The organism is Streptomyces sp. NPDC005799 (genome assembly GCF_040630525.1).
GTDB classification, from domain to species: domain Bacteria; phylum Actinomycetota; class Actinomycetes; order Streptomycetales; family Streptomycetaceae; genus Streptomyces; species Streptomyces griseorubiginosus_B.
The window spans coordinates 57,672-115,342 of record NZ_JBEXXQ010000006.1 but is presented as its reverse complement, the minus strand read 5'-3'; the positions used below and the strand labels follow the sequence as shown (position 1 = coordinate 115,342).

Below are 57,671 nucleotides of genomic sequence, written 5' to 3'. Positions count from 1 at the left end.
GACTTCAGCGAGGTGTCGCCGGGAAGGGCGAGCACCTCAGCCGCTGCTTCGAGGATGCGCAGCCGGTTGGAGCGTGCGTCCGATCTCATCGATGTTCCGGTCTCTCCGGTCTCTACGGTGGTCATGCCGTGGGCCTGCCCTGCTGCTCCGGGCCGGGTCGATGTAACAGACACGTGTCTCACCGGGGCCGGTGTGCTGGCCCCAATGAGACACGTATTCTGGTGGAAACCTACACCGGCCCGCGAACAGAACCGGAGCCGCGCCGCACCCTACTTCAGGACGTGCGCCGCACGCGGTCCGTCGCCGTAGCCGGTCGGACGGTTCCGGCGAGGGCGGGCCGTCCGAAGGCCATCGATTCCCATGTCACATGTGATAGCCGCTCTCCCAGTCGTCCAAGATCGGCCCGCCCGGTCCGTGGAGCGGACCCTCGCGGCCCGCCTGCTGGTGGCCTGTGCCGGCGATGGACTGTTCACCCCGGTCCGGGTTCGCGAGACCCCCCTGGACGGGAGCGTCGCCCTGACCTACGTCGGAGACGGCCGTCTCGCTCGGCTCCTCGCCCAGCTGATCGAGGTGACCACGCGTCCCGCGCCGGACGCCGACGCGGCGCTCACTCGGGCGTGGAGCCTGGAGGAGCGGTTGGCACGGGAACGGGTGGGCGAGGACGAGGAGTTGTGACAGGAGGCGGTTGAACGGCTCCTCGGGCGCGGCGCTGTCCCTCAGGCGGATCGGAGCCGCGCCGAGGCGGTGGTGCAGCCCGCCTCCACGGCGGTCCGGCTATACGCCTTTTGGCGAGCTTCCGAGGCCGTATCGGTGCGTGTCGGGCTGTCCACGCCTACTGGGGCGCCCGTGGGACGGGGGCCGCCGAGGTCATCGCAGATGGTCCCCGGAGAAGGGCAGCGAGGTCAGGAACGTGTTGCGGCGGGCGTGCAGCGACGCCCACATCTCCAGGTTGAGCCACAGCGCGGTGCGGGGCTGGGCGAGGCCGGAGAGGGCGAACAGGCTGCGGACCAGGTCGGCGTGGCGGGCGGCGACCTTGACGGCGAGGATGGCATCGAGCGGGGTCCCGGCGATCACGAAGTCCCGCAGCCCGGCGTCGTGCGCCGTGGCCATCACCCGGTCGGCCAGGGCGTCCGCGGCCAGTCGACCGGCGGGCCGCGCCCCGATCCGGGGAGGTGGGCGAGCACGACGGTGTGTGTGCCGCAAGGCCGGAGACCAGTGCCTCCCAGGTGTCGGCGGCGGAGCCCCCGATGCCGGGCAGGAGGATCAGACCGGGCCCGCTGTCCAGGATGTCGTATGCCAGCATGTGGCACGTCTTCTCATACTTCTCTGGGATCACGAGAGGGGACGGCGCGCGGGTTCACCGGCTCGGCGGTCCAGGCGGTGAGGACGCGCAGGGCGTCGTGGGAAGGGGTGCCGGTCTCGGTGGTGAGGACCATGAGCCGTTGTCCGGAGCCGTCGGAGCCCGACCAGGTGTCGCAGTCGAGGGTGAGGTCACCGACCAGCGGGTGACGGTAGTGCTTGGTCCCGTACGTCGCGCTGTTGACTCGGTGTTCGGCCCACCATGTGCGGAAGTCCGCATCCTTCGCGGACAGTTCGGTGACGAGGCGGTCCAGGTCCGGGTCGGCAGGGTCGGCGGCGGCCTCCATGCGCAGCGCGGCGACGGCGTCCCGGGCGTCGTGCTCCCACTCCTGGTGCATCCCCCGGATCGCGGGGTCGGTGAACATCAGCAGCAGGTAGTTGCGCCGGTCGGCCGGGATCGCGGCGAAGTCGGTGTAGAGGGCCGCGGCGGCCGGGTTCCAGGCCAGGATGTCCAGGCGAGCGCCGAGTACGAGCGCGGGTGTCCGGGCTAGCTGGTCCAGCAGCCGACGCATGGCAGGCCGTACCTGCTGGGCCGGCCGGCGCCGGTGCGGGCGGTCGTCGGTGCGCCCGGCGAGTTCGTAGAGGTAGCTCTGTTGGTCGTCGTCCAGGCGCAGGGCGCGGACGAGGGTGGCGAGGACGGGGGCGGAGGCGCGGACGCGGCCCTGTTCGAGCCGGGTGTAGTAGTCGACGCTGATCGCGGCGAGGTGGGCGACCTCCTCGCGGCGCAGTCCGGCGACCTTGCGTGTGGTGTGGGTGCCGTGCAGACCACACTCCTCCGGATCCAGCTGGGCTCGGCGGGCCTTGAGGAACTTCCCGAGCGCACTAGGGTCGACGTGTGAGGTCATGGCGTCCATTCTCCGGCGAACCGCACACCGTGAGGTGTGCCGGGCGATGTCCGTGGCGTGCCCCGAGGGCGGCGGGAGCGGGTGTCCAGCCGCCCTCCGGGAGCGTCAGCGGACGGTGGCGTGGGCGGCCCGCTCAATCACGTCGGCCACCAAGTGGGGATGGGAGACGGCGACCGAGTGGGAGGCGGCGACCTCCGTGGTGTGGGCGTGGGCGCGCTTGGCCATGAAGCGCTGGACGGCGGCCGGGATGTTGAGGTCCTGGGTGGTGACGATGTCCCAGCTCGGGATGGTCTTCCAGGCCGCGGTGGTGGCCTTCTCGGTCAGGGCGGCCTGGGCGATGGGGCGCTGTTCCGCGGCCATCAGGGCGGCCTGGTCTGCGGGGACGTCGGCGGCGAACTGGTGGTGGAACTTGGCCTGTTGGATGTACAGGTCGGTGGCGGTGGTGCCGTCGGCCTGCTGGTAGGTGACCGGGTCGAGAGCGTCGGGGAGGGTGGAACCGGGGTACTTGTTGGTCAGCTCCAGGGCGCTCTCGCCCGGGGCGGGTAGGAAGGCCGCGACGTAGACCAGCGCCTTGACCTGGGAGTCGTTGGTGGCGGCCTCGCTGATGACGTTGCCGCCGTAGGAGTGGCCGACGAGGATCTTCGGGCCCTTGACGTGGTCGAGGACCGTGCGCAGGGCGGCTGCGTCGGAAGCGGGGCCGCGCAGCGGGTTGGCGGCGGCGACGACCGGGTAGCCGTCGGCGCGCAGGTCGGCGATGACGCCGTTCCAGCTGGAGCCGTCGGCGAAGGCGCCATGCTCCAGGACGACGGTCGGCTTGGTGTGTCTGGCCGCCTCGGCGGTGTTCGTCGCGCCGCTGGCGGTGCCGCTCAGAGCGAACGCGCCGAGGGCGAGTCCCGCCGTGAGCGTCGAGACCACACCTGTCACCAGCCGCTTGCGGCCATCCTTGATGCTCACCACGACAGACCTCTCTCACATGTGTTTACAGAAGTTCCAAAACAGGGTGGGCGACCCGACCGGACTCGCGTCACCGCCTTGACTGGTGATTAACCTGTCACGCCGTTCGTCACCTGTCAAGATGGTGACGAATGAGCGTGCGGGTGTTGGCGGGCTCCTCCCGCACATGTGCCAGGTGGGGGCCGATCGGGGTCGCTCGCCCTTCTCCGGACTCGCCATCCGGGCGTCGCCCGCGGCCCGTGCGCGTGGCTCAGATGCTCGGTGCGAATCAGCTCGGGATAGGCGGCCATCATCATGGACGGCTCACGCCCGACGCCGAAGTAGCTGGTGAACGCGATCGGTGTCGCCAGTTCCACGGTAGTTCGGTCGTGAGGGTGTTGAGGGCGGTCATGTTCCCGCCGTGCCCGTTGACGATCAGGATGCGGGAGAAACCCACCCGGATCATGGAACGGCACACGTCACGCAGCAGCGCGTGCAGGGTGGGCAGGCTGATCGTGAGGGTGCCGCCGAGCGCCATGTGGTGCTCGGAGAGCCCGACTGAGATCGATGGGGTCACCACCACCCCCGTGTTCCGCGCCGCGAGGGCGCGCAGTTCTGTGACCGTCAGACGGTTCCACAGGACTTCGCTCATCTGGGACCTCTCCTGTGAGTGGTCTGGCCGGCAGGCGGGACGCCGGCCCGGCGGCTGGGGAATCTCAGAGGCGATCGGCGTCGACCACGGCCTGCGCGAAGGTGGTGGGCGCCTCCTGCGGCAGGTTGTGGCCGATGTTCGCGATGGTCCGGTGCTGGTACGGGCCGGTGAAGTGGTCGCGGTAGGCCGCGCCGTCGCCGGCCGGGGTGAAGGGGTCGAGAGCCGCGTCGAGGGTGATGGTGGGCACGTGGATGGGGGGCTGCGCGGCGAGCTGCTTCTCGTAGCGGTCGTAGCGGCGTTCGCCTGCGATGAGTCCGATGCGCCAGCGGTAGTTGTAGAGGACGATGGCCGCGTAGTCGGGGTTCTTGAAGGCCTGGGAGGTGCGCTCGAAGGTGGCGTCGTCGAAGTTCCAGTTGGGTGAGACGAGCGTCCACACGTAGCGGCACAGCGCGATGCGCTGGTCCTCGTTCTCCATGGCCTTCTTGCCGCGGTCGCTGGCAAAATACCATTGGTACCACCAGTTGTGCTCCACGGCCGGGGCGGCGGGTTCTAGCTGCGCCTTGACGTTGGTGATCAGGTAGCCGCTGGTGGAGACGAGCGCCTTGACACGCTCCGGCCACAGGGCGGCGATGATGTCGGCGGTGCGCGAGCCCCAGTCGAATCCGGCGAGGATCGCCTTCTGGATCTTGAGGGCGTCCATGAAGGCGATGATGTCCAGCGCGATGGCGGACTGCTCGGCGTTGCGCGAGGTGTGGCCGGACAGGAAGCGGGTGCTGCCGTGGCCGCGCAGGTACGGGACGAGGACGCGGTAACCCTGGTCGGCGAGGAGCGGGGCGACGTCGACGAAGCTGTGGATGTCGTAGGGCCAGCCGTGCAGCAGGAGGACGACCGGGCCGTGCGCGGGCCCCGCCTCGGCGTAACCGATGTCCAGGACGCCGGCCTTCACGTGCTTGACCGTGCTGAACTCCGTGTGGGTGCCGGGGGTGACGGCGGGCACCACGGGAGCGGCGATGCCGCCCGGCGTGTGCGTCGCGGTCGAGGCGAAGGCACCGGCCTGGAAGCCGGACAGCGAGACCGCCGCCGCGCCGGTGCCCAGGCCGACGGCCTTGCTGAAGGTGCGCCTGTTGATCATGTGAAACCCTCTCGTGCGTTTCGGTGACCGGCCCGCGTCCGTGACATCCCCCGCGCACTTCGGCACTGTGGGGCACCGCGCGGCTCATGGGCGTGATGGCTCTCGCGCGGTACCGGTCACCTGTCAATCAGGTGGCGATGGGCGTTTCGTCGGGTGCGGACAGCGGACCCGAGGCCGCCCCGTCTCCGGGAACGGCATCGGCGATACACACTCTGGCCCGTGGGGAAACCGGACACATCAGTCATCTGACGGTCGGGAGTGAACGGCGACGGCAGGGGCGTGGGACACACGGCTTCCCGGGCCTCCGCCACAGCCCGGCTCCCGCCCCGCCTGTGCGGGTACTGGACCTGGCATGCGATGCCCTGGCGACGCCCGACGGCGAGGCTGCTGACGGCTCAGGAGAGGCAGACCGCGAACCTGGCGGCGACCGGGCTGACCAACGAGCAGATCGCCGAGCGGCTGTTCCTCTCGCACCCCACGATCGGAACGCACCTGTACCCGATCTATCCGGAACTCGGCGTCGACTCCCGTGCCGCCCTCCGTGACGCCCTGGCGCCCTCGAACTCCATCCCGGACCGGCCAGTCAGATGACGTATGCGCCCGGACCGGTCCGCCCGCACACTGGTCGGGGAACGCCCTGAGACTGTCGTACCGTCGGCACCGACGTCGGCCCACCCGAAAGTCGAACAAGCAGCACGAAAGAGAACGCGGATGTACGACACCTCGGACCACCATCCGGACATCCACTGGCCCTCCGGTTTCTCGCCCGCCGACGCCCACAGCTTCCACCGGGCGCAGGCTGTCGTGCCCGGCCCGCCGGAGCGGTCCTTCACCCTGCTCACGGACGTGGCGAACTGGCCGAACTGGGTGCCCGGCTGCGAGGAGGTCAGCACGGGCACCCTGACGCAGACCTTCGAGGTGGTCTGGGCGGGGCACCGCTTCGAGGTCTTCGTCGGGGAGCACGTGCCTCCCCGCCGGATCGGCTGGCTGGGCATCGGCGGAGGCGTGATGCTCTACCAGGCCTGGCTGCTCACGGAGACCGAGAGCGGCAGCACGGAGATCGTGGTGGAGAACGCCGTCCGCGCCGATGTCCCCCGGCCTCTCGACACCCTCTCCCGTTCCTGGGCCGAGCGCCTGAACGAACTCTGGCTGGCCCAATTGGGCAAGCTCTCGGAGCACACCACGAACCAGGATCCTGGGCTGTCGTAGGTCTCTTCACCGCCCGTCGGGTGCGCCGGAGGGGTCCGCCCGGTGCGGCAGGCCGTTCGGCCTGGCCCGGATGAGGTCGGCGCGTGCCACCCGCAGGCCGTCGAACAGGTCGGCCGACCGGGTCCAGCTCGCACGGGCCCCTTCCACCGACCCCTGCTGCAGTTGCGCGGACGCGATCTGGTCCCACACCTCGGCCTGGCCGTAGGTGTCCAGGACCGCTTCGAACAGCCGCAGCGCGCTCTCGTAGTTGCCGACGGCCGCGGCGAGATCGCCGAGGTTCTGCCGCGCCTGGCCGAGATTTGCCAGAGCCACCCCTTCGGTGCGACGGTCACCGGCCGCACGGAGCAAGGGGAGCGCCTCCTCCGCCACAGATATCGCCCCCAGATGGTCGCCCACCTCGTCGAGAACGGCTCCGAGTCCCACCAGAGCGACCGGGATCTTGTCCCGCAGGCCGTGCTCCCGGCAGAGCGCGAGCGCGTTGCGCGCGTGCCGAAGGCCTTCGTGGGGGCGCTTCTGCGAGAAACGCAGCCAGTTGAGGTTCTGCTCGGCGCGGACCCGGCGCGCCGGGGGAAGCCGGTGCATGTGCCGGATCATCATGGCCGCCGGCTCGTCCGCTTCCCCGTGGCTGCCGGTCTCCACCAGCGCGCGCACGAGGTTCGCGCTGCTCTGCACAATGGCGACGGGATCGTCGAGGGTGAGAGCGGCGTCGAGGGCGATGCGTCCCGCGGCTATCTCCTCCGTCCAGCGGCCCGTCACGACGTTGTAGCCGACCCATTCGAGCGCGAGATCGACGCGCCGGCGCAGCAGCCGGGGGTCTTCGATACGGCGCAGCGCGGCAGTGGTGGCTGCCGATTCCCGCCGGTACCAGTCCAGGGCCTCCTCACGGCCTGCCATCCGGACGTACGCCACCCCCTCGGCCGCGGGACCGGGCGGGTCGGCCTTGACCCTGGAGACGAACAGCCCCGCTGCGTAGGCGTTGTGGCGCAGGTAGTCCAGGAGACGGGTCTCGGCGGCCAGTCGGTCGTCACCGCACTGCTCGACGAGTTCCACGCCGTAGGCACGGACCAGGTCGTGCAGGACATGGTGTCCGAGGGCGTCGTGGGAGAGCAGACTCGCGGCGGTCAGCTCCCGCAGCCGCAGCCGGGCCGACGCCATGTCCACCCCGGCCAGGGAGGCGGCGGCCTCTGCGGACGCCGACGGCCCCGGATGAAGGGCCAGGAACCGGAAGAAGCGGGCCGTCTCCTCGGTCAGCGCGCGACACGACCACGAGAAGACAGCCCGGACGTCGGCGCGCGTGTCACCGGTCGACAGGACGTCGAGCCGTGCCTCCCGGAGCTCATCCAGGGCGACTCGAAGACGCATCCCGGGTGCGGCGCTCAGCTGGGCGCCGACCACAGCGACGGCCAGCGGCAGGTACCCGCACAGCCGGACCAGTTCGGCCGCCGCCCCGGGCTCGGACCGGCACCGCTCCTCACCGATGCGCGCGCCCAGCGCGGCCAGCGCGTCGCCCTCATCCCACACGTCCAGACCGACCAGGTTGGAGCCCTCGGCCGCCGCCAGTCCCGACAGCCGGTTGCGGGAGGTCACGAGGGTGAAGCAGCCCGAGGCGGTGGGCAGCAGCGGCCGGACCTGCTCCTCGTCACGGGCGTTGTCCAGCAAGACGACCAGCCGCCGGGACGCCGTCCGCCGCCGGAACAGCGCCGCACGCTCCTGCGTGTCCGCCGGCAGCTCGGCGCTGGGCACCCCCAGCGCGGTCAGGAATCCGCCGAGAGCCTCCCCCGGGTCCAGGGGCCGCCCGGTCTCCTCGAACCCGCGCAGGTTCACATACAGCTGTCCGTCCGGGTAACGGTCCGCGACCTGGTGCGCCCAGTGCACGGCGAGGGTCGTCTTGCCCACGCCGGCCATGCCCCCGATGGCCGCGATGACGGCCCGACCACCGTGCCCGGCGCCCTGCTCGGTGAGAGCGCGAACGGTCCGCACGGCCTCCTCGCGGCCACGGAAGACGGCCAGATCGGGCGGCAACTGCCGGGGCACCTTGTGCACATCGCCCGTCGCGGCCCGCACCAGCAGGTGCCGGTCCTCCTTGGTGGGCTCCAGGGCGTCCAGCAACTCGCTCAGCGTGGTCTGGCGGGGCAGGCTCCTGCCGCGCTCCATGTCGCTGATGGCCCGCACACTCACACCGGACGCTCCGGCGAGCGCCTCCAGCGTCAGCAGGGCCCGCTGCCGCGCCTCACGCAGCAGCCGGCCGAACGTTTCCTTGTCACTCATGCCGTCCCCGATGCGCATCGAGACATCTGCCGCGCTTAGTGTGTTTCTCGAACGTCGCGAAACGTAGCAGTTATGAATCGGTCGCGACAACGAGGTTGTGCGACAGATACCTGCCTCAGCCGTGAACCGGGCAGGCCGCCGCGTCGGTCTATGTATGGGGGGATGTGACCTACGAGCATGGAGGATCGGATGGGTATCTCGGGTGAAGAGGGCGAAGGGACACCGCGCGGGCACGCGCTGTCGGAAGGCTGTCCGGAGGAGATTCGGATGGGCCTGAACGTGGTGTGGAGCGTGCTCCACTCCGCCGTCCTGGCCCAGAGCTGTCTGCCGTACGCAACCGTGACTCCGCAGTTGCGGGCAACACTCCTGTCGAGGCTGGACGCCGAGGTCGGCGAAGCCGCAACGCCCTGGGCGATCTGGGCGGACAAACCCATGGCCGCCCTGTTCCTGGAAGCCGCCGCGTGGCTCGAAGGCGGGACCGCGGGGGCCGGCGATTCCCTCCGGGGGTGCTACGTGCTGGGGCCCGCCTCGTTGCCCACGACCGTCGCGGGCCGGGACGAGGACCGGATGTGCGTCAACGGCGCGATGCTCGCCTCCACGTATGACGCTGTCGACGAGCTGCTGCACCAGATGATGCAGGTCCTCTTCCCGGTGCTCACGCCGTTCGAGGAGGGCTGGGGACCCGGGAAGCACGCCCGGGTGTGGCGGCATGAGGGTGAGGTTCTCGCAGTGACCCAGTGCCTGCGACTGTCCGGCAGCCCTGCGTCCGTGTCGCGGGACGCGGCCTTCGCCGTCGACGCCCCGCCCCTCGAGACGTCGTATCTCGGCTTCTACTACCTCTCCGAGCCGGCCTTGCGGCTCCTGGGCGGCTGACGAGCACAGAGCCCGTCGTCGGGCGGTCCCCTGACCGACGCCTGCGGCGTCCGGTTCGGGCAGGGCGGCCGGTTGGGGGAACGGTCGCCGGATCCGGCCCTAGCCCGAGACGGGTTTGGAGCCGATGCCCCGGCCGATGACGGGCACCGGCAGGCCGGACGCCGTGGGGGCTGACTGCGACAGCCCGTGCCGGATGGTCAGTTCGTGCAGTTGCTGCCGGTCCCGTGCGCCGAGGGCGCCGTGGGCGTGGAGCACGGCACGCACGCACACCTCGGGCTCCAACTGGCCGAACAGCGTGTCCAGTTCGGGCCAGAGGGAATCCCACTCCCACGGAGCGGCGTCGGCCGCCCGGTGCGGCACGCCGAGGTCGAGTGCGACCGTGTCCGCTTGGGCGGGGCGGGCGGTGGCGAGGAACGGGGGCTCGGTGTCACGGGGGCCGATCCACAGCCCGGCGGGGGTCACGGCCGCCTTCCAGTACCGCCCGAGCGGCAGCGCGTCGGGCTCGGCGCCCCCGCTCAGGACCGGCGGGACCCGCCACTGGGTCACACGCGCCGGCCGGCCGCCCGGCGCGTGGACCATGGTCCGGGCGAAGGGCCGCCAGGCCGGACGGCCGGCGGAGTCGAGCAGGTACTGGTCCACGGCGGCATCGCCGGCCGCGACACCGTCAGCGAGATCCGCGTGGCTCACCACCGGCGCTCCCACCGCCTCCTGGACATCGCAGCCCAGCAGGTCCGCCACCTCCTGGGCGGCCCGGCCTATCGGGCACCCGGCCAGGGACACCAGCCGCAGCGCGTCGCGCACCTGCTCCGGGAGTGCCGCCATCACCACCGCGAGTGCGGCGGCGGGGATGTCCGGCGAGGTGAGGAGCAGGTGCGGCCGGTCGGGCTCCGGCGGTACGGCGTCCAGCCGGGCCCGGGTCGCGGGTGACATCGGGCCCACGGGCCGTATGGCGAGCCCGGCCGCCACGGGCTCGACGACGTGTCCGGCCAAGGACTGCCGGCCCATCCGCCGCATGGCTGCCTCCCAGCCCGGAACCGGCAGATGACAGCTCACCCGGCGGGCGGGAGCGCCCGGTGAGAAGTGCCACCAACCCCCGGACGCGCCCGGGGCAGAGGGGGAGAAGAGGGCTCCGTCCGCGGTCACCAGCGCGGCCCCGGCGGTGGCCAGGACGTCATACCGCCACCGTTCGCAGATCAGCCGGGCCGCCGACGGGTGTCCCTCGGACTCGTCGGCCCCCTCGGACATCACCAGCGTCAACAGGCGTACATGAGCGTCCCGGTCGGCCTCCAGGACCGGGGCCAGCAACCCGCACAGCCCTTCCGCACCGCCCGCGCCCACAGGTGCGCCGACCAGGACCACGGCCTCGTTCGGCCGGGTGGGACCGAGCCGGTCGGCGAGCCGCGTGAGCCACAGCGGTGGCCTGCTCCCCGTGTGCACCAGATGCAGGCGTTCACCGCCGGGGAAGACGGTGAGCGGGGCGGTGGCACCGGGACCGGCCTCGCCACGGTCCCGGCCGGCGCCACGTTCGATTACCGCGTCTCCCGCGGGGATGTCGGTCATACAGTCCTCACAGTTCATGATGCGACGGCCGGAGGCACGCGGGCAGCGTGAAGCGGATGCGGAGCGGCCACTGCCGCCGAGGCGAACACACATGCTCATCGGATCCCGGATGTCACACATGTGTCTGCGTTCGGCAGTCTACCCATGGCACATCGCGCCGCTCGCCGTCTCATTTCAGGTAGCAGTCGACTTTGTGTTAACCATGGGTGTCTCCACACTGGACACGCACTGCCGAGGGAGCACGAAGTGATTTCCGAGCCGGAGATGACAGAGGAATTCGGCCCCCTGGACTCCCGTGAGGTCGTGGGTGACCGCATACGGGAGGCCGGAGAGCGACGCCCTCGGCGGAGGCCGCCGTGGGTGTGGGCCCTGGGCGGGGCGGTCGCGGCATCGGCGCTCTGGACAGCGGCGGTGGGCCTGCTGGACCTGGGCGGCCACAAGCCCGACGCATTGGGCTACCGGCTCACCCGTGACCCGTGCCGCACCATGCGGCTGCCCTCGCTGGAAACCGCGATCACACCGAGAGACGCCGACTACGTGACCAGTTCGGGCCTCCTGCGGAGCCGCGCTCTCGACCAGGTCCAGTGCTCCATACCTCTCGACACGAGCGAACAGACCATGAGCGAGGACCACTGGCACAGGAACTACACCGTGGGCGTCACGGTCGCGCTGCACAAGAAGACCGACCCCGGTACCGAGTTCGAGGCGCAGAAGCGAGTGACCGACCTGGGCATCGTGCCGTCCGTCGACGTGCGGTCCCTGCCCGGTCTCGGGCACCAGGCCTTCTTTATCGTCAAGGACGCCGGCCACTGCGAACTCAGGGTCCTGGCGGGCGGGGCGGTGTTCTCGATAAGCCTTTCCATCGGTCAGTACTACGAAAGCGCAGGTGACGACTCCACGTTCGACAACCCGCCCGACCTGCCCAACCCGACCACTTTCCAGCGAGCCATGGTCAGCGACATGCGGTACCTCATGACCAGCCTCGGACGGTGACTTCTTGCAGCTGGACGTGTCAGCGGCTCATGGGGGGTGTGGGGAAGTCGTCGCAGGACGGGTGTTCTGGTGCCCGCCGCGATGCTGACGACCGGCAAGCGGGGAGTGGCCGCCGTCCGGGCGTCAGCGGGGCCAGGGACTGGGTCGAAGTGCACCTGCAGGATGCCCCGGGCGCCTGCTGTCGCGAGCCGCACCGGGGCCCCGGTGCGGTGCGGGGGGCCAGGTCGAAGGTGACGGGCCGGTCCGCGGAGTTGGGTGCAGTGATGGTCAACCTGCGCTCGGTGTTGGACGGTTGAGGGGTCTCGGGGAAGGCGGCGGACCGGTCGGGACGCCGTTGGATCACCAGGACCGCGGGGCGCATGTCACGGGAAACACGTGGCACACGTGGCGTTCGTGGCGCGCGTCGGACATGTCGTAGGGGCGATACGGCGGTGCCCGGCCCAGGTGGCGGCGAGCGCCGGCGGAGGGGCCGGCGGAAGACTTGAAATCACCACCTTGACGGGTGATGCATGCGGCTGCCATGATTTCGTCACCGCCTCAACCGGTGATAGGAAGAGTGTCCGGTGGGAGGTGGCCGAAGAGCATTCGATCCAGATGGGGAGCATCAGTCATGGCAGTCAGCTACACGGCCGTTGTGGACGTCGACGGAGAGGGCAGGAACGGCGGTCACGTGCGCTCCTCCGACGGTCTGCTGGAGACGAGCCTCGCTCTCCCGAAGGAGTTGGGCGGCTCAGGCGCCGCGACCAACCCCGAGCAGCTCCTCGCCGCCGGCTGGGCCGCGTGCTTCCTGGGCGCGCTCCGCCGTGCCGCAACCCTCCGCAAGGTCCGGCTGACCAGCACCACCATCACGGCCGAGATCACCCTCACCCACGGCGACGACGGCGAATTCTCGCTCTCCGCGGTCCTCAGCCCCGTCCTCGGCGGCGTCGACCAGGCCACCGCGCAGGAACTGGCGCAGGCCGCCCACCAGATCTGCCCGTACTCCAAGGCCACCCGCGACAACGTGCCGGTGACCATCAACGCCACTGCCGCGGCCTGACCAGAAACACCCTGACTGCGGGTCCCGTGCTCGCCCCCCTCGGCACGGGACCCGCCACCTCCTTCACACCCGCACCGCAATCCGGAGAGCGAGGGCAGGACATGGCCTTGACGACGCACACCCGAGCACGTCACACCGAGCGGCCTCGCCCCCTCCCGGACCGGACCTCAGACGTCCCCGTCACCGCAGCCGTCGCCGTTTGAGCCACCGTCTCCGCAGGTGGGGGACACCGCGGAGCCGGACTGGCCCACCGACACACATGTGTGGAACTGGGCGCAGAGCGCGGTGTTCTCGGGCTACGGTCCCGGCCCGTACAGCTTCGTCTGAGCGAATGAGCAGATGAGCGGAGAAGGGGAGGAAATTGCCGTGGGCCCGCAAAAAGGCCGGTCCGGCATGGGGATCATGCCGGACCGGCCCGGAGCATCGGCGCTCCGACCTACGAGTAGGTCAACGGTGCCAGGTGTGACGAGCGAGCGTGCTCTCGACGGCGATGGCCATCGCGCTCTCACCCGTGGCGTTGGGGTGCACCGGCGCGGCCGGCGTCTCTGGCGCGAAGCTCTCGATCCAGCGCTCGCCGGTCGGCTTGCAGAGGTCGTGACCGATGGTCGGCGTGTACGTGTTCACATACCGCGCGCCGTGCTTGCGGGCCTGGCGGGCCAGCATCGCGTTCAGTTCCTTCTCCTTGTCGCGGACCCAGGCGAAGTCGCCCATGGCCAGCGGCACAGTCTTGCTGGTGCAGCCCACCCCGTCGTCGGGGAAGAGGTCGGGGTAGCCGACGACGACGACTTGGGCGTGCGGCGCGCGGCGGTGGATGTCGCGCAGCACCTGTGCGACCTTCGGCGCGGACCGGTCGATCGCGTCCGAGACCAGGTCCGATCCGGTGCCCGTGTAGTGGGTCTGGCAGGGGGTGCCCACCGGGGCGGTGGCCGTGAGCTGGGCGCAGGTGCCCAGCACGGTCGAGAAGCCGATGTCGTTGCCGCCGATGGTGACGGTGACCAGGTCGGTACCCCGGTCGAGAGCGTCGAGCTGGGCCGGCACACCGTCGGTCTGAGTAGACGTCATGTCGGCGGTGGTGGCACCCGAGCAGCTGACGTCCGTGAGCTTCGCGCCCCGCGACCCCGCGACCAGCGAGGGGTAGTTCTGGCTTGAGCGCAGGCAGGCCGCGTCGACCTGGGTCGGCACGAGCGGAGCGGAGGCGTATGAGTCGCCGAGAGCGACGTAGTCCGTCCCGCCCCTGCTCTCCGTGGCCGTGCTCGCCGCAGCCGTTCCGGTCGGCGCGAGAACCGCGCCGGCGGAAAGGAGCACGGCACCCACCGTCAGTGCGCGTCCGGCGCGGGAGGTGGGAAACAGTTTCCTCAAGATCTGTCCTTCCGTGATCGGTCGAAGGCCCCGCCGAAGGGCGGGCACCCACTCTTCACACGTATCTGACGGTGACCGGGTGTCGAGGGCACCGGTAACGAATCAATGAAGACTCCTCAAGGCTCCCGGAACCGCAGTTCCGCCGGAACACACCGTCAGGTGACTGATGCGAAACGTGTGACCCATGACCGAGGCTGAGCCACATGCCCCAGCCGAACAAGCCGTAGCCGAACTCACCAACCGACTAACGAACCATTGAAAGCGAGAAAACCGCCATGGACATGAAACTCGAAGTCGTCATTCTGCCGGTGTCCGACGTGGACCGGGCCAAGGGCTTCTACGTGGAGCGACTCGGCTGGCGTCTCGACGCCGACTTCCCGATCGACGACGGCTACCGCATCGTGCAGGTGACCCCGCCCGGCTCCGAGTGCTCCATCATCTTCGGCCAGGGCCTCACCCGGCAGGAGGCGGGCACACTGCACGGCCTCCAGCTGACCGTCACCGACATCCTCAAGGCCCAGGAGGAGCTGACCTCGCGCGGGGTGGAGGTCGAAGGACCGTTCCGCGACGAGACCGGTGCCTTCCACCACGCCGGCGGGACCCACCGCGTCCCGGGGGCGCACCCTGAGCGCGCCAGCTACGGCACATTCGCCTCCTTCAAGGACCTCGACGGCAACGAGTGGTTCCTACAGGAGGTCACCGAGCGCGCGCCCGGCCGCTGAGACCGGTTCCCGGCGCAGCTGCCTCCCCGCAGCGCCGGGAATCGCATACCCGCCCCACCCTCACACTCGCCCTGCCCCGACACGCGCCCCACCGGCGGCCGTCCGCCGCCGCGCCGCCCTACGGCCGCAATCAATCCACCGGAGGACCCATGACGACCGAGAACACCCGCACCTACGACGTCATCGTGATCGGCGCGGGCCCGGTCGGCGAGAACGTGGCGGACCGCACCGCCGCCGCGGGCCTGAGCACCGTGATCGTGGAGAGCGAATTGGTCGGCGGCGAGTGCTCGTACTGGGCCTGCGAACCCAGCAAGGCACTCCTGCGCCCCGCCCTGCTTCGCGCCGACGCCATGCACGTGCCGGGCCTCGACCCCGCCGTCGGGAACCCGCTGGACACCAAGGCCGTCCTGGCCCACCGCGACCGCATGTCCGCCGACTGGAAGGACGACGGCCAGGTCGAGTGGCTCAGGTCGGCCGGCATCGAGCTGCTGCGCGGCCACGGACGCCTGGCGGCGGAGCGCGAGGTGACCGTGTCGACCCCCGAGGGGGACACTGTGCGCCTGCGGGCGCGGCACGCGGTGGCCGTGTGCACCGGCAGTCGGGCGGCCTTGCCCCCGCTGCCCGGCATCGAGGATCTGCGACCCTGGACCAGCCGGGAGGCGACCGCCGCCCAGCAGGCGCCGCCACGGCTCGCCGTGGTCGGCGCCGGTGTGGTGGGCGTCGAGATGGCCACCGCCTGGCAGGCGCTGGGTAGCCGGGTCACGCTGCTCGCCAGTGAGGACGGGCTGCTGCCGCGGATGGAGCCCTTCGCGGGCGAACTTGTCACCGAGCGGCTGCGGGAGGTCGGCGCGGACGTGCGTTTCGACGTCTCCGTCGTGGCGGCCGAGCGGCTGGACGACGGAGCGGTCCGGGCCACCCTGTCGGACGGCGCTGAACTCACCGTCGACGAGATCCTGTTCGCCACCGGCCGGGCCCCGCGCTCGGACGACATCGGGCTGGACACCCTGGGACTGGCCACCGGCGGCTGGATCGCCGTGGACGACAGCCTCACCGTCACCGACGTCCCCGGGAACTGGCTGTACGCCGTCGGTGACGTCAACCGCCGGGCGCTCTTCACCCACCAGGGCAAGTACCAGGCCCGCGTCGCCGGGGCCGTGATCGCCGCCCGAGCGCGCGGCGAGGAACTCGACACCGGCCGCTGGGCCCCGCACAGCGGTACGGCCGACGTCGAGGCCGTCCCAGGGGTCGTCTTCACCGACCCCGAAATCGCCACCGTCGGGCTGACCGCCGCCGAGGCCGCACGCACCGGCCGCGCCGTCGAGATCGTCGACTACGAGTTGGGCCACCTCGCGGGCGCCCATCAGTACCGCCCCGGCTACCGCGGCACGGCCCGGATCCTCGTCGACCAGGAGCGTCAGGTCGTCGTCGGCGCCACCTTCGCCGGGCCGGGCGTCGGCGAACTGCTGTACTCGGCGACCGTCGCCATCACGGGTGAGGTGCCGATCGAGCGGCTGTGGCACGCGGTACCGGCCTTCCCCACCATCAGCGAGGTGTGGCTGCGCCTGCTGGAGACGAGGCGCGACTCATGACCACCGCACGCGATCTCACACTCGTCGTCCTGAGTCTGCCGCCCGACTCGCCCGTGGAACAGGGGGACCTGTCGCTCGCGCTGGCTGGGGCCGAGGCCGTCGACCTGCTGGAGAGCGGGGCGCTGACCCTGGACGGCGACAGCATGGTCCCGGGCCCGCGGACGGCGACGGGCGACCGACTGCTGGACCAGGCCGTCGACGCGCTCGTCCGGCGCCCCCCGTACGAGACGGTGGCCGCCTGGCTGTGGCGGCGCGGCAGCGAACTCGCCGCCGTCTACGTCGGCGACCTGAAACGGGACGGGGCGATCAGCCACCCGGCGGGCCACGGCGGGGGGCACCGGTCCGGGCGCTCCGGGCCGGCCGACTCACCGGCACGCCGCGCCGCCGAACGCAGAAGGGCTTCCGGCGAGCCCGTCCTCACAAGCCTCCTGGCTTCGGTGACCGGAGTCGGGGAGGAGGACCCGGCACCGGACCCCGAACACCCGCTCGGGGACGCGGTCGCGACGGTGCTGTCCGTCGTCGCAGACACCGTGACCGAGTTGGAGGCCGCACGACTGCGGCGGGATATCGAGAATGCCGCGTTCGACAACATATGGCGGGGCTAAGTCCTGGGGCCCGGCAGCGGGGGTCCAGCGCGCACACGTCGACATGTCCGGCCAGGTGTGCGCCAAGCATGGGGACCGATGGGATCCTGCGACGGCGGCGTTCGCGACCTTCGCGCTGCGCGGTCCCCGTGCTGGTGCACCGCGTGCGTGCAGCTGTCGGCGAGGGAGCCCAGTACCGACACCGTCCTCTCGTCGGACGGTGAGATCGGCCTGATCAGCACGCTGCTGCTGGCCCTGTGGGGCCGCCGGTCCTGCTGGCGAAGGAGGGCGCGGGAATCGACCCAGTCTCCGGTGCGTGAGAGTCGCGGGTGTGCGAAGGCGCGTCCCCTGGGCCGGCTGGACCTCCGCCCGCGGAACCAGCGGAGGAATCAGCCGACGGCACCTCACTTGACCAGGGTGTACATGACGGTGCGTTGCTGCTTGTGCCGCTGGATACGTCCCTTGGCGACCAGAGACTCAAGGGTGTTGCGCACGACCTGCGGTGTGGGGTTGCGGTCCGGGTACTTCTCCAGGAGCTCGTCCCTCAACTCCTTGGCCAGACGCGGCTCGTCGTAGTTGCCGAGCAGGTCCGCCAGAACGTCACCGAGCAGGGCCGGACGCGACTTCCCCTTCGCGTCGGCCTTCGCCGAGGTGTCCTGGGTCTTCCCGGCCGACGCCGAGCTTCGCGAGGCGGCCCGGGCGGGGGCCTGCTTCGCCTTCGCGACGACGGGTTCCTCCTGCAGCTGCTCGGGCAGGCGGGACGTGTCCGCGAAGCCCTCGTACCGCTCGGCGAGGGTCAGGATCTCCGCCAGGAGGGCTTCCTCCTGCTTCAACACCGCGCTCTGCTCCGCCAGCTCCTGCTGTTTCCGACGGTTCTCCTCCAAGTCCGACGCGGCCTGCTCTACGTACCGCGATCGGAGCGTGGCGGCTGACTGGCTGGTCACAACCGTTCACTCCCTCGATATGGATGACGCTGCGCATGGTACCCACGCCGAGGGTCCCGTGCGGATAAGTGTCGACGCCAGACGACTCGTCGGGCATGTTCACTCTTCACGATAAGCGCTGATGTGCCTGTACATGCAGGGAGTGTCGGCTTTCCCTCGGCCTGCCGAGGCCGGGGGGCGTCTGCACTAGTGTCTCTGGGAACATACTGCCCGGTAAGTGTGTCGGCGAATCACCCGGCACGCCCTCCGGGGACCGTTATGTGTGACCAGGGCTGACGCTCCGGCCGCACCGGCCCCGGGTCACCGTCGGCGTGCTCGCAGGCCCGCCGGAGGGCCTCCTTGACGGAGCCGTGTCACGCCACGAGAAGATCCGCGTCCAGGCCCTCGACCATGGCCAGGGAGCTATGGTCTCCGGGGCGTCGCTGGTGATCAGGATGCCGCTTTCGGGCAGGTGGTAGGCACAGTGCCACTTGATGTGCCCCGGTGTGTGCACAACCGGTGCACCGGGCAGGTCCAAGGCGCCCGGAGCGGGGAAGGTCTCCGCCTAACGGACGACGGGTACACCGTATGTGGCCCGAAGATGTTCGGCCGCGCCGGTGCGGGGCCTTGTGCGCGTGCGTGACCAGGGCACGTTCGTCGAACGAAACGGATGCCGGTCTTACGGCCGTCCACGTCCACGGTGACCTCGACGGCACCGTCGCTGGAACGTGCCGGGGAAACGGCAGGGCCGGGGGCAGGTGTCGGCGGCACCCGGCACATGTCACACGTTGGCGGGGTACGCTCGGTGCCAAGCCTCTTCGTCACCGCGGCCGCGCGTCGGCCGCACGCCGACAGACATGTGTCCGCCGCGTCGGAGCGACCCCACCAGGAGGAGTCTTGTTCAGTATCACCGTACGTGACCACATGATGGTTGCCCACAGCTTCCGCGGCGAGGTCTTCGGGCCCGCCCAGCGGCTGCACGGGGCGACGTTCTTGGTGGATGCGACCTTCCGGCGTCCCGAGCTGGACGACGACAACATCGTCGTCGACATCGGCCTGGCGACCGCGGAACTCGGCAGGGTGCTCGGTGAGTTCAACTACCGCAACCTCGACGACGAGAAACAGTTCGACCAGATCAACACCTCCACGGAATACCTGGCCAAGGTGGTCGCCAACCGCCTGGTGGAGGCGATCCACGCGGGAGCGCTCGGGGAAGGCGCCCGGGCGATCCGCACGGTGGCCGTCACCCTGCACGAGTCGCACATCGCGTGGGCCGGCTACGAGCGCGAGGTCTGACACCGAAGGACGGGAGCCCGCGACGCCTGTGCGCGTCGCGGGCTCCCGTCACTCGCGGTGTCTCAGCCGCGTACCGTGACCGGGGCGGTGTTGTACCCCTCGACCCGCAGCCTCGGCCGGCCGGAGGGCAGTGCGGAGGCGGGCCACGACAGCGTCACCGTGCGGGTCTCACCGGGCAACAGCCACAAGTAGTTGTCGTCGTAGAGCGTCGGCAGGACGCGGGCGCCGGCCTCGTCGAGCAGGGAGAGCCGGACCATCGCGGCCACTATGGAGCCGCGGTTGCGGACCGTGGCGGTCGTCGTCCGCCGGTCACCGTCGCGGGTCACCCGGGTGAGGGAGGCCGACAGCTTCACCTTCTGGACCTGGTTGAGAGCCCGCAGCGACTGGGGGGTGCGGCAGCGCCAGTAGGTGTTGCGCGACAGCACCCGGCCACGCTCGTCCGTGAGGGTCAGCCGCAGCAGGTGCAGGTCCGGCAGATCGTCCGTGAAGGCAGAGGTGAAGGCCGCCGCCGTGGTGGCGGGAGCCATGTCCACCCGTGTCCGCCGGGTGCTCGCGATCCGACGCCCGGCCAGGTCGTACGTCTCTGCGGTGACCGTCGCACCTCGCAGCCTGGTACGTGTGTGGTTGACCGCGATGACCTGCCATTTCACCGGATCGGCCTGGACGTGCAGCGGCTCGCAGGCGCTGCGGCAGCCGAAGTAGGCGCCGTTGACGTCGAAGTCGTAGTCGTAGGTCTGCCAGACCGTGCTGTGCCAGGCCGGGTGGGACATCCACAGCATCAACCCGCTCGCGTTGTTCCACAGGTTGGCGTTCCAGGCCTCGAACATGGCGCGGAAGTTCTCGTAGTTGACGAACTGCGCCTTGCGGGTGAAGTCATCCAGGTCGTGGGCGGCGCCGAGCCGGGTCTCCACGGCCGCCTTGTAGTTCTGCGGCGCCTGGTTGCCGTGCTCGCTCCAGTCGTGGTGGTACCAGGCACCCCCGATCGGCCACTCCGGTCCGTCCTCGCCGACCATGGCACGGGTGCTCGCGGCGGTGGAGACGACGGGCATGCCGATCTCGGTGTGGAAGCCGAAGTCCTGGCTGCCGTACGTCGTCGGGTCGAAGTAGCGCTCCGGCTCCACCCAGCCGTAGGGGCCGCCGCCGGTGACGATGCCGCCCGCCGAGTTGTTCTGGTAGAGCAATCCCGGTGCCTGGCTCTCGACCGCCGCGCGCATGCCGTCGTCGACCGCGGCCGGCGGGTTTCCCTCGTTGGCGCCGCACCACACCGCGATGCTCGGGTGGGCGCGGTGGCGCAGCACGGTGTCGCGGGCGACGGACACGAACGCTTCGTGGTCCGGCGGGTCCATGCCCCAGGCGTTGGGGAAGTCGTTCCACACCAGGATGCCGTGGGCGTCGCAGGCGGCGTAGAACTCCTCACGGTTGCTGCTGCCGACCCAGTTGCGGATCATCGTGAAGTTCATGGCGCGGTGCATCCGCACCGCCGCGTCCATCCGCTCCGGCGGCATCCGGCGCAGCAGCTCGTCCCAGCCCCAGTTGCCGCCGCGCACCAGCACCCGCACCCCGTTGACGCTGATCTTCAGCGGGTCGGGGGTGTTGGACACGGTCGTGACATCGCTCCAGGTATCTCCGTCGTCGGAAACCTGGATCGTGTACGTCTTCGGGTACGCCTGCTCCCACACCACCGCGACGCGGTCGAATCGCTTGGAGGCCCCGAGGTCGACCTGTATCCACTGGTGGTCTTCGTATGCGGAGGACCAGCGGGTGCCCGGGGCGCCGTCGGTGGCGCCGGACGCCGGGTGTCCGTCCTCCGCGCTGGAGGCGGTCGCCGGCCGGTGCAGGGCCAGGTCGGTACCCGGCTCGGCGCTGTTCACCACTGCCAGCGACCACAGGGAGTTGCCCCAGCTGGTGTTGCGGATACCGCAGGACAACCGGACGTGACGGGCCGTACGTGCCTCGAAGTCGGTCACCCGCAGGCTCGCGTCGCCGCCGTTGAACGGCAGCGGCACGGCCGTGTTGTCCACGGACGCGGCGTCCGTCCACTGTTCGCCGTCCGTCGAGACCTCGACGACGAAGGTGCGTGCGTAGGCCTGTTCCCACACCAGGTCGGCCCGGTCGAAGGATTGGGTCGAGCCGAGGTCGACACATATCCACTGGTCGTCCTCGTAGGCGGAGGACCAGCGGGTGGTGGCATCGCCGTCGGTGACGTTGGCCGGACCGTGGTCGTCCCCGTCGGTGCTGGAGGCGGCGGCCGGGGCGTGTAGGGCGAGGTCGGTGCCGGGCCGAGCGCCGTCGTACACGGACAGCGCCCACAGCGAACTGCCCCAGCCGGTGGCGCGGGTGAGGCAGCGCACGCGGACGTGGCGGGCGCTGCGGTCGCCGAGCGGCACGCTCTGCGTGTAGGCGTCGGCGGACGCCGTGAACTTCAGCGGGGTGTCGTACGCGTAGCCGAACTGTCGCATGCCGAAGCGGGTGGTGCGCCGGTCGCTCTCAGTGCCGTCGGCCGTCGCGACCATGATGAGCTCGTGCAGAACCGGGTCGCCCATCCCGTTGGGCCACCACAACTGGGGCTTGTCCAGACGGAGTTGAGTGAAGGCGTCCGGGGAGAACGTGACGTCGGTGCTCCTGCCCGCGGGCACGGTGACGGTCTGGCTGATCCGTACGTCGCCGAACGCGGCGGTGACCGTCGTCCGGTGGTCGGCGGTGTCGGCGTTGCGGACGGGGACTGTCACGGTCAGCTCGGCCACCGACACGTCCGGCAGCATCGTCAGCGCGGTGTCCACGCGCGGGTCACCGATCACGACATGCCCGGTGGATCTTAGCCGGACGTGATTCCAGATCCCGGCCGCCCGGTCGCGGATTGCCGGCATCCAGTCCCAGCCCGAAGAGGCCAGATACGTTGGTGAGTTGCGGTTCATCGTGTTGGCGCCCGCGTCCACCCAGGACTCACCCGCAGGACCCTTGTCCCCCGGGCTGCCCGGTATCGGCATGGGCGAGATCCGTACTGCGAGCGCGTTGTCGCCGGAGGCTGCCAGGAGTTGGGTGACGTCGTGCGCGGAGCGGGCGAAGGGGAACACCACCTTGCGCACCGAGCGGCCGTTGAGCCAGATCTCGGCCCTGTGGTTGATGCCGTCGAACTCCAGCCACACGTGGTGGTCGGCCCCAGTGCGCAGGCCGCGCGGCAGGGTGAAGTCCCGCCGGTACCACCAGGAGTGCCGGGACAGCGCCTCCGGTACGCGCAGGTTGTTGAGGCCCGTGACCGGGTCGGGCAGCTTGCCCTGGTCGACAAGGGAGGCGAGAACGGTGCCGGGCACGGTCGCGGGCAGCCAACCGCTGGTGTCCACACCGGACTTGGAGAGCGCCGCGCCGTTGCCGTCCGCCCAGTCGTCCAGGGTGAGCGTCCAGCCCGAATCCAGCGGGACGGTGCCGTCGGCGGCGATGGCGAGCGCGGGCGCGGGGCCGTGGTGGGTGCCCCAGTCGGTCCAGTCGGTGGCCTCGGGGCGATGGGCGGGGGCAGTGCCGTACACCTCGAAGCCGTTGAGCCCGAGGGGGTTGGCGCTGGAGCGCCTACGTGCGGTCAGCCGTATCCAGCGGGCCATGACGGGCTTGGCCAACGGGATGTCGACGACACCGCCGGTGCCCGCCGTCGTCCGGTACGCGCTGGTCCAGGAGCTGTGGTCGCGGGAGGTCTCCATGACGAACTCGGTCGCGTAGCTGGAGAGGATCTCAGTGCCGGTGGTGTCCTGGCGCGGGTTGCCGCTGCTCGGCGGGGTGAACACGGGGTCGGCGGCGTCGGCCTCGAAGGTCAGCCGGATCCGGTCCACACGGCAGTCCGCGTCCAGGTCGACCTCGATCCACTGAGGGTCGCCCGAGCCCGCGCGCCATCCGGTGCCACGCACACCCTTCACGGGGAGCGCGTCCGTCACGAAGCTCGGCGGGGTGGGCGCGTAGGCCTGCGAGGAGGCACGAACCGGGCGGTGGAGGGCGATCCCGCCTGGGACGGAGGAGGCGGCGTCACCGGTCGCACCCGCGGCCGGTTCGGCCGCGCCGGCCGGTGGCGCGGACACCGCGCCGAGAGCGAAGCCGGCGAGTAGCGTCGAACCGGTGGCGACGACGGTACGCCGGGAGGGGAGGCGCACTGGACTCGGCTGATCGGCCATGGGTGAGTCGTCCAATCACAGGCGGGTGGAAGTGGCGCGTTGCGGTGTCCGGGCGGCTCCCGGGCGATCTGACAACGTTGCCATAGGCTGTTGTGGCGAACGCTTCCCTGTCAAGGCTGATGACAGTGGCGAAATCACCGGGCTGTCCGGTCGGGCCCCCGGTGCGGGTTCCGGCCGCAGGGCCCGCCACCGTGCTCACACTTGCGACGGACACCCATTCCTGCTGTCGACTGGTGCGCGGCCGCATATGTTTCCTTGGAATGAACGCCGATGGATATGGCAAGGCGGCTCGACACGGGTGACATACAACTCACATACCGATGGTTGTTTGGAACCTGTTAGAACCGGGAATCGACGCGTACGGTCTGTAAATCCCTGGTGGGAGCTGTTTTTCCGGTTCGGGGCGGCCGAGTCTCATACATATGTGTCCACGGGGTGGGGGCACGGCACTCGGGCGACACAAAGGCGGCATTTTTCCGGCACGTTGCGCTGCCTACAGTGCGAATGCGGAGGTTGCATCCGGCCTCCGGTCGCCGCTCGAAGAGAACCAGGATGGTCCAGAACACTATGGCTACGCCCCCCACAGCCATGTCCCGATCCGATCTGCTCGGCACGATCATGACGGAACACCGGGACGGTCTTGTCTCGTACGCCCAGAAGATGCTGGGCGACCGCGGACTCGCCGAGGACATCGTCCAGGAGACCATCATCCGGGCCTGGCGCAACATCGACCGGCTGCTCGGGATGGAGGGGGCGGTGCGTGGTTGGCTCTTCACCGTGACCCGGCACCTGGTCATCGACTGGGTGCGCACACCCCATGCGCGCCGGGAGGTCGTCGGAGTCAGTTACAGCGATCCCGTCGTGGGCACCGACAGCACCGAGTGGGTGCACGACGCCCACGTGGTCCGGCCCCTGCTGCGTCAGCTGTCTCCCGAGCACCGTGCCGTGCTGGTCCACATCTACCTGTGCGACCGCAGCATCCAGGAGACCGCCGGCATCCTCGGAGTACCCGCGGGCACCGTCAAGAGCCGGCAGCACAACGCACTGCGCAAGCTACGGGGCGCGGCACGGCTGGAGGCCGGCTAGAAGTGGACCGACTCTGTGCTGTGGCTTCCTCGGGTGTTCGAGAACATGCGGCCTACGCCTGCGTCACGCTGACGGGCGCGGTCAGAGGTTCCGGGGTGGTTCCCTGGGCCGGCAATCCCTCGCTTTTGGGTGTGCGAGGACATGCTTTCCGGTCAATAGCCGGTCGAGCCCAGGCAGGTCTCCAGCGCTGAGGTGAGCTGGCGTCGGAAGGCCTCGCCGCGTGGGTAGTGGCTGATGGAGCGCACGATCTCCGGCAGCAGGTACTGCTCGGCGACGATCCACTCGGCGGCGTCCGCGTGTCCCACGAACCGCTGGGGGCGTACGCCGGGCCCGGGCGGCGGCAGGATGATGGCGGACCTGTGCGGGGCGAGCAACGCCGTGGCCGCGTCGGCGCTGTACATGTAGTGCTCGAACATCCGGGACAGTGCCTCGGACCGTACGCTCGGCGCATCGAGGAGCGAGCTGATTTCCCGGGCGTAGGTGCGCAGCAGTTCGTGGCACGTGTATCTGCCCGGGCCCAGTTCGACGAGCAGGCAGTGATCCATCAGCTCGGCCACGTCCTGCCGGGTCCGGCGCGGGTCGGTGCCGGCCAGGCTCGAGGCGGCGGACATGGTGATGTCCCGCGAGGGGTGCAGGCTGAGCAGTCGGAACAACCGAGCGGCGCTGCTGCTCAGCGCTTCGTAGGAACTGTGGAACGCACCACGGGTGTTGGCGCGGCTGTCCCGGCCGGAGACGGCGTCCAGACGGTCTTCGATGTCCTTGAGCCTGGCCGCGAGCGAGGCCAGCGGGAGGCAGGGCCGCAGCAGCGTCCGGGTGGCGGCGACCGCCAGCGCCAGCGGCAATCCGCCGCACAGTTCCACGATCTCCACCGCGGCCTCATACTCGGACCTGATCCGGTCGGTGCCCAGGCGCCGGTCGAGAAGTTCGAGGCCTTCCTCGCGGGGCATGGGGTCCAGCGTGATGATCCGGGCGTTGTCGGTGACGGCCAGTCCCTCCAGACGGCGCCGGCTGGTGACGATGGCGAGGCAGCCCGGCGTGGAGGGGAGCAGGGGGCGTACCTGTTCGCAGTCCTCCGCGTCGTCCAGGACGAGCAGCAGCCGGCGCCCGCCCAGTGCCGTGCGGTAGGCGGCGGCGAGTGCGGCGGCACTCGCGTGCGGGCTGCCGCTGTCCGCCCCCAGCGCGCCGAGCACTTCGACGATGGCCTCGGCCGGGTCGAGCGGGGCACGGGAGCTGTGGTGGCCCTGGAGGTCGACGTAGATCTGTCCGTCGGGGAAGTGGTCGGCGACCATATGGCCCCAGTGCACGGCCAGGGTCGTCTTGCCGACTCCCGCCATGCCGCAGATGACGGCGGTCATCGTGGGCGACTGGCATTCGCCCTGGGGCAGCAGCAGTTCCTGGCACTGGCTCAGCGGCTGACGGCGGCCGGTGAAGGAGAGGCAGTCCGGGGGCAGTTGGGCCGGACGGTCGGCCTGCTGGGGCTGGGACAGGCGAGCGACCGGGTGCTGCGGGGCCCGGCGCTGGAGCAGGCGCTGCTGGGCGGCCCGTAGTTCGGGGCCGGGTTCGACGCCCAGTTCCTCGGCGAGCGCGCCGCGGATGTCCTCGAACTGCCGCAGGGCTTCGGCCTGTCGGCCGGTGACGGAGAGCGCGGCGATTAACCGGGAATGGAGTGCCTCGTCGAAGGGGTGGTTCTCCACGGCGTGCCGCAGCACCGTCAGCACCTCCTCCGTCAGAGTGGGCGCGGCGGTCAGGACGGCGTCGGCGGCCTCCTTCACCGTCGCGACGAACTCGTGGCCGACCGAGGTGAAGACCGGATGCCGGGCCACCGTGGTGCCGGCGGCGACGACGGGGACGCGCCACAGCCGGAGGGCCTCGACGAAGTCCTGCGCGGCCTGGGCGGTGGCGCCGCGCTTGACCGCGAGCTGTGCCTGGGCGCGCAGGCCGCGGAAGCGCAGCAGGTCCGAGGCCGAGGTGTCGACCAGCAGGCGGTATCCGTCGGCGGCGCGGACGAGGTGTTCCGCGTGGGTCCGGCTGCGCAGGTGTGGTTCGAGTGTCCTGCGCAGCGCGCCGATGTGCCGATGGACCACGTTGACGGCGCTGGGCGGTGGTTCGTCGTCCCACAGGATGTCGACCGCCTCGCCCACGGTGAGCGGACCGGGTGCGCGCAGCAGCAGCAGGGCCAGCAGGGCGAGGCGTTTCGGTGGACCCAGATCGATCTCGCTGTCCCCGCGCATCGCCCGCACGGTACCAAGGATTGAGTAGCGCACTGTCGCGTCCATCTCGCGGCTCGCCTCGTTGTTTCTCATCGGGTGCTGCTGGTTGCCCGCCCGATCTGCCGTCGCGTCCGCGGTGGGGGCCAGGCTGTCCCCTCCCGGGGAGCTTCTCGCCAAGACCGCGAAGTGTAGCCATGTCGCGTGACATGTTTCCGCAGCCAAGACGGGACACCCGAGGTGGTCGCCGGAGGGGTCTCGCATATGTGCGGAGGCGCCGGACATATCATGAGTCTCGCGGGGACGCGACAGGGTGTCTGGGGATGTGGAGCGATGGCGTCGCGGCGGGAGCGCCCGGTGAGAACCGGTTCCGTAGGCGGGCTGTCGCACGGACGGCCCACGGCCGTGCGGGCCGCCGCCACCAAGGTGACGGCCGGCTCGCGTCGCCGCCCCGGTACGTCGACGTGCTCTTTCTGCTTCATTCGTGCTCCTGGTGCGTCGAATGACGGTCGGGGTGTTGCGGTCGCCCGGACGGCAGGTGTGCTTCCCACGAGCAAGAGTAACCTGCTTGACAGGTGACGATGTTTTCTTGGATTTCGTCACCTGTCAAGGAGGTTACTGGCGGAGTGTGCCCGGTGGCGCGGGCGGAGCTTGGGTGGTGGATCATTGAGGTGAGGGTGCATGGCTCGAAGCTCACCCACGTTTGAGGCGGTCGGGCGGCCGAGGGCAGGGCCAGGCCGACACAGGTGCCTTCCCGCCGACCGTGAACCTGGCGGTGGCCCGTTCCGTTCACCTGATGACGGGCTCCCTCGACCGGACGGACGCGACTCGGGGACGGCGACCCGGACGACGGCACACGGGACGCGTGATCGGCACTTGGGTGAGAGGAGGAACCGTCTTGTACGTCCTGGTCCCTGACGATCCGGTGTTCTTCGCGAAGTTCCAGAGCCTGGAAGAACCGCTGCTCCGCCACCTCTACCGACTGCACAGCGAGGGCCTGGAGTCCGACGACGAGCGGATCATCTCCGATGCCTACGACAGCTGGGTGCAGGTGCTGCTGAAGCTGCCGCTGTGGTCCCGTTGGAACACTGCGGACACCTCGGCCGACAACTCGGTGGACCGGCCCCGGTACACGCTCTACAACGCGGCCGGCGAACAGCTCACGAGTCTCTACCCGACCGAGCTGGCCGCGGCGGACCTGGGCCATCTGGCGGCCTGTCTCGATCTGTTCGTCGAGACGGGCCGGGAGCGGCGGCCCGGTCGGCAACCGGCGGGTGCTGAACTGCCGGAGGCGGAGCGGATCTTCACCGACGTCCTTCGCCGTGTCATGGAGGTGCTGCTGCTGCCTTCACCCGAGAGGCTGCTCCACACCTTGCGGCTAGCCGTATCGCCGGAACCCGTCGCGTCCGTGACCCTGTCGGTGGAACAGGAGGCGGAGTACCGGGAGTTCTGCGAGGAGATCGTGACCATCCTCAGCTCGGGCGACCCGTTCGCGTTCCGCAGTCACCGAGCCATGTATCTCTGAGACGGCAACTCCAGTACGGTGTGTGCTCAACCTTTCGGGTCCGCTGCCACGTTCTCCGGTTGGAAGGCTCCGCGGTCGGACACGCGGTCGGCGGAGCCGTGACGGGGCCCGGCGTCCGGCCGCGCCCTGAGCGGTCCCCGTTCCGGGACCGCTCCGCGCCCCCGGGACAGCGTGCTCGGGGCGACTCGTGGAGATGGGGGTGGCGCGACCGCCCTCACGTCGGGGAAGAGCATGAGGACGGCCGCACCGTCCTGCGTTCAGGCCAGCCAATGAACATCCTGAGCGCAGGAGCCTTTCTCTGGGGCAACGGGATTGAAGGCGCGGCGGGTTCACAGATCGGGCGGGGTAATCGCATCGGATGTCCGTGTCCTTCTTGCGGGACCGGGCCGCTGGTCGGCCGCGACCCCGATCACCGACACCTCCATGGTGGTCAGCGGCCTGTTAGGTTGTCCGGCATCCTTGATCCCATCCAGACCGGAGTGCCGGATGACGAACGACGACCCGACGGCCGCGGGGGGACGAGGGCCGGTTGCGGACGTCGCCCGGCTGCGGCGGCACGTGGAGACGCTCGCCGTCGAGCCGCGCAGCCGGCTGCGGGCGCCGGAGGCTATGGAGCGGGCCGAAACGTATGTCCGGGAGCAACTGACCGACGCGGGCTGGCTGGTGCGGCGCCGCCCGTTTGCCGCGCGCTGGCAGCTCGGCTCGACGGACCGGCACGGCCACCGGGCCCTCGCCCTCAAACCCCGGCTGCACCGGCGGCTGCGCGGAGCGAACCTCATCGCCTCGCTGCCCGGGGCGGGCGACGGGCCCGTGGTCGTCGTCGGCGCCCACCTGGACAGCGTCAGCGGCAGTCCGGGCGCGGACGACAACGCCTCCGGGGTGGCGGTCGTCCTGGAGACGGCACGTCTGCTGGCCGCGGCGCCCGTACCCCCGCGCGTCACTCTCGCCGTGTTCGACATGGAGGAACTCGGACTGATCGGAGCCCGGCAGGCGGCCCGCGAACTGGGCGGTGGCGCGGGCGTGCGGGGGATGATCTGCCTGGAGTCGGTCGGATACTTCTCGGACGACCCCGGCACCCAGCGCCTTCCCGTCGGCTTCGAAAAGGTGTTCCCCGAGGCGTCCGCCACGACCCGGTCCGGCGGACACCGGGGCGACTTCGTGCTCGTGGTGCACCGGCGCTCCTCGGCCGGGGCGGCAGAGACCTGGCGGCAGGCCGCCGCAGCAGCGCCCTCGGCGGTGCCGGGCCTGCTGCTGCGGGACCCGCGGCCGGACGGCCCGCTGGGCCTGCTGATCGGGCTCGCGGTGCCGCCCGCCAACCACCTGGGGCGCAGCGACCACGCTCCGTTCTGGAACCGGGGCATCCCCGCGCTGATGCTCACGGACACCGCGAACTTCCGCAATCCGCACTACCACCGGTCCACCGACGTGCCGGGGACGCTCGACTACGACCGTCTGGCCACGGTCGCCACAGCCACAGCCGAGACCGCCGTTTCCTGGTCCGACGCCGAGCCCGTGCCGTGAGCGCCCTTACCCGACTCACACCTGTCTGTGGCAGCATGTGTGTGAACAAGCGCGACACGTATGTCGCAGCAGTATTTCCCCGGAGGCCCGTCCCATGCCCGCATCGACCGATCCCGCCGTGCCGTCCACGGGTCCCGCGCTGCCGCTGGGGGAGAACCCCGTGGCCGTCCTGGAGGCCAGCGTGTGGGCCATGGCCGCGGTCGTGAGCGTCCAGCGGCAGGCCCTCACCGAGCCGCTCGCGGACGTGCTCCTGCGTGACCCGTGGCGTACCGAGGTCCTGGAGAGCGTGGGCTTGGTCCACCGGGGCCCCGACGGCTTCGTCGTCCACCCCTCGCTGGACCGGCCGGACGCGGCGACGGCACACAGCTCGGTTGAGGCGAAGCTCAGCTCGCTGCGGCAGGCCGTCTCGGCCGCCGCCTCCGAGGAGGCCGGCACCCCGGAGGGCGGCTGGGGCGCGCAGAGCGACGAGGTGTTGCTGGGTCAGGGACGGGCCTCGGCCGCGACCGGCCGCGCGCTCGCCGGAAAGATCGTGCCGCGGCTCGCCGGGTGCGCCGAGCGGCTGGCCGTCGAGGGCAGCCGAGTCCTCGATGTGGGCACGGGCGTCGGCGCTCTGGCTCTGGCGCTGGCCGAGGGCTTCCCCCAGGCGCGGGTGGAGGGCATCGACGTACTGGAGCGCGCGCTGCGCTTGGGTCGGGGCGAGCTGGCTGCCGCGGACCCCGCCGTGGCTGCCCGGGTGTCGCTGATCCTGCGGGACGCGGTGGACGTGTCGGAGAAGGAGGCCTACGACCTGGTCTGGCTGCCGGCGCCGTTCCTGCCGGAGGAGGCGCTGCGGACAGCCCTGCCCCGCCTCGTCGAGGCGCTGGCACCGGGAGCGTGGCTGGTGACGGGGACCAACCCGCTCGCAGAGGACGCGCTGCGCCGCTCCGTCGGCCGGTGGACCGCGGTGCGCGGCGGTGGCAACTCCTTCGACACCGCGCGGATGACCGAGGAGCTCGCGTCCCTCGGGCTGGTGGGGACGGACACCTTCCCGACCGTTCCGGGCGGCCCCGTCCTGGTCGCGGCCCGGCGGCCCGAGCGCTGAGCCCACAGACCTCACCAGCCCCGGGCTCCGCGATGTGGACCGGCACGGGCCGGCGACGGCGGGGTAGGGACGACGGACGCTCTCCGGACGGGACCGGAGACGGGCACTACCGGGCGTGGCACCAGGAGGTGTGGCGGCACGGCCTGCGGGGGAGAGGCTCGCCCGTGCGGCTGGCCCGCCGTGAGGACGGTGGACGGACTCCGCGGTTGGTCGGACCGTGTGCCGGGCTACTGGAGCAGGTCCGCGGTGGCGACGTCCCAGTCGATCTCTGTCAGCTCGTGACCGGCGGGCACCAGCTCGTAGGTGTGCTCCAGCCACTCGGCCAGCGGGGGCACCGGCAGCTCGAAGAGAGCCGCCATGTCCCGCGAGGTCAGCTGGAGGCGCGCGGTGGCCCGGACCTCCGGGCGGGACGGCCAGAGCTGGACGTCCCCAAAACCGCTCACCGAGTACAGCCCCTGGTGCAGGAGATCACGGCCGATCCGCCACATGACCCGCGGGCCGCCAGCTATCAGGAACTCCACGCAAACCACCAGTGGGGATTCCGGGTCGAACCGGAACTCCGCCCTGATGGGCTGCCGGGCGGAGACGTCCAGCACACGCTCGATGTCCAAGATCAGCTCAAGGCTGTCGTACGACCCTGCCCGGCGGGCCCGTACGTCCGGTCGGTTGCCGCTCATGACGAGTTGATCCTTCTCTCTGGCGGATGCTGGCGCGACTTACTCTGGTCCCCGCAGGATCGGCGTACATAAGTAACTTGACCGTCCGATGTCACCGTCGTCGACGGTGAAAAGCGTGACCGGTGCCCGACAGGTGGACCGCTTTCAGGCTGGGAGCAGCCTGCGCGACGTGGTCCCGGAAGCTGGGTCCGGGCCCTCGGGGGCCGTGGGCGGCCGACATTAAGTCATTCGACTGTCGCCCCCGACCTGCGCCTCCACGATCCTGGAACCGTCGCCCGTGCGTCGGTGCAGGGCGGTCGTCGTGCTCGGAGGAACCAGCCGTGAACCGTACTCCCGTCGTCTTCATCCATGGCGCGTGGCTGCACGCGCTTTCCTGGGAGTCATGGGCCGAGCGGTTCGCCAGTCGCGGCTTCCTCGTCTTCACACCGGGCTGGCCGGGGGAGGCGTACGTCGCCCGGGAGGTCCGCGCGTCCTGCTCCGAGGTGCTCGCGGGTATCGGCCTGGACACACTCACCGACCACTACGCACACATCGTGCGCTCCTTCGACACCGCACCGGTGATCGTCGGGCACTCGGTCGGCGGGCTGATCGCGCAGCATCTCATCGGCGCCAACCTCGGGCGGGCCGCCGTGGCCATCGCACCCGCGCCGGTCAACGACGTTCCGCTGCCCGCACCCCCGGCCCGGCTGTGGACCCCTGGCCGGGACAACAGCGACAGCGGGCTGGTGTCGCTGTCACCGGCCGGGTTCCACCAGGCTTTCGCGAACACCGTCGGTACGGAGGAGGCCGCCCGGCTGTTCGAGCGCTACGCAGTGCCGGCCCCTCGCCGGCTGCTCGCCGACCTTGGATGCGCGGGCGCCGCGCGCAGCCCGCGTGCCGTCGCGGACGTCAACAACACGGACCGCGGACCGCTCCTGCTGATCTCCGGCCAGGAGGACCTGCTCGTGCCCGACGCCGTCACCCGCGCCGTGTACAAGCAGTACGGCGACTCCACCGCCGTGACCGATCTGAAGCAGTTCGCCGACCGGGCCCACTCCCTGGTCATCGACAGCGGATGGCGGGGCGTCGCCGACCACGTGCTCGGCTGGCTCGACGATCGAGGGCTGCACGCCTACTCCGCGTAGCGCGCGCCCCGGCGGCGCGGGACGGTGACGTCATACGGTCCGGTTGTCGGGCACCTTGGCGAGTGCGTCGCGGAGGGCGGCGCGTGAGGTGATGCCGAGTTTGGGGAACACACGGTAAAGGTGTGAGCTGACGGTGCGGGGGGAGAGGTGCATCCGTTCGCCGATCTCCTTGTTGGTCAGGCCGCCTGCCGCGAGTTCGGCAATTCGCCGTTCCTGCCAGGTCAGATCGGTGAGCTGGAGGGATATGGCGCGTGTGGCCATGCCTGACGCGCGGAGTTCGGCGCGGGCTCGCTCGGTCCAGGTGCGGGCGCCCAGTCGTTCGAACGTCTGGGCGGCGAGGGTGAGCGGGTGGCGGGCTGCTTTGGGCCCTTGGGTGTGTCGGATGCGGGTGCCGTGGGCGAGGCGGATGCGGGCGAGTTCGTAGGGGAAGTGGGTGGCGTGGGGGTGGGTTTCGGCTTGGTGGTAGTGGTGGTGGGCTTGGGTGGGGTCGGCGGTGGTGAGGGCGAGGGCGCCGTGGGTGAGGAGGGCGAGGCGGGGGGAGATGTCGGGGAGGTTGGCTTCCCGGGCGGCGAGGGCGTGGGTGCGGGCTTGTTCGGTGCGGCCGGTGTGGAGGGCTGCTTCGACGAGGTCGAGGAGGGTGCGGGGGGCTTGGTGGGCGTAGGGGGTGAAGGCGCCGGGGGGTGTGATGCCGATGGCGTGGAGGTAGGCGGCTTCGTAGTCGCCTTCGGTGAGGGCGGCGGTGGTGCCGATGGTGTCGGTGATCTGGGTGAGGAAGCCGATGCCGCGGGGGCGGGCCCAGGTGTCGACGGTGGCTTGGAGGGTGCGGGCGAGTTCGAGGTCGCCGCGCAGGGCGGCGAGCAGTCCCAGATACGCCCGGCTGTGATGGGCGAACAGCACGTTCCGGTGCGAGGTCGTCAGCTCCAGGCAGCGTTGTCCGGTGCGCTCGGCCTCTTTCCACTCACCGACCGCGATCTGGTCGAGCATGATCAGGTGCAGCATCGTCGTGCCGATGACCATGGCTCCCGTCTCCACCTCGCGGTCCACGATGCGCTGGAGATGCGGCCGGAACTGGCTGAGCGTGTCGACGTGGTAGGCGGCGACGCCCAGTCTGCTGACGTCCCAGGGTTCGAGGTTACGGAGGTCCGTGAAGGCCCGCTCCACCCGCCGGTGCACTCCGGTGCCGCGCCGTACCACGTCGCCCCAGGCATCCTGGTAGATCCGGGACAACGGGGGCACCAGATCGCCCAGGGAGTCCAGGAGCTCGTGCGCCTGCTCCCATCCGGTCTGGTCGCCAGCGTACTGGCTGATGGCCAGCAGCAGGTTCACCAGGCGCGTGAGCGTCTCGTCGGACTCCCGCTGCCCGCTGTCGCGGATGCTCCCGACCGCCGTCAGGACCTGGCGCTGCGAGGACCGTACGTCCCCGTCCTCGTACAGCGCCATGTAGGCCGAGGTGACCACCGCGGCCAGGGACTCCGGTCTCCCGGACGTGCCGTCCGAGCGGACCAGTTGTTGTGCCTGGTCGAGGAGACCGGCGTGTCCGGCTATGAAGGCCGCGTCGCCGATCCGGCGTGAGCGCTCCTCACGGTCCTCGCTCAGCTCTGCGGCCCGGGTCAGCCAGGCCACGGCGGCCAGCGCGCCACCACGCCGGGTCGCCGACTCCGCCGCGCTCTCCAGCACGAGCGCCACCCCCTCGTCCGGGTCCACCGTCGAGGCGGCCAGATGCGTGGCCCGCCGCTCCACGTCGTCCTGGTGCACCCTTGCCAGATGTGCGTGCGCCAGTCGCCGCTCGTTCGGGGTCGCCATCTGGACCACCGTCGAGCGCACCAGCGGATGCCGGAAGACGTAGTCCCCGCTGACCGGGTCGACACCCAGCAGGCCCGCCGTCACGGCCCCGTCCGCGTCGCGCATCCGGTAGCGACCGCGCGCGGGCGTGGCCGCCGTTCCCGCTCCGACGCCGTCCAGAGCACCACGCAACAACTCGCCCCGCACAGCCAGGCCGAGGGATTCGATGCGCGCGCCGTACACCTGCTGAAGGCGCTGCGGAAGGGTGATGCCGACATACCCGAGGACTTCCTCGGTCGTGTGTTCCGCTCGGCCGCCGCGTACGTGCGGGGGCAGTTCCAGCAGTGCCAGCGGGTTTCCCTGGGCCTCTTCGAGGACCAGTCGGCGGACGTGCGGTTCCAGTCCTGGGTGGTGCAGGTCCAGTAGTTGTTCGGAGGCCTTCTCCGACAGTGTGGTCACCGTCAGCCCGGTCAGGGCGGCCGTGTCGAAGCCCGAGGGCACGTCGTGGCGCAGGCCGACGACGAGCTTGACCGAGCTGCCGGTCAGCCGGCGCCCCACGAAACCGCACACCTCGGTGCTGGACGCGTCGAACCACTGGCCGTCATCGAGCACCAGCAGCAGGGGTTTCTGCGACGCCGCGAGGGAGAGCAGGTCGAGGACGGCGATGCCGAGGGTCATGACGGAGGGCGGCGCGCTCTGGCCACCTCGGCCGAAGACGACGTCGAAGACCGTGCGGTGCTGGTCGTCCAGCTGGTCGATGTAGGCGAGCAGCGGGTACAGGAACTGGTGCAGACCGGCGTACGGCAGCTCCGACTCCGCCTCGACCCCGGCCGCCCTGATGACCCGGTGCTCCCCGGCCGCCGCGAGCTCGGCGACGTGTTCCAGCAGCGCGCTCTTGCCGACGCCGGTGTCCCCGCGCAGGACGAGAACCCGTCCCCCGGGGTCCGCCACGAGATCCGACAACACCTCCTGCTCGCTCTCGCGGCCGACCATTGTCCCGACGATCGACTCCACTGTCCCCCACTCCCTTCACCGCTGGACCAGCCCGGCCGGGCCACACCCTCCCCGCGTCCGTGCGCACGGATCACCGGGCGTCATGGCGAGCGGGACGCGGTTCACCGCCCCGATCGAGGGTGTGCCATGTCGCGGGCCGCACACCGGCACCTCGGGTACGGAATTGGCGCGGCGGGACGCGACCCGTCGCCCATCAGGTGCGGCCCCGTTGCCGGTGGACGGCGGCAGCTGCGACCGCCGACCGTTCCACCCTCACACCTCAGGCAGAAGAGTAGATGCCCCGGGGGGTTTCGTCACTTGCTATGGCCGAAAATGTTCTTGTTGTGCGACCACTCACCCCAGGCGGGGCGGTCGGAGGAGGCCCGGGACGGACTCAGGATCTCCTGCCGAGTGTGTACCTTCTGCGGTGCGACATGTTTCGTCGACCCGAGAACCCCGATACCTCTGGAGGAACACCGCGATGAGCCGCTCCGCCCGCGCGTTCTGGCTGAGCTCCCCGAACCAGGGCGAGATACGTGACGTCACACTTCCGGAACCCGGCGAGGGCGAGATCGTGGTGCGCACACTCTGGTCGGGTGTGAGCCGCGGGACCGAGGCACTGGTGTTCCGCGGCCAGGTGCCTCGCAGCCAGTGGGATGTGATGCGGGCACCGTTCCAGGAAGGCGACTTCCCCGCCCCGGTGAAGTACGGCTACCTCAACGTCGGCGTCGTGGAGGAGGGCCCTGCCCGCCTGAGCGGCCGCACGGTCTTCTCCCTGTACCCGCACCAGACCCGCTACGTCGTTCCCGCGAGCGCGGTGACCCCGCTGCCCGATGGTGTTCCCGCCGGGCGTGCCGTCCTCGCAGGCACCGTCGAGACCGCCGTGAACGCCCTATGGGACGCGGGGCCCCTGATCGGCGACCGGATCGCGGTGGTCGGCGGCGGCATGGTCGGCTGCTCGGTGGCGGCCCTGCTGGCACGGTTCCCGGGCGTCCGGGTACAGCTGGTGGACGCCGACCCGGGCCGGGCCACGACCGCCGCCGCGCTCGGCGTCGAGTTCGCCGCCCCCGAGGAGGCGCACGTGGATTGCGACCTGGTCGTGCACGCCAGCGCCACCGACCAGGGCCTCGCCCGGTCACTGGAACTGCTCAGGGCGGAGGGCACGGTGATCGACCTGAGCTGGTACGGCGACCGGCGGGTCACCCTGCCGCTCGGCGAGGGCTTCCACTCCCGCCGGCTCACCATCCGCAGCAGCCAGGTCGGCACCGTCTCACCCGCCCGCGCCCAGCGCAGCTACGCGGACCGGCTCGCGCTGGCCCTCGAACTCCTCGCCGATCCCGCGCTGGACGCCCTGATCACCAGCGAGAGCCGGTTCGAGGACCTGCCCGCCGTCATGCCGGGCCTCGCTAGGGGCGACATCCCCGCCCTGTGCCATCGCATCCGCTACGAGGACTGACCGGCCGGTCCATGGCTGGGACATACCCAAGGCCGCCTGATACGCCTATGTGACACGTGTCGGCCGTGGCCAACGGCCCGAGGAGGGCGGGGAACGGTGCGGTCACTGCACCAGGCGGCTGTGAGCGTACCCCAGGGCCAAGGCCGCCTGTCGGGTTGGTGTTCTGCTTCTTGTACGGCGAGGGCGTGTACGGGACGACTGCGTCATACGCGGGTCCTGGCGACGGCCGACATGCCGCGATGGTGCCCCGCCTCCGCTCGGACTACGAGACCGGGGCGGGTGGGCCGGGCTTGCGCTCGGGATCGTCGAAGAGGACTGCCAGGTGGCGGCCGACCTGTCTGTCCCATTCTTCCGGACCCGCTACCAGGGCCTCGCGGCGCCATTTGGTGACTTGCTTCATCAGGCCGTCGGGGCTGAGGTCCTGCACGATCTCGTGGACTGCTTCGCGGAAGGCGTCGTCCGTGCGGCCTCGCCGGTCCCAGATCACGACCGGTACACCGGCCCGCAGCCCGGCGAGCAGCTCGCGGCGGCCGGTGCCCGCATCACCGCCGGGCGGCTCGCTGAGCACCAGGCAGACCGCCCGGGGGTCCTCCCTGAGTTCGCGCTCCAGACGGAAGAAGTACGCGTCGTCGCCCTCCGGATGGCTCCAGTGGGCATAGTTCTCCCCCGGCCGCTCCTTCAGCTGATCCCACTTGTTGTGCCAGGCACGGTGCCAGGCGGCCCGCTGCAGCCGCTCCAAGCTGCGCAGCACCACCGGATAGTCCAGGACCAACGGGACGGGGTAGGTGGAGTCGGCCTCCTTGCACCACCACTCGACCGGCTCGTTGAGCAGCTCCCACGGCAGGACGAACTCGAGGATCACCGGCTGCCGCAGATCGGCCCACCGTCCCTCGACCCGCTCCATCAGCTGGTCCACCGCAATCGGCAGCTCCGCTTGGGCCAGGTGGACGGTCTCGCCGACCACGGGATGCCAGCCCTCGCGGTCGGACTGGAGCCAGTGCGAGAGGTAGTAGCGGTCCGGATCGATCCGGTCCGGCTCGAGTTGGATGAGCACATAAGCGGGCACAAGGGACGGCGCCGACTGCGGGACGTACGCCTGTTGCCAGTCCGTCAGCCGGTCGGTCACGCCCAGGTCCATGGCTTGCCTGCGGTTGAAGCGGCGTAGGAGTTCGGCGGCTTCCGTCTGCCCCTCTGCCACCAGTCGGCCGGCGGACAGCGCGAGGAACGCCATGCAAGGCGGGAGTTCGCTGGCCGGGCTATTTTCACCGGCCAGCCACAGGAAGACCTGCCATCCGGTCTCGCACCGCGGAGGCAGTTCCCGGACCCGTGACCGGCTGGCGTGCCGAGCCATTGCTGTCAATCCATCGGGTCCCATTGCCTGCAGGACCGGCTGAAGCGGCTGCAGGTCGGCGTAGTCGAAAAATTCGGCTGCCTCCCACTCGTCCACGAGCGACCACAGTGCGTTGACCGTCACCGACGGCTGCTCCACGTACTCCAGGCTCCGCACCACGCCAAAGAGCCCGCCCGGCTGCTCGGCGGAAGTGCTTACCACCTTCAGCAGCCAGACACGCAGGGGCTCATCGCGGTAAGGCTCGACGGGCACGTCGAGTTCGGCCATCAACATCTCGCGCCAGAGGTTTCGGGAGGCGCCATGTCGCATCGTGTCGGAGGACTGGAGCACGTCCACGATTCTGCCGACCAGCCACTGGCGCACACGTCTTGGATTGCCTTTGTCCCAGGCTGGAACCGGTCCTGGCTCGGCGTCCTGGTCGTTCGGCGATGGCTCGTGGTGCGGATCGGGGCGGGAGGGGAGTGAGGGGTCGCGCAGGGTGATCTCCGCGAAGGGTGGGCTGGGGGTGGACAGTGTGACACTGCCTCGGCCGGAGGGCAGCATGGCAAAGGCCTGTGTGTCCCGGGCGTCGCCGGCGTGGGCTGCCAGATAGGTGGAGACCTCTTCGTACACGCGGCGGGTGTCGGAGTGTCGCACGGTGCTGCGCAGGACGTCGCGGACTCCGTCGACGAAGTCGTATTCGGGGCTGAGGGAGTCCTGGTGGGTGCGGTGGAGGAGACCGCCGAGGAGAACCTCGGCCAGGTGGGCGGGTCGGGACTCGGGGAGCATGACGTGCTGGACGAGCCGCATGACGGGCAGCGTGAGGCGGACGGTGGCCAGGCAGCCGGCGAGGCGGTAGGCCTGAGGGGACGCGTGGGCGCGAAAGGCACGGACCAGGCTCAGTGGTTCATCGGACGGGGCGTCGGCAGAGATGGTGTCGCGGTCGAGTCCGGCGGCGGCATCACGGGTGGCGCTCGTCATCGTGACGACTGCCGGGACTCCGCCGGGGGCGGTGGCGGTGATCAAGCCGGTCCAGAGACTGAGCCACGAGGGGTCGAGTTCGAGGACGGGCACCGGCATGCCTGCCAGAGGTCCACGCATCAGACCAGAGCTGTCGGGCCAGGCTGTGCGCAGATACGAGTTGGGGAGACCGGGTGCGTCCGTGTGCAGGCGGATCTGTTCCAGACGTAGTCCGGTGCGGCGCCACAGCCGTTGCGGGAGGGGCTGGATCACCGCCAGTGGTCCGCCTTGCCCCCACAGTTCGAGGAGGCTATCGGCGCGGCCGTCGTGCCAGAGAGCTGATACGCAGTCGCTGATGCACCAGATGGCCTGCCGGCCCGTCGGATCGACGATTTCTCGGGGACTGTGGAGTGCGCTCGTGGGTATCGCCTGTGGATGCAGGCCGGTTGATCCGTCGGAGGCGGTGTGCAGGTGCCAGAGGCGGATGTCGCGGAAAGCGCCCGTGCGTTGCAGCAGGGCTGTCAGCTCGCTCACAAGGGAGTGCCAGACGGCCATGGTGGGTCCCGTCTCCACGATCAGGGCGAGACTGAGCCAGCGTTCGGGCTCGGGACGGGTCGCGGGGAGGAACAGCCTTTCTTCGGCGCAGCGTTCAGCGGTGGCGCTCTCGTCGAGGAGCACGCGGTGGCGGGAGGGAACCCGGCGCTTGAGCGGACGCAGGGCTCGTAGGAGGTTGAGCTCGTGGGGGAGTGCCGGGGCGTCGGCCACGCGGACGGGGACAGCACAAACCGAGCTTGGGCCGACCGCTGTGGCAGCAGCGGTCGTGGGGGCGTGCACAGTGGCGGGCGTGGGCGGATGCGCCGACCGGGGTGCACGGCGGGCCGGGGCGCGTTCACTCTTGCCGGGGGCGGGCAGGCGTCCGGGTCCTTGTGTGCTCGTACTCGCCGACTGAGCGATGTGCGTGGCCAGCCACAGCGCCTCCGCTGCCTCGCGAGCAGTGAGTTCGAATCCGACTCCCTCAAGGGCGGTGAGGATGCGGTCGAAGTCGGGATTCATGTAGCTGAAGGGGGTAGGTGGCCAAGGAGCCGTTGGGCGAGCTGTTCTCGGTCGCCGCCGCCGCGGGCGGCGTGGAAGGTGAGGTACAGGGCGTTGAGCAGGTGGTCGGTGGCCAGATCGCTTGCGTCTCGTCGGCGCAGGAACTCCGTCACCAAGGCGTCGGCCTCGTCGCTGATCTCCGGGGCGAGCCGGGCTTCGACTATCCCCATCAGTTCGTCGCGGTTCGGGGGCAGGATCTGCAAGGGAACGCAACGGCGCAGGAAGGCCGGTGGGAACTCCCGTTCCTGGTTACTGGTGAGCACGACGAACGGGAAGGCCCGGCAGCGCACCCGTCCATCGTGCACGACGATGCCGTCAGGGCTGCGGTCGGCGGTGGACATGCTGACTTCGGCCTGTTCGCCCCGCGCGGCGCGCTCGAGTTCCGGGATGGTGAACTCGCCCTCCTCGAATACATGGAGCAGGTCGTTGGGGAGGTCGATGTCGCTCTTGTCGATCTCGTCGATGAGCAGGACACGCGGGCGCTCGCGTGGCAGCAGGGCGGTGCCGAGCGGGCCGAGGGTGATGTAGCGGCCGATGTCCGTTTCGGCCTCGTGTTGTTCCCTGGCCGTTGAGACGTCGTGGAGGCGACGGATGGCGTCGTAGGCGTAGAGCCCGTCTTTCAGCGTGGTTCGGCTGGTGATGGGCCAGCGGAGTACCGGGCCCAGGCTCAGTTCGTGGGCGACGGCCAGGGCCAGGGTGGACTTGCCGACACCAGGCTTGCCAGTGACTAGCAGGGGACGGCGGAGGTACAGGGCTGCGTTGACGAGGTCGAGAATCTCCGGGTCGGCCTGGTAGAACGAGGCGCGCTTGATGTCGACGGGTGACCATTCGGGCAGTGCGGATGTGATGGGGGGACCGCCGTCGAAGGCTCGCCAGGACTGCGGTGGAGGGAGCTGGGTGATCCCGTCATGAGGCGTGTTGTCTCCTCGGAAAATCCTCCAGTCGGTCAATTCGCGTGCCTTCCTTGGGACTTGTCATCGGGGATCCGCAGGGCGGGGCCGTCGATCGGCAGCTTGCGCTTCGCGTCGTCCCACAGCAGTACGACCTTCTCCCCGCAGTGGCCGGGTGCGGTGGCCGCATCGACGCGCAGCTTCCTGATTAGTTTCGGCAGGTCGCTGAAACTGCTACGGGCGAGTTCCGCGGCGAATTCATCGCGAAAGGCCGAACCGGCGCACGCCTCGGAAGGAGCGTCGGACACGGCAGTGAGTGCTCTGCCCTGGCCCGGCGCCTGGCGAAGGCGGCACCGCACGGAGCAGCCGGCACGTGTCCACACGGCTACGGGGATGCCGGCGTACAGCGCCGTCTCCAGCACATGCTGACGCGCCGTGGCGTCCGGGCTGAAGGGAAGCGCCAGCACGGACAGATCGGGCTGCTGTTGCAGCCAAGCGAAGAACTCCTTCGGGCGTAGGTCCCTGCGGCAGTCCACCCAATCCATCGCCGTGTCGACGTGGGGGCCGTGGGACAGCCGTTGCCACCTCGTGATCCAGGACGGGTACGTTTCCGGTTTCCGGTCCAGTGCGCGCAGCACCACCGGGTATTGCCAGCTGACCGGCGCCCACGCCTGGGACAGATACCAGGTGTCGACATCGACGGCGCTCAACTTGGCGGTCGGCAGGGCGAATTCAATGAGCAGGTCACTGCTGATCTCCGCAAGGTCCCTGATGGCCGAAGGGACCACGGCCCGGAACTGCTCCTGCGCCTCGTCGAGCGTCAGAGGCTGGTCGTCACACAGGACCGGGTAAGGGGGCTCACCCTTCATCACATCGGGGTACTTCCACACCCGCAGGAAGTAGTGGTCGCCGTCCGGGGTCTGCGTGTCCAGGTGCACGCTGATCGCCGCGACACGGTTGGTGCCGGCCGCGGACAGCACGGCTGTGGGAGGCGGCGCGGGCACACCCAGCCGCCGGGCCACCAGGTCGAGCAAACCTGTGAGAGGGTCCGCGTCCTGCGGACAAGCCGCATCGGTGACCTGCCGGATGAACAGCAGCAGGGGATGCGGCCCGTTCAGCATGGCCGGGGCGTCCGCAACCTCCCTCAGCGCGTCAGCCATGCTGTCGAGGCGACCGGGTGACTCGCCGTAGTCACGGTGGACCGAGCGCCAGTACAAGGCGGCGGGTGCCAGACCGGAGCGTTGCGCCGCATGCAGTAGTGTTTTTTCCTCGCGCAGCGAAAGTACGGTCCCCGGCTGGTGCTCGGGCTGGAGCGCCGCGCGCAGCCGCCAGAGCTCGGGGTCGAGCGAGCTGGGGGCCTTGTTGGCTTCCCACAGCTCAGGAAACGTGTGCCGCACCGCGGACATGGCGAGGGCCAGGCCGCCCATGTCGAGGTTCTCCCGGCGGGAGGTCGTGACGATCCCGCAGACCTCACCGCGCTCCAGGTCGAGCAGCGGTCCGCCCGACTTTCCCGGGGCCAGCTCACCGTCCTTCAGCTGGAGCACGGTCTGGTCGGCACCGTGGAATTGCGGCCCCTCGTACGACACCGCGGTGACGCCCAGCCGGGAGGTCTGCTCGTAGACCGCGCTGTAGCCGACGGCGTGCAGGTGCTGTCCCAGACGCGGCGGCCCTTCGGCCATCCGGATCCATGGGTGGTCCGACACCGGCTCGTCCAGTGTGATCACCGCCAGGTCCGGGGGTCTCCACAGGCCCTTGCCGCGGTGGGCGGGCGGCACCGCAACCACTGATCCCTCAGCGTGGCCGCCCAGCCAGGTCACCCTGGCGCGCGCGGCGGTCGCCCGGCTGCCACCCCTGGCCGGCAGTGCGACGACATGCGCGCAGGTGACGACGAGGCCACGGCCGGCGAAGAAGCCGCTGCCTCCGCGGAGGTCTGGACCGCTGACCTGAACCACGAAACCGCCCAGCAGATCGAGGAGTTCACGCGCACTGGTGTCCACCCGCGTCACCGGCTGCCGGAAACCGAACCGTTCTGCCACTCCAGGCGTACACGCAACGTGGCCTTGGCCTCCCCGCCGACCAGCAGGCACACCAGCTGTGAACCCTTCAGGGCGAACTCGAGCCCGAACTCGGTCTCCACCACATCGGGTCGCACCGACTGGAGGGCATCCTGCACCGTGGTCGCCACCCCCTGCACCGCGGCGCTCACCGCGGTGAATGAGAGGGCCTCGCGAAGCCCGATGTTCGTCGGCCCACCGTCATGGTGATCCATCTCGTCACCGACGGCCCACACCGGCAACGCACGTACCAACAGCGTGCCGCCGTCGGGCAGTTCCAGCTCGACGACCTCCGCATCCTTCATCGTTCGCCCCCCCGTATGCGCGCCGTCGTGCGGAGAGCCATCGTGGCACGAACCGTTCCCGCGGCGGCCCTAGTTCGACAGAATCCGAAACGGCCGCGCAGTGCGCCGCGGGGCTTCGCCTCCGACAACCCGGTCATGGTGCCGCTGACAAACGCGATGCCGGCGGCCTGCCTCGGGACCTCACGTGTGCTGGTCCGCCGTGCGAGCGGCAGCCGCTCCGGGCGGCTGTTGATCATCGCTGTCCACGGACCTGCGCAAGGCCGCGCTGGAGGTTCTGGGTGATGGTGGTCGTGCAGATCACCGAGGCCCGGCTCGCTTCCGCCATCGTGGCACACGCCTCACGACCGTCGCAGCGAAAGAACGCTGATCAACCGCCGTGCCCCAGCCATGTCCTATTGACGGTTTGCCCGGCTCTAGGTCTATTGGCGTGTTGCTCTTCCTCCCTTGGGCGGAGTGAGGTTGGGCGGGTAGCCCTTGGTGCGGAGCCAGATGTCGAGGGCGACGGTGACGATGTCGCCGTGAGGTGTGCCATGGTCGGCGCTGTAACGTCGGATGCGTCGCTGGAGTTGAAGGACTTCGGGGACGGCGTAGTTGAGTTGCCGGCGTTTGGTGTGCCGGTTGCTGATGACGTCCAGCGTGTCCGGGTGCGGCGTGAGAGCGTCGTCGGTTGGCTGGAGTTCGGTGTCTAGCGCGTCGGCGATTTCACGCAGTAGGCGCGCGTGATGGGAGTGTTGAGGCACGAGAGCTGCTCCGGTTGGTCCTTCTAGGCGGATAGCTATCCGCCTATTGGGCTATTGGAATAGTCGGCAGGAGGGGCGGCCGCGCCCTGGCGTGGTTGCGGCCGCCTTGTGCCCTGCAGTGGTGTTCAGAAGCCGCGGGCGGTGAGCCATTCGTCCAGGGCGACGGAGACGATGTCGCCGATGGGCAAGTGATCGAGTTCGTTGTCCAGCGCGAAGCGCTTGATCCGCTTCTTGAGCTTCAGGGCAGCGGGAACCGATGAGTCGAGACTCTCGCGGGCGATGAGGCGCTGGTTGAGAACGACGGCGACCTCGGGAACGTCCTTGGGACGGCCAGAGCCGTGCGGGTACGGCGCACCCTCGCTGGGCGCCTCCTGCCGTCGAGTGTGCTGTTCCTGGCGAGCCTCCGGAGTGTCGGTCTTCACGGGGAATGCCGTACCGCCTGCCGCCGGGGGAGCGGCAGGGCGAATGGCCACCTCGGCGGCAGAAGCCACACCCGGAGCCGTGGATGTCATGTGAGATGGCCCGTTGATCGAAGTGTGCTCGGCCAGCTGTGTGGGCTGCTGGGGCGCACGTATCGCAGGCTCGACGGCCAGCACCCCCAGCGGTAGCTGTCGCTCCGTTGGCATCCCAGCGGACTCGGCCCCAGCCTCGGGCGTGTCGACGGCGGGGTGCGGTGGCTGACTGGCGGTCGGCTCAGAGACAGGGGCGCTCGGCGAGGTCTCGATGGTCGGTTGGGTGGACGTCGGCGGATCTTCGGGGACCGTGTTGGTCCGGCTTCGTGTCGCACCGTCGACCGGATCGGTGGAAGGTGCGGGCTGACCCTGCGGCTCGCCCGCAGTGGGGCGGTCTTGGCGCTGCTTGATTGCCTGTTCGGCGGCGTACTGCTCGGGGGTGAGCTCGGCGGCCGGGGGAGGGGCTGTCTTCTTGGTTCCGCCCAAGGTACGGCCGCCTGTGCGGCGGGCAGGGGGCTTCATGCGTTCGGTCATGCTGCCGTCAGCTCCTTCATGAGTTTGGCGTACTCGCTCAGTTCGGTCGGGATCTCGCCGAAGGCCTCCATGTAGTGCACCCAGGAGTGGATGGCGGTCTCGGCGAGCGGGAAGGCCTCGTCGCGGTCCGGGCCGATGCCCTCGCCCTCGGCGGGGTCGAGGAGCTGGTCCTTCGCCCGGCTGGGCAGGCTGGTGCGGTCGTCGGCCTTGACCATGACCACATGGGCGGTGACGCCGTGGGTGTTGCGGGCGGCGGCGCGTTCGGCCTCGTCGAATGTGGCCACGAGCTTGCGGCGCTCGATCTTGGTGGGGGCGACCGGTACGAGCAGCAGGTTCGCCTCGGTGACGGCCTCGTGGAAGATGCGGGCGCTGCCGCCGCCGGCGTCGACGACGATCGCGCCGAACTCGGCGCGCTTGGTGCGGATGTAGTCGGCGATGTCGTCGAACGGGTACCGCTCGACGATCAGGTTGGCGGGGATGTCGAAGTCGGCGGCCTGGGCGACCTTGAACCAGTCGTAGGCGGACTGGCTGGTGGCGTCGGCGTCCAGCAGCAGTGTGGGCAGGCCGAGGACGACGGCGTAGTAGAGGGCGATGAACCAGGCGGAGGTGGGCTTGCCGGTGCCGCCCTTGAGCATGCCGACGACGATCACGAACGCGTCCCAGACGTGTTCTGTGGCCGCGGCCAGGGTCTTGTGGCGGGTGTTCTCGTTCACGTGTGCTTGATCTCCTGAAACGGGAAGGGGTGTTGTTTGGCGCGCGCATCGGCGAGCGGCCGACGACGGGGGCGCCCGTGCTGCCCTGTGGCAGCCGGAATGGCACACGGCCGCCTTCTTGATCTGCCAGGCAGGGTGGGCAACACCCACGAGGACGTGGAGTCTCATGGCTGCTTCCTCAGAGCGTGGGCCGGTCCGTGGTGGTGCTGGGGCCGCATGCGGGTGCCCGCTTGGTGCAGGAGCCGGTACACGGTGGCGACGGAGTAGCTGTGCTCCCTGGCGAGTTTCGGCACTGTTGCTCCGGCCTCGTATCGGGCCCGCAGGGACAGCGCGACCTTGTACCGTTCGGCGGCCCGGGCTGTCGCGCGCATCCGCTGCGACTGCTGGGTGGTGCGTACGGTGCCGCCGGCTTCGATCAGCAGGCGCCGGGCAGCACGCCGCGTCTCTCCGGCCGCCGTGGCGAGTTCGGTGAGGGTTGCGCCGTGCTGCTCGTAGAGGGTGCGCAGACGGGCCGCGAGACGCTGGCGCGCTTGTGGATCCTGGCGCATCCGGCGGGTCTGCCAGGAGGTGCGCATGACGGTTCCGGCGTCGTGCAGCCGGTTGAGGACGGTGCCGTAGGACAGGCCGCTGGCGGTGACGAGTTCGTCGACCGTGGCACCGGACTCGTACTGCTGGCGCAGGGCTTGGGGTGTCACTTCCTCGCTCGCGTCGGAGGTGGCCGGGGGTTCTGGGTTCATGCGACGGACTCCCATTCGCTGAGGGCTTCGGCATGGGCGGCGGCCAGCTCGTCGTAACTGCGCTGGTCGGATGGGGTGATGAGGATCAGGCGGCCGTCGGTGGCGACCCGCAAGTCGGCGGCCGGATGTCCTGTGAGCGGGTCGATGACGCGCCCGTCGGGGGTGTGCCACGTGGGCGGGATCTCGTCGGGGCGCGGCGTTGGGACCAGGACTGAGTGGCCGTCGCGGACGATGACGAGAGCCCTGCTGCGGTGTTCCGCAAGCCGGTCCAGTGCCTGCTGGTAGGCCGCGCGCTCGGCCGTGTGCAGGGCCTTGCGCTGGGCAGCGACGCCGCTGGTGCCGTGTTGCTCGGCGATGTGGTCCCAGCCCTGTGCCAGCGCTGCGGTGTGGCCGGTGTCCGTGTCCGGGAGGCTGTCACCGAAGCCTTCCAGAGCGCGTAGCGCGAGGGTCCAGGTCTCTCCTGTGTGCTGAACGAGACCGTGGTCGGCGAGACGTTTGAGGGTCCGGTAGGTGGTGGCGCGGGAGACCGAGGACGTACCGACGAGCTCGCTGACGCTCTGGTGGGGGCGCTGGTGCAGGGCGCTGATGATCACGAGGGCGGCGCTGCCGAGGCCGTGGTGGGTGAAGGCGTCGTGGCCCATCAGACGTGCGAGGACGGTGGAGTCGATGTCGGCCGTCGTGGCCGTCTCAGGGGTGGTCCACTCCTCAAGTGCCGGGTCGGGGGGGAACTGAGTGGACCGGAAACGAGACAGCACAGCCGGACCACCGCGACCGGGGATATCGCCGTCGCCCAGGTACCAAGTCGAGCCCTCCCGGCCGTGCCCCACCCGCAGACGCCGCAGCCAGCCTCCCGGCTTCAGGACCGCCTCGTAGACGACACGCAGCGTCGTGCGGGAGATCCCGGCTTCCTCGGCGGTCTGCCGCTCACTGGCGTGGTGCAGGAGTCCGCCCGCGATCTCGGCGAAGTTCAGGTGCGCCCGCAGCACCCGCAGCGCGGTCCGACCCCGCTCTCCGCGCCAGGGCGTGGTCTCGATGCGGTCCCGTAGCGCGGCGAGCACCTCGTACGCGTCGTGCCGGGATCCCAGCGCCAAGGTGGTGTCGACTGCGGTCGAGGCGCTGGCCCAGACCCGGCGGATGTAGTCGAGGGCGCGGATCTGCCCGGAGCGCAGCGCGATGTGCCGGGTGTGCCGTCCGCCTTCGTGGTCGGGGTGCAGCAGGAACTGCGTGAGCTGGTCGATGCTGCCGCCGGAGCGGGCGACGTGGCAGGCGATGGCCGCGGTGATCCGGTGCCCGTGCTCGGCCGCGCCCTGGCGGTCCCCGCGCAGGATCACGCTCCGACGGTCGGAGGAGAGTCGGCTGTAACTGCCGGTGGCGTAGCGACCGGTGAGGTCACCGAGCAGAATGAGATCGGTTGCGGCCGACGGCAGTTGGGTGTGGCCGAGGCCGCCGTGGAATGGGGATGCGTTTCGTCGGGAGGGGGCGTGATGGGTGCTGTCTGGCACGGTGGGGTCGTCTCGCAAAGACGTGGACGCCACCCAGGCCCGCTAAAACCACGGGCGGCATCCGGAACCGACCTCCGTCGGCGCCGGCAAGGTCCCCAGGATGGCCGTCCTGGAGGCCCTTGTAAGCCCGGCCCCGAGCGGAGGCAGGCGTCCCCATCGCAGCTCGACCGAGGTCGAAACAGAGCCCCGCCAGAGTCGCCCACCCGTGATCCACACCGGTCAACTCAGGTCTCCCAGAGGCCTGTTGCAGAGGCTGATGCCTCTGACTGCCTCCGAGCGACCCGGGTCGAACCGGGGTCGAATCAGAGTGATTTCCTCTGACTGCCTCCGAACGCCTCTGCAACCCGTCCTAGCAGGTCACAGCCTCATCGCCCCCACATAAGCGCAGGTCAGAAAGTTGCGCTAGCTGTACCACTGGTTCCTGGCAAAAGCGGTGATGTGCGGCATGGCAGTTCCCGTCCCTGTCGGCGGGGCGTCCTCGCCCCGCGTGCCGTGGTTGGAATCAGGGTCGTGAGGCTTGTATCGGCTCGGCAAGACGGCTTCTGTCAGGCGGAAGAACTTCTGTAAAGAGGCTGGTCAGAGCCTTGTTCTGTCAATCCCTGGTCGCCAGAGTGGGGTGCCGCGTGGTGCGGTTATTCGGTTCGCGCTCGGGGGAGCCGGAGGCGGCGACGGCGAGTGCGACGACTCACAGCGTGGCGTTAGTCGCCCTATAATGTCCACTTGGTTTCAATTGTGATACTCCTCTGTCGGCAGATGCTCGGTACAACGGCAAGAATCAGCATCACTGCAGGTCAACTACTGTTCATTTGGGAGTCTGGGGGCCCTCGGGGCGAATCCGGGTCGAATCCGCACCCTTTCAGGCTGTTGAGCGTGTTGCCGCTGGTCAGGGTGGTGTGAGGTCGCGTGCTGGTTCGCCTTGCGGATGGGGGTGGCGCGGCGAGCAGTCGGGCCGATGAGCCGCTGAAGAGGCACTGGGTGGCGGTGGTCGGCTGCCAGGGGCGGGGACTGACCAGCGGATTCTTCGCTGCTGGTGGCGGTCGCTTTCGTGATCATGTCCTGCGGAAATGTCTTCAGGTGGGACGGCTGATGCGTGACGGCCCGGGATTGATGGTTCCTGGCCGAAATCGACGTGCCGAGCGTTTCAGGGGCCGTCCAGGGGTCGCGCGGTGGTCGGGCCATGTGGCAGAGGCCCCGCTGCCTCGCGCGGCATCCGGCGCTCTCGCAACATCCGGTACACCACCGGAACTGCTTTCCTCGGCGTCGACATCGGCACACCTGCTTCGACGTCGGCAATCGGCCCCATCGAATTGGCCATCGATGGCGCCGACACGTGATCGATGACGGTCCGCGGTGGCCCCACCGCGTGGTCACCACCGTAGGTGAGCAGTAGTGGGGCCGCTTCGAGACGTCACGCAACGTTCTTCGGGCAGGTGGGGCCAAGTGGCCAATATCGAGGGGCCGCTGAACGACGTCAGAGCCACCGTAATGTCCATGTCTCGGACCTCCGAGGAAGACCAAGAGCCCTGACATCAGGGGGAGCCGTGTCGATTGACCTGGACGAGGACGCCGCCATCCGACGCCTCACCGAGCAGCTCAAGGCCATCTACGGCGACCGCCGTACACCGGACGAGATCGAGACCGCGGTCGCCGAAGCCCGCGAATCCTTCAGCGCCCTGCAGATCAGGGCCCATGTGCCCGTCCTGGTCGAGCGCAAGGCCCGCCGAATCCTGGACGGACAAACCGGCTGACGTAAGAGACGGACAAGCCGCCTGACGTGAGAAGGGACAGCGATCCAGTCGGTGTGGAACCTCCGTTTCTCGGGCGCGCGGCACGTGGCCGAGCGCCGCTTGCCCCAGTCTTCGACGTCCATCACAGGCGGATCCGCGGGTATACGGTTCGCACAAGCGCGAACACCAAGCGCCTGTCCGGCAGTTGAGAGCTGTGGCCGAAGCTTGCGTGAGCTCCTGTCGCCCAAGTGAGGTGTGAGGTCCGTCTTCGCACGGTTGTGCGGTGCGATTGGTGATCAGCCTGCGGTGCTGTGCGACGAGGATGAGATTGCCCCTCCAGCCTCGACGTCGCTGGTCGGCGACCTGCTTCAGGCGGTGTCGAGCGGGGTGTCGAGGTCAGCGTGCGTGATTGGCCAGTGAGAGAAGCAGGTGTGCCGATTCGGGGTGGAAGTAGTCGGAATGTGCGCCTTCGATCCGCCAGGGTGAGCTGCGGTAGTAGGAGTTGGCGTCGATGTTGATGAGTCGGCTGGTGGGGAAGGCGTAGACGTCGGTGGTGCGATGCAGGAACGTGGTGTGCAGGTGCTCCCGTGGTCCGGTCGCGCCCAGGAAGCCGATGCCGTTGCTTCCGTCTTCCGTCTGGCGATGCCACAGACCCAGGGCGCGGTCGTGGGGGGAGAAGGTCATGGTGACGGGGGCGTTGAGGACGCTGTCGTCGAGCAGGCGGGCGTAGGGTGCGGCGGTGAAGGCGTCGGCGGGGGCGGCCATCTGGAAGACGGTGAGGCTGTCGAGGGTCCAGGGGTATGCGTCGGACTTCCATAGCCAGGCGAACGTGTCCGGTCCGTCCGTCAGTCGGTTGCTGGCCTGCTCGATGGCGTGGCACAGGAAGCGTCCGCCGAACGAGTGCCCGATGGCGTGCAGATATTGCCCGTACGAGCCCCGCAGGACGTCCGGTCCGGGTTCGGGCAGGGTGCGATGCTCGTTGAAGTAGCCCAGGACGGCAGCCAGTACGTGAGAGGCATGTCCACTGTGGGCGATGGCGGCGGTCCGGTCGCGGATGGTGCGGTAGCCGGCCTTCGTCGGTGCGCTGCTCGACGGCCAGCGCACGCACACGTACTGGGGACGGAACGGGCTGATGCGCGGGTAGGCATCGGGCTGCTGTGCGGACAGGTCCTCTATGAGCTGGAAGAGCCGGGTGGCGGCCTGCTCCGCCTTGTCGGCGTCGGTGCGCCATCCGTGGACGTAGAGGAAGATGTCCGTCGTGTCGTCGTGTAGGCGCAGGTGTTTCTCGATGGCTGTCGACACCTGTTCGGAGGGAACCCGGCCCCCGTGGTCGGGGTCGAGGAGGTGACCGCTGTCGTCGAGGTCGAGCAGGTCCACGACTGTCATGCCGGCTCCTTGCTTGCCGCGGACGCGTCCACGAGACGGTTGTCGATGCCCCGGAGGAGGGTGAAGACCAGGCCCAGTGGGGTGGCATGCTTGGTCACGAACTCCCGGGTGAGGCTGCGCGCGACGGGAGCGGCGCGCTCGCCTTTGAAGAACTCTTCGAAGAATCGGCAGGTGTACAGGCTGCCGAAGGTCTTGGGTATCTCTATCTCGGGGCCTATCAGGCAGCCGACGCCGAGGTCGAACAGCGGGCGGCCGAGGCCCTCGTGGACGAAGGTCCTGGTGCGGCCTCCCTCGCAGACCATCATGAAGCACAGGGGGTCGGGCAGCCGTTCCTGCCGGGTGGCGCGCCAGTATTCGAGGTCGGAGCTGCAGATGGCCTCGCCGTCGGTGAGGGTGAGCTGAGCCTGTGTGGTGCCTCGCTGGTCCTGCCGTTCACCGCAGCCGTGGGCTCCGAAGACCAGGATGTGGTCGCGGACGAGCGGGTCGCTCAGCGCCTCGCCGAGGTCCTGTTTGCAGGAGCGTTCGGTGATGTCGGCATGGGTTTCGACGACGGCCCGTACGGCGCCGATCGGTCCTGTGCCGGGCGCATGTCCGTCCTGCATCCGCAGATCGAACTGGAGCCCCGCCTGGGGGCGTTCCGTACCGTGCTCGATGAGCGGGTGGTAGTTCTCTACGTATCCGAGCGTGTGCTCGATGAGGTGGGTGTATCCCAGGAAGCCGCTCCAGTCCCAGGCCGCCGATTTCTGCGGCAGCCGGGTCGTCGGGTCGGGCGGGAGGTAGAGCATTCCCCACGGAACGAAGAGGTCGTTGGAGGTGATCGTGACGATCTGCGGGCCGGCGCGCAGTGCGGCGCAGATTGCCTCACGCAGGCGCGAGAGCCCCGCGTCTCCACGGGAGAAGAGGAACTCGAACAGTGCGTGTCCAGATCGGGCCAGGCCGAGTCCTATGTCGGACAGTGCGGCTCTGGCGGCGTCCATGCCGAGGTCGGTTGCCGGGGACCCGTTGAAGGTGTAGCCGGATGATCCTGGTCTTCGATGTCGGATCACCTTCTCCAGCCAGGTCCGCAGCAGCAGTCCGACCTCGGACGTGATTTCCTCCCTGCTGCGCTGGATCACCCCGCGCAGAGGGGCGTTGCCGTCGAAGGGCAAGGCGTCGCCCCACGCCATGACGTCGTACTCTCTTCCGCCGTCGCGCTGGTCGATCGTCAAGAGCATGGTGCGCGTCTCGCAGTCCTCGGACCGCAGTCGCGGAAGAGTGCGCAGCGAGTCGTACGGATCGGCGGTTACCAAGTAGTCCAGTTCACGTTCTTGCGACATCGCTAGAGCTTGGAACCTTCCGCCTCGGCTGCTGGGAGCACTGTTCTCAACTGCTGGATCAAGGCCCCGTCGGCGCGCCGCAGGACGTCGATGCGCAAGGTAACCGGGTCTTGAGACTCCGGGACCACGCGGAAGTCGCTGGGAGGTGATCCGCGTTCGTCGGTGAGATGTGTATGGATCAACGACGGCTGCACGGTCGCCGACGTGGCCCTGATCCGCAACGTGATGTCCAGGGGCGCGTCCTCGGTTGCCGGCACCGCCAAGGTCTCGTTCTCTTCGTCGAGGGGTTGATAGCGGAAGCTGACGTGGACGCCTGCCTCAGCCGCCGCGGCAGGGTCGTCGTCCAACACGTGCAGTCGGGCGCGGTGGCCACGCTGGCGACGGGCTTTCGGTCGCGGTGCTTCCTCCTCCACCACCTCATCCGCTGCCGTGGAGCGGGGGGTTTCCTCGTCCGGGGCGACAGCGGTCGGCACAGCGGCTGCCGCGGAAAAGTCGGACAGCAGCCAGTGCGCCACGCCTGTGTCGGCGGATGCCAGTCTGGTTGCGTGCAGGGCGAGCCAGGGTGACAAAGGACCCTGGTCGTCGACGCAGCTGATGTCGGCGCCGGGGAAGTAGAACTTCCAGCGTGCCTGGTCGGCAGGTTGCTGCAGGGGTTGTTTGAGCAGCGCCGAGTGCGTCAACCAGGCTGAGGGAAGCGGCATCTGTTCCTGAGCGGACAGCGCCACCGGGTCGAGCGCCGAGAGCCAGCTCGAAGCGGCCGAGGTGCTCCACGTGATTGCCAATTGCGTGAACCCGGGCCGCTTGCCCCACGGCGGACGAGACGCATCGTCGTCGTAGGTGTCCGGTTGCGGCTCACCCACCGTATGCGCCTGGCAGGCGTCGATGAGCAGCGTTACGCGCTCGGCCCGGGCGCGTTGCAGATCCCTGACCAGGTCACTGACGGAGACGCTCTCCTGCCCCGCCAGCCCCAGGCGCAGGTCGAGACCATCGGCATCCGCATCCACGGTTCCCGAACTCGACACGTACACCAGGAGCATGTTGCGACCTTGATGGGCCATCTTCTCCAGGCTCGCGCGCAACGCATGCAAGGTGGGCGGGGAATCGAGCAGGGTGGAACTGCGCTCGGTGAACCCGCAACGGCTTTTCAATAGTGCCTGGTAGACCCTCCGGGCGTCATGGAAGGGCTGCTCAGGGGTCCCCGCTGTGGGTACGGCGCCCGCCACGGCGAGGGCATAACGCATCACGTCGGCCGTCAGATGAGAGGAAGACCTCCGTGCGGGCAGCAGCCCGGAGGATTCCCGAAGAGCCGTGCCTGTTGCCGCGGCCAGGGGCCTGCGGAACGCGGCCGCATTCCGCAGGCAGGGACGCCGGTAACCATTGCGGTCGAGTTCCGTCCCCAACAGACGGTACAGCGTCTCCAGACGCAGCCCGTCGGACGAGGCATCAGCGCCACCCTGCAACTGCGCGATCAGCTGGCGCGTGAAGACCGAAAGACCATGGCTGTTGGCCGCAAATCCGGTCGGCGTGGTGCCCATGGACGACAGCACGGCCACCCCGCTCCGCGACACCCGCTCGACCGCGCGCCGGACAAGTCCGTCGTAGTTCCCGGAGACGATCCCCGTCCAGGAAGAGAAACACGTGTCCAGGATCAACAGCCGGTCTGCCGCAGCGGAGCGGTCGACGGTCATTGCCTCGGTCACCCGACGCGCTGGCACCCACGTCGTCAGGTCCCCTGGCAGTGAGCCGGGCAGGGCCAGGTGGAGCGCACCTTCGGCAGAGAGGGTGGCGTGCCCCGTCCAATAGACGATCAGAGCACCGTCACCAGCCGACGCCTTCGCCATGTGGCGCAGCACGCTGTCTCCACCAGCAGCCTGGACCGTCTGGCACAGATCCGGTGCAAGCCCCCCGACCAGGGGATCGGTCAGAGCCTCGCGTAACGCGCTGACATTCCGGTCGGTCCCGGGCGGCAGACGCAGAGCGGACTGGGAGGAAGAACCCGCCCCGACCAGCAGAGCACGCGTCGCTCCCGCCATCATGCCCCCCACAGTGCACTGTCCCCAAGCCAGAGTAACGCCATCACCTCGGACGCTGACAGGAGTTGTCTCATTCCGCGGCATTCGGCCCACCAGAGCGCCGATGAGGATCGGTCCCGCTGAGTCGACCGCCGAATCCGAGCGGTGAGCCGGGCCTCAACCTCAGCTCTATGCTGCGGCGATGGGCATGTAGTGGCGTATGGGTCCTCGGCGTGCGGGTAGTTCGTCTCCGACAGCTATGCCGAGGTGTGGATAGAGCACCTGGACCTCGTCGGGGTCGAGCGGATGGTCGGCGAGGGGCAGCGCGACCTTTCCGGTTCCGCTCGGTTCCTCAACCCATTCGGCATCGGCGTCGACGGCCCAGATTCGGCAGACCACTCCGCCGGCAACCACGATGAGCAGGCGCAGGGTAGGTCTTCGGGCCGGGGATACGCTCCAGTACCGGCTGTCCGCTTCCCGCTGGACGGCGTCGGTCTGGCCGGTCTCACCGTAGAGGTGGCCGTCTGAGCCGATTCCGTGCTTGTCCTGGGAACGGTAGATCACCAGCGCATAGTCGAGCCGCGGGTGACCGGCGGCGGATGTGACCGGGATGGATGTCTCTGCTGCCATCGGGGGCTCCTCTTTCTGTTCGTCGCCGCTGACGGTCGCGGCCGGCGGATAGCTGTGGGTTTGGGCGAAGGCGCCGCTGAGCCGGGGTGGTCAGTCGGTCTCTGTCCAGGTCCTGTCGAACCAGGCGAGGAATGCCACGACTCCGCCGACCTTGGCGATCCGGTCGTGAATGGCTCTCTGGTCGTGTCCGGCGATGAAGCTGCGGCCTGAGGGGGTCTGGCTGCCGCATCCGCAGGCGCAGAGCGTCCTGTCGAATGGCGAGTCGACGTACTGGACGGGATTCTGGCTCTTGCCCACCGGGGCGTCATTGCCTACGTACTTGTCGTACACCGGGTCGCCGGGCTTGAGGATGGTGCCGTTGATGGTGCGGCGGCCGTCGGGGTCGGCGTCCGTGATGCTGTCGATCCGTACGGCCAGGACGACGATGCCCTTGGCGGTGAACAGCGCGTAGCGCTCGCGGTCGGCGCGGGTGCCGAGTCGCCAGCGGCCACGGCCCGCCTCGTAGACCTCCTCGTCGGTCAGTCCCGGGCGCCAGCCGGCAGACGACTTCCCGTACTCGTCCGCCGGGAACGTGTGGTAGGTGCCGAGTGCGATGGTGAGCATGGCCAAGCCCTTCCCTCTCCAGCCCGGCAATACTTTGAATCCCGGGATTGAAGGATACGCTAGAGGAGTGTGACGTCAACTTGCAATCCGGGGATTCAAAGTATGCCGTCGGGTGGCTCGGCGAGGGTGTGCCGTGTGCCGGTCGGCCGCACGGCGCCCCGTGATCAGTGGAGGTCTGATGGCGGAGGGCTCGGGGTCCGGCTGGGCGGGCAGGGCGCGGGTGGATCTCATCTGCCGCCGATCGGCGTGTGGCACCGGCGATCCCCGCTAGGGTTCACATCTCGTCCGCAATCGCTCTCGGCGGGGGTCTTGTTCGTGTCGCGGATTGCTGCTCGTCGTGCCTCGGACCCGGCTCGGATCGGGCGCTTCCGGGTGGTCGGGGTTCTGGGCGCGGGTGGGATGGGCACGGTGTACGCCGCGGTGGGAGAGCGGGGCGAACGGGTAGCAGTGAAGGCCGTGCACGCCGGGCAGGCGGCGGATGACCAGTTCCGGGCCAGGTTCCGGCGCGAGGTGCAGGTGTTGCGGCGGGTGTCGGGTCCGTGTCTGGTGCCGCTGCTGGAGGCCGATCCCGAGGCGGACATCCCATGGCTGGCGACGGCCTACGTACCCGGCTTGACGCTCGGAGAGCACACGGCTGTGCACGGGCCGCTGGCCGGGATCCAACTGCACCTGTTCGCCGCGGGGACGGCCGGGGCGCTCGCGGCTGTGCACGCCGCCGGGGTGGTCCACCGCGATCTGAAGCCCGCGAATGTGATCCTGGCCCCGGACGGACCGCGGGTGCTGGACTTCGGTATCGCCCACGTCGCCGACGGCACCGCGGTCACCCGCACCGGCATGCTGACCGGGACCCCTGGCTGGCTGAGTCCCGAGTATTACCGGGACGGCACCGCCGGGCCGCCCGGGGACGTCTTTGCCTGGGGTGCGCTGCTCGCCTTCGCGGCCAACGGCCGCCACCCCTTCGGCACCGGCAACGCCGAGGCCGTCGCCTTCCGGGTTCTGAACGCGGAGCCGGACCTCGACGGCGTCCCCGACGACATGCTCAGCCTGGTGACGGCGTGCCTCGCCAAAGAACCGGGCCACCGGCCGTCGTCCGCCGTCGTGGCGCAGCAGACCGCCGAGCTGCTCGGCGAGCAGGCGACCCAGGTCCTCGGGGATGGCCACGACCGGCCCACCGAGGTCCCGAACCTGATCGCAGAGCAGTGGCACCCCCCGACCGTCGAAGACCCCGCCTGGCTGGCTGCCGCGATACGCCCTCCCTCCAGCCGCGCCCGGCTCATCGTCGTCGCGGCCGCCGTGTTCGCCGTGGCCGCCACAGGGACATGGTTCGCGCTAGCCCCGGGCCACGAACCGGTGCGCGCCACCCACTCCCCGCAGCCGGCCGCGGCCCGCTCCACTCCTGCCGCCACACCGGCTGCGACCACGTCACCTCTCGCCCATTCAGCCATTACCGAGTTGCAGACCCCGACCGCCGCGGCGTCGTCCGCGCCGACGCAGACCCAGGTGGTCACTCTCAGCCCCTGGTCCCCGGGCGGCACCCCGGCAACCGGCATCACCATCACCGACCGGGCCAGCGGCTCCTGCTTCGGCACCGCCGAATCCACGATGCGCACGGACGCCTGGCGCTGCACCGCTGGCGACCGGATCCTCGACCCCTGTTTCTCCCCGGACTCCGATCCCTCGGACACCAGCGCGCTGTGCCTGGACGGAGCCCCCGACCGCATGGTCGAACTGTCGGTCCCCGAG

The 57,671-nt window shown here is 69.7% G+C and carries 45 protein-coding genes and 1 pseudogene (2 of these 46 cut by a window edge); 18 read left to right on the top strand and 28 right to left on the bottom strand.

The genetic code is table 11. From position 1 onward, the window contains the following. Nucleotides 1–89: the 5' end (the start) of a TetR/AcrR family transcriptional regulator gene (locus tag ABZ453_RS08190; protein WP_359012784.1), read on the bottom strand. It extends 466 nt beyond the left edge of the window; 89 of the gene's 555 nt are visible here — the first part of the coding sequence; its start codon is at nucleotides 87–89; its stop codon lies off the left edge, out of view. Nucleotides 90–414: 325 nt separating this feature from the next. On the opposite strand from ABZ453_RS08190, the gene ABZ453_RS08185 reads away from it, so the two are divergent. Then, nucleotides 415–675, top strand: coding sequence for a hypothetical protein (locus tag ABZ453_RS08185; protein ID WP_359012782.1), 261 nt, complete (start codon nucleotides 415–417; stop codon nucleotides 673–675). Between the two features lie 192 nt (nucleotides 676–867). Here ABZ453_RS08185 and ABZ453_RS08180 read toward each other — a convergent pair whose 3' ends face one another. From ABZ453_RS08180 to ABZ453_RS08160, 5 genes are all read right to left on the bottom strand, one after another. Continuing rightward, nucleotides 868–1,203, bottom strand: a complete 336-nt coding sequence (locus ABZ453_RS08180) for a hypothetical protein (protein ID WP_359012780.1) — start codon at nucleotides 1,201–1,203, stop codon at nucleotides 868–870. 113 nt (nucleotides 1,204–1,316) lie between these two features. Next, nucleotides 1,317–2,204: a helix-turn-helix domain-containing protein gene (locus ABZ453_RS08175; protein WP_359012778.1), complete on the bottom strand. Its 888-nt coding sequence runs from the start codon at nucleotides 2,202–2,204 to the stop codon at nucleotides 1,317–1,319. A 105-nt stretch (nucleotides 2,205–2,309) separates the two neighbouring features. Beyond that, the gene (locus ABZ453_RS08170) at nucleotides 2,310–3,161 is read right to left on the bottom strand and encodes an alpha/beta hydrolase (RefSeq protein WP_359012776.1); all 852 of its coding nucleotides are present in this window, start codon (nucleotides 3,159–3,161) and stop codon (nucleotides 2,310–2,312) included. 289 nt (nucleotides 3,162–3,450) lie between these two features. Then, complete coding sequence (locus ABZ453_RS08165) at nucleotides 3,451–3,789, bottom strand: creatininase family protein (protein WP_359012774.1); 339 nt, start codon at nucleotides 3,787–3,789, stop codon at nucleotides 3,451–3,453. Between the two features lie 64 nt (nucleotides 3,790–3,853). Continuing rightward, nucleotides 3,854–4,921: an alpha/beta hydrolase gene (locus ABZ453_RS08160; protein WP_359012772.1), complete on the bottom strand. Its 1,068-nt coding sequence runs from the start codon at nucleotides 4,919–4,921 to the stop codon at nucleotides 3,854–3,856. 387 nt (nucleotides 4,922–5,308) lie between these two features. Here ABZ453_RS08160 and ABZ453_RS08155 point away from each other — a divergent pair. Then, a pseudogene (locus ABZ453_RS08155) lies at nucleotides 5,309–5,512 on the top strand (helix-turn-helix transcriptional regulator); the annotation flags it as partial. A gap of 120 nt (nucleotides 5,513–5,632) precedes the next feature. Further along, nucleotides 5,633–6,130 carry an SRPBCC family protein gene (locus ABZ453_RS08150; RefSeq protein ID WP_359012770.1) on the top strand — a complete coding sequence of 166 codons (498 nt, stop codon included), beginning with the start codon at nucleotides 5,633–5,635 and terminating at the stop codon, nucleotides 6,128–6,130. Between the two features lie 6 nt (nucleotides 6,131–6,136). Here the strand turns inward: ABZ453_RS08150 and ABZ453_RS08145 are convergent, their stop codons facing one another. Then, nucleotides 6,137–8,398, bottom strand: coding sequence for a helix-turn-helix domain-containing protein (locus ABZ453_RS08145; protein ID WP_359012768.1), 2,262 nt, complete (start codon nucleotides 8,396–8,398; stop codon nucleotides 6,137–6,139). A 267-nt stretch (nucleotides 8,399–8,665) separates the two neighbouring features. Between ABZ453_RS08145 and ABZ453_RS08140 the strand changes: the two genes are divergently transcribed. After that, nucleotides 8,666–9,271 carry a hypothetical protein gene (locus ABZ453_RS08140; RefSeq protein ID WP_359012766.1) on the top strand — a complete coding sequence of 202 codons (606 nt, stop codon included), beginning with the start codon at nucleotides 8,666–8,668 and terminating at the stop codon, nucleotides 9,269–9,271. Nucleotides 9,272–9,370: 99 nt separating this feature from the next. Here ABZ453_RS08140 and ABZ453_RS08135 read toward each other — a convergent pair whose 3' ends face one another. Continuing rightward, nucleotides 9,371–10,831: a hypothetical protein gene (locus ABZ453_RS08135; protein WP_359012764.1), complete on the bottom strand. Its 1,461-nt coding sequence runs from the start codon at nucleotides 10,829–10,831 to the stop codon at nucleotides 9,371–9,373. A 264-nt stretch (nucleotides 10,832–11,095) separates the two neighbouring features. Between ABZ453_RS08135 and ABZ453_RS08130 the strand changes: the two genes are divergently transcribed. Both ABZ453_RS08130 and ABZ453_RS08125 read left to right on the top strand, forming a co-directional pair. After that, entirely contained in the window at nucleotides 11,096–11,824 is a 729-nt protein-coding gene (locus ABZ453_RS08130; protein WP_359012762.1) for a hypothetical protein, read from the top strand. Nucleotides 11,825–12,434: 610 nt separating this feature from the next. Further along, the gene (locus ABZ453_RS08125; RefSeq protein WP_359012760.1) at nucleotides 12,435–12,863 is read left to right on the top strand and encodes an organic hydroperoxide resistance protein; all 429 of its coding nucleotides are present in this window, start codon (nucleotides 12,435–12,437) and stop codon (nucleotides 12,861–12,863) included. A 447-nt stretch (nucleotides 12,864–13,310) separates the two neighbouring features. On the opposite strand, the gene ABZ453_RS08120 is transcribed toward ABZ453_RS08125, so the two are convergent. Continuing rightward, the gene (locus ABZ453_RS08120; RefSeq protein ID WP_359012997.1) at nucleotides 13,311–14,177 is read right to left on the bottom strand and encodes an SGNH/GDSL hydrolase family protein; all 867 of its coding nucleotides are present in this window, start codon (nucleotides 14,175–14,177) and stop codon (nucleotides 13,311–13,313) included. Between the two features lie 320 nt (nucleotides 14,178–14,497). Here ABZ453_RS08120 and ABZ453_RS08115 point away from each other — a divergent pair, with 320 nt between their 5' ends. The 3 genes from ABZ453_RS08115 (at nucleotide 14,498) to ABZ453_RS08105 (ending at nucleotide 17,138) form a co-directional block, all read left to right on the top strand. Then, the gene (locus ABZ453_RS08115; RefSeq protein WP_359012758.1) at nucleotides 14,498–14,944 is read left to right on the top strand and encodes a VOC family protein; all 447 of its coding nucleotides are present in this window, start codon (nucleotides 14,498–14,500) and stop codon (nucleotides 14,942–14,944) included. Nucleotides 14,945–15,093: 149 nt separating this feature from the next. Further along, complete coding sequence (locus tag ABZ453_RS08110; protein WP_359012756.1) at nucleotides 15,094–16,533, top strand: NAD(P)/FAD-dependent oxidoreductase; 1,440 nt, start codon at nucleotides 15,094–15,096, stop codon at nucleotides 16,531–16,533. Next, entirely contained in the window at nucleotides 16,530–17,138 is a 609-nt protein-coding gene (locus tag ABZ453_RS08105; protein ID WP_359012754.1) for a GPP34 family phosphoprotein, read from the top strand. The genes ABZ453_RS08110 and ABZ453_RS08105 overlap by 4 nt, the downstream gene beginning before the upstream one ends. 383 nt (nucleotides 17,139–17,521) lie before the next feature. On the opposite strand, the gene ABZ453_RS08100 is transcribed toward ABZ453_RS08105, so the two are convergent. Further along, nucleotides 17,522–18,061: a hypothetical protein gene (locus tag ABZ453_RS08100; protein WP_359012752.1), complete on the bottom strand. Its 540-nt coding sequence runs from the start codon at nucleotides 18,059–18,061 to the stop codon at nucleotides 17,522–17,524. An 876-nt stretch (nucleotides 18,062–18,937) separates the two neighbouring features. Here ABZ453_RS08100 and ABZ453_RS08095 point away from each other — a divergent pair. Continuing rightward, on the top strand, nucleotides 18,938–19,336 hold the full coding sequence (locus ABZ453_RS08095; protein ID WP_359012750.1) for a 6-carboxytetrahydropterin synthase: 399 nt from the start codon (nucleotides 18,938–18,940) through the stop codon (nucleotides 19,334–19,336). Nucleotides 19,337–19,398: 62 nt separating this feature from the next. On the opposite strand, the gene ABZ453_RS08090 is transcribed toward ABZ453_RS08095, so the two are convergent. Further along, a complete protein-coding gene (locus ABZ453_RS08090; RefSeq protein ID WP_359012748.1) occupies nucleotides 19,399–23,493 on the bottom strand; it encodes a discoidin domain-containing protein in 4,095 nt (1,364 codons plus the stop codon). Nucleotides 23,494–24,081: 588 nt separating this feature from the next. Here ABZ453_RS08090 and ABZ453_RS08085 point away from each other — a divergent pair. Next, nucleotides 24,082–24,579 (top strand): sigma-70 family RNA polymerase sigma factor, encoded by a 498-nt coding sequence (locus ABZ453_RS08085; RefSeq protein WP_359012746.1) that lies wholly within the window; start codon nucleotides 24,082–24,084, stop codon nucleotides 24,577–24,579. 152 nt (nucleotides 24,580–24,731) lie between these two features. On the opposite strand, the gene ABZ453_RS08080 is transcribed toward ABZ453_RS08085, so the two are convergent. Beyond that, nucleotides 24,732–26,810 (bottom strand): BTAD domain-containing putative transcriptional regulator, encoded by a 2,079-nt coding sequence (locus ABZ453_RS08080; RefSeq protein WP_359012744.1) that lies wholly within the window; start codon nucleotides 26,808–26,810, stop codon nucleotides 24,732–24,734. Between the two features lie 874 nt (nucleotides 26,811–27,684). On the opposite strand from ABZ453_RS08080, the gene ABZ453_RS08075 reads away from it, so the two are divergent. The 3 genes from ABZ453_RS08075 to ABZ453_RS08065 all read left to right on the top strand — a co-directional run bounded on the left by ABZ453_RS08075 (nucleotide 27,685) and on the right by ABZ453_RS08065 (nucleotide 30,913). Continuing rightward, nucleotides 27,685–28,311 carry a hypothetical protein gene (locus ABZ453_RS08075; protein ID WP_359012742.1) on the top strand — a complete coding sequence of 209 codons (627 nt, stop codon included), beginning with the start codon at nucleotides 27,685–27,687 and terminating at the stop codon, nucleotides 28,309–28,311. A 486-nt stretch (nucleotides 28,312–28,797) separates the two neighbouring features. Beyond that, complete coding sequence (locus ABZ453_RS08070) at nucleotides 28,798–29,832, top strand: M28 family peptidase (protein ID WP_359012740.1); 1,035 nt, start codon at nucleotides 28,798–28,800, stop codon at nucleotides 29,830–29,832. 94 nt (nucleotides 29,833–29,926) lie between these two features. Then, the gene (locus ABZ453_RS08065; RefSeq protein ID WP_359012738.1) at nucleotides 29,927–30,913 is read left to right on the top strand and encodes a class I SAM-dependent methyltransferase; all 987 of its coding nucleotides are present in this window, start codon (nucleotides 29,927–29,929) and stop codon (nucleotides 30,911–30,913) included. A 227-nt stretch (nucleotides 30,914–31,140) separates the two neighbouring features. Here the strand turns inward: ABZ453_RS08065 and ABZ453_RS08060 are convergent, their stop codons facing one another. Next, nucleotides 31,141–31,590, bottom strand: coding sequence for an SsgA family sporulation/cell division regulator (locus ABZ453_RS08060; protein ID WP_359012736.1), 450 nt, complete (start codon nucleotides 31,588–31,590; stop codon nucleotides 31,141–31,143). A 320-nt stretch (nucleotides 31,591–31,910) separates the two neighbouring features. On the opposite strand from ABZ453_RS08060, the gene ABZ453_RS08055 reads away from it, so the two are divergent. After that, nucleotides 31,911–32,714 (top strand): alpha/beta fold hydrolase, encoded by an 804-nt coding sequence (locus tag ABZ453_RS08055; protein ID WP_359012734.1) that lies wholly within the window; start codon nucleotides 31,911–31,913, stop codon nucleotides 32,712–32,714. Nucleotides 32,715–32,744: 30 nt separating this feature from the next. Here the strand turns inward: ABZ453_RS08055 and ABZ453_RS08050 are convergent, their stop codons facing one another. Next, nucleotides 32,745–35,510, bottom strand: coding sequence for an AAA family ATPase (locus tag ABZ453_RS08050; protein WP_359012732.1), 2,766 nt, complete (start codon nucleotides 35,508–35,510; stop codon nucleotides 32,745–32,747). A gap of 460 nt (nucleotides 35,511–35,970) precedes the next feature. On the opposite strand from ABZ453_RS08050, the gene ABZ453_RS08045 reads away from it, so the two are divergent. Continuing rightward, complete coding sequence (locus ABZ453_RS08045; protein WP_359012730.1) at nucleotides 35,971–36,945, top strand: zinc-binding alcohol dehydrogenase; 975 nt, start codon at nucleotides 35,971–35,973, stop codon at nucleotides 36,943–36,945. A gap of 262 nt (nucleotides 36,946–37,207) precedes the next feature. On the opposite strand, the gene ABZ453_RS08040 is transcribed toward ABZ453_RS08045, so the two are convergent. The 9 genes from ABZ453_RS08040 to ABZ453_RS08000 form a co-directional block, all read right to left on the bottom strand. Further along, nucleotides 37,208–40,288, bottom strand: a complete 3,081-nt coding sequence (locus ABZ453_RS08040) for an SAV_2336 N-terminal domain-related protein (protein WP_359012728.1) — start codon at nucleotides 40,286–40,288, stop codon at nucleotides 37,208–37,210. Then, nucleotides 40,285–41,277, bottom strand: coding sequence for a MoxR family ATPase (locus ABZ453_RS08035; RefSeq protein ID WP_359012726.1), 993 nt, complete (start codon nucleotides 41,275–41,277; stop codon nucleotides 40,285–40,287). Before ABZ453_RS08035 ends, ABZ453_RS08040 begins: the two co-directional genes overlap by 4 nt. Then, the gene (locus ABZ453_RS08030) at nucleotides 41,274–43,214 is read right to left on the bottom strand and encodes a VMAP-related conflict system protein (protein WP_359012724.1); all 1,941 of its coding nucleotides are present in this window, start codon (nucleotides 43,212–43,214) and stop codon (nucleotides 41,274–41,276) included. The genes ABZ453_RS08035 and ABZ453_RS08030 overlap by 4 nt, the downstream gene beginning before the upstream one ends. 5 nt (nucleotides 43,215–43,219) lie before the next feature. After that, entirely contained in the window at nucleotides 43,220–43,576 is a 357-nt protein-coding gene (locus tag ABZ453_RS08025; protein WP_359012722.1) for a CU044_2847 family protein, read from the bottom strand. Nucleotides 43,577–43,995: 419 nt separating this feature from the next. Further along, complete coding sequence (locus ABZ453_RS08020; RefSeq protein WP_359012720.1) at nucleotides 43,996–44,316, bottom strand: hypothetical protein; 321 nt, start codon at nucleotides 44,314–44,316, stop codon at nucleotides 43,996–43,998. A gap of 125 nt (nucleotides 44,317–44,441) precedes the next feature. Beyond that, complete coding sequence (locus tag ABZ453_RS08015) at nucleotides 44,442–45,302, bottom strand: hypothetical protein (RefSeq protein ID WP_359012718.1); 861 nt, start codon at nucleotides 45,300–45,302, stop codon at nucleotides 44,442–44,444. Then, the gene (locus ABZ453_RS08010; RefSeq protein ID WP_359012716.1) at nucleotides 45,299–46,015 is read right to left on the bottom strand and encodes a ParA family protein; all 717 of its coding nucleotides are present in this window, start codon (nucleotides 46,013–46,015) and stop codon (nucleotides 45,299–45,301) included. The genes ABZ453_RS08015 and ABZ453_RS08010 overlap by 4 nt, the downstream gene beginning before the upstream one ends. Nucleotides 46,016–46,179: 164 nt before the next feature. Continuing rightward, entirely contained in the window at nucleotides 46,180–46,752 is a 573-nt protein-coding gene (locus tag ABZ453_RS08005; RefSeq protein ID WP_359012714.1) for a helix-turn-helix domain containing protein, read from the bottom strand. Continuing rightward, nucleotides 46,749–48,254 carry a MarR family transcriptional regulator gene (locus tag ABZ453_RS08000; RefSeq protein ID WP_359012713.1) on the bottom strand — a complete coding sequence of 502 codons (1,506 nt, stop codon included), beginning with the start codon at nucleotides 48,252–48,254 and terminating at the stop codon, nucleotides 46,749–46,751. The genes ABZ453_RS08005 and ABZ453_RS08000 overlap by 4 nt, the downstream gene beginning before the upstream one ends. 1,541 nt (nucleotides 48,255–49,795) lie before the next feature. Here ABZ453_RS08000 and ABZ453_RS07995 point away from each other — a divergent pair. Further along, the gene (locus ABZ453_RS07995; protein WP_359012711.1) at nucleotides 49,796–50,002 is read left to right on the top strand and encodes a three-helix bundle dimerization domain-containing protein; all 207 of its coding nucleotides are present in this window, start codon (nucleotides 49,796–49,798) and stop codon (nucleotides 50,000–50,002) included. Nucleotides 50,003–50,377: 375 nt separating this feature from the next. Here ABZ453_RS07995 and ABZ453_RS07990 read toward each other — a convergent pair whose 3' ends face one another. The 5 genes from ABZ453_RS07990 to ABZ453_RS07970 all read right to left on the bottom strand — a co-directional run bounded on the left by ABZ453_RS07990 (nucleotide 50,378) and on the right by ABZ453_RS07970 (nucleotide 55,928). Next, a complete protein-coding gene (locus tag ABZ453_RS07990; RefSeq protein WP_359012709.1) occupies nucleotides 50,378–51,367 on the bottom strand; it encodes a hypothetical protein in 990 nt (329 codons plus the stop codon). Then, a complete protein-coding gene (locus ABZ453_RS07985; protein ID WP_359012707.1) occupies nucleotides 51,364–52,683 on the bottom strand; it encodes a hypothetical protein in 1,320 nt (439 codons plus the stop codon). The genes ABZ453_RS07990 and ABZ453_RS07985 overlap by 4 nt, the downstream gene beginning before the upstream one ends. A 2-nt stretch (nucleotides 52,684–52,685) precedes the next feature. Then, nucleotides 52,686–54,719 carry a hypothetical protein gene (locus ABZ453_RS07980; protein WP_359012705.1) on the bottom strand — a complete coding sequence of 678 codons (2,034 nt, stop codon included), beginning with the start codon at nucleotides 54,717–54,719 and terminating at the stop codon, nucleotides 52,686–52,688. Nucleotides 54,720–54,884: 165 nt separating this feature from the next. Further along, nucleotides 54,885–55,325 carry a hypothetical protein gene (locus ABZ453_RS07975; protein WP_359012703.1) on the bottom strand — a complete coding sequence of 147 codons (441 nt, stop codon included), beginning with the start codon at nucleotides 55,323–55,325 and terminating at the stop codon, nucleotides 54,885–54,887. Nucleotides 55,326–55,415: 90 nt separating this feature from the next. Next, entirely contained in the window at nucleotides 55,416–55,928 is a 513-nt protein-coding gene (locus ABZ453_RS07970) for a hypothetical protein (RefSeq protein WP_359012701.1), read from the bottom strand. Between the two features lie 315 nt (nucleotides 55,929–56,243). On the opposite strand from ABZ453_RS07970, the gene ABZ453_RS07965 reads away from it, so the two are divergent. Further along, nucleotides 56,244–57,671: the 5' portion of a serine/threonine-protein kinase gene (locus ABZ453_RS07965; RefSeq protein ID WP_359012699.1), read on the top strand. 261 nt of this gene lie beyond the right edge of the window; 1,428 of the gene's 1,689 nt are visible here — the first part of the coding sequence; it begins with the start codon at nucleotides 56,244–56,246; its stop codon lies off the right edge, out of view.

Coding starts and splice junctions, on each gene's coding strand:
- ABZ453_RS08175 (WP_359012778.1), bottom strand. CDS start 2,204: ATGACCTCACACGTCGACCCTAGTGCGCTCGGGAAGTTCCTCAAGGCC.
- ABZ453_RS08165 (WP_359012774.1), bottom strand. CDS start 3,789: ATGAGCGAAGTCCTGTGGAACCGTCTGACGGTCACAGAACTGCGCGCC.
- ABZ453_RS08160 (WP_359012772.1), bottom strand. CDS start 4,921: ATGATCAACAGGCGCACCTTCAGCAAGGCCGTCGGCCTGGGCACCGGC.
- ABZ453_RS08150 (WP_359012770.1), top strand. CDS start 5,633: ATGTACGACACCTCGGACCACCATCCGGACATCCACTGGCCCTCCGGT.
- ABZ453_RS08145 (WP_359012768.1), bottom strand. CDS start 8,398: ATGAGTGACAAGGAAACGTTCGGCCGGCTGCTGCGTGAGGCGCGGCAG.
- ABZ453_RS08140 (WP_359012766.1), top strand. CDS start 8,666: ATGGGCCTGAACGTGGTGTGGAGCGTGCTCCACTCCGCCGTCCTGGCC.
- ABZ453_RS08135 (WP_359012764.1), bottom strand. CDS start 10,831: ATGACCGACATCCCCGCGGGAGACGCGGTAATCGAACGTGGCGCCGGC.
- ABZ453_RS08130 (WP_359012762.1), top strand. CDS start 11,096: ATGACAGAGGAATTCGGCCCCCTGGACTCCCGTGAGGTCGTGGGTGAC.
- ABZ453_RS08125 (WP_359012760.1), top strand. CDS start 12,435: ATGGCAGTCAGCTACACGGCCGTTGTGGACGTCGACGGAGAGGGCAGG.
- ABZ453_RS08115 (WP_359012758.1), top strand. CDS start 14,498: ATGGACATGAAACTCGAAGTCGTCATTCTGCCGGTGTCCGACGTGGAC.
- ABZ453_RS08110 (WP_359012756.1), top strand. CDS start 15,094: ATGACGACCGAGAACACCCGCACCTACGACGTCATCGTGATCGGCGCG.
- ABZ453_RS08105 (WP_359012754.1), top strand. CDS start 16,530: ATGACCACCGCACGCGATCTCACACTCGTCGTCCTGAGTCTGCCGCCC.
- ABZ453_RS08090 (WP_359012748.1), bottom strand. CDS start 23,493: ATGGCCGATCAGCCGAGTCCAGTGCGCCTCCCCTCCCGGCGTACCGTC.
- ABZ453_RS08085 (WP_359012746.1), top strand. CDS start 24,082: ATGTCCCGATCCGATCTGCTCGGCACGATCATGACGGAACACCGGGAC.
- ABZ453_RS08080 (WP_359012744.1), bottom strand. CDS start 26,810: ATGCGCGGGGACAGCGAGATCGATCTGGGTCCACCGAAACGCCTCGCC.
- ABZ453_RS08070 (WP_359012740.1), top strand. CDS start 28,798: ATGACGAACGACGACCCGACGGCCGCGGGGGGACGAGGGCCGGTTGCG.
- ABZ453_RS08065 (WP_359012738.1), top strand. CDS start 29,927: ATGCCCGCATCGACCGATCCCGCCGTGCCGTCCACGGGTCCCGCGCTG.
- ABZ453_RS08060 (WP_359012736.1), bottom strand. CDS start 31,590: ATGAGCGGCAACCGACCGGACGTACGGGCCCGCCGGGCAGGGTCGTAC.
- ABZ453_RS08045 (WP_359012730.1), top strand. CDS start 35,971: ATGAGCCGCTCCGCCCGCGCGTTCTGGCTGAGCTCCCCGAACCAGGGC.
- ABZ453_RS08040 (WP_359012728.1), bottom strand. CDS start 40,288: ATGAATCCCGACTTCGACCGCATCCTCACCGCCCTTGAGGGAGTCGGA.
- ABZ453_RS08025 (WP_359012722.1), bottom strand. CDS start 43,576: ATGAAGGATGCGGAGGTCGTCGAGCTGGAACTGCCCGACGGCGGCACG.
- ABZ453_RS08015 (WP_359012718.1), bottom strand. CDS start 45,302: ATGACCGAACGCATGAAGCCCCCTGCCCGCCGCACAGGCGGCCGTACC.
- ABZ453_RS08005 (WP_359012714.1), bottom strand. CDS start 46,752: ATGAACCCAGAACCCCCGGCCACCTCCGACGCGAGCGAGGAAGTGACA.
- ABZ453_RS07990 (WP_359012709.1), bottom strand. CDS start 51,367: ATGACAGTCGTGGACCTGCTCGACCTCGACGACAGCGGTCACCTCCTC.
- ABZ453_RS07985 (WP_359012707.1), bottom strand. CDS start 52,683: ATGTCGCAAGAACGTGAACTGGACTACTTGGTAACCGCCGATCCGTAC.
- ABZ453_RS07980 (WP_359012705.1), bottom strand. CDS start 54,719: ATGATGGCGGGAGCGACGCGTGCTCTGCTGGTCGGGGCGGGTTCTTCC.
- ABZ453_RS07975 (WP_359012703.1), bottom strand. CDS start 55,325: ATGGCAGCAGAGACATCCATCCCGGTCACATCCGCCGCCGGTCACCCG.
- ABZ453_RS07970 (WP_359012701.1), bottom strand. CDS start 55,928: ATGCTCACCATCGCACTCGGCACCTACCACACGTTCCCGGCGGACGAG.